The sequence below is a fragment of the Streptomyces sp. NPDC092370 genome, assembly GCF_044755265.1.
Lineage (GTDB): Bacteria > Actinomycetota > Actinomycetes > Streptomycetales > Streptomycetaceae > Streptomyces.
Genome location: NZ_JBIVQO010000019.1, coordinates 54,126 through 109,281, shown reverse-complemented (window position 1 = coordinate 109,281; position 55,156 = coordinate 54,126). Strand labels below are relative to the sequence as shown.

The 55,156-nt window shown below is 72.0% G+C and carries 53 protein-coding genes and 1 pseudogene; 18 read left to right on the top strand and 36 right to left on the bottom strand.

Annotated features, from left to right (window positions below; all coding sequences use genetic code 11):
- Positions 1 to 117 precede the first annotated feature (117 nt).
- The 4 genes from ACIQHQ_RS36130 to ACIQHQ_RS36115 all read right to left on the bottom strand — a co-directional run bounded on the left by ACIQHQ_RS36130 (position 118) and on the right by ACIQHQ_RS36115 (position 3,265).
- Entirely contained in the window at positions 118 to 786 is a 669-nt protein-coding gene (locus tag ACIQHQ_RS36130) for a Crp/Fnr family transcriptional regulator (RefSeq protein ID WP_402620649.1), read from the bottom strand.
- Between the two features lie 271 nt (positions 787 to 1,057).
- Positions 1,058 to 1,468: a hypothetical protein gene (locus ACIQHQ_RS36125; RefSeq protein WP_402620646.1), complete on the bottom strand. Its 411-nt coding sequence runs from the start codon at positions 1,466 to 1,468 to the stop codon at positions 1,058 to 1,060.
- A gap of 64 nt (positions 1,469 to 1,532) precedes the next feature.
- Positions 1,533 to 2,243 carry a TIGR03943 family putative permease subunit gene (locus ACIQHQ_RS36120; protein WP_402620644.1) on the bottom strand — a complete coding sequence of 237 codons (711 nt, stop codon included), beginning with the start codon at positions 2,241 to 2,243 and terminating at the stop codon, positions 1,533 to 1,535.
- Entirely contained in the window at positions 2,240 to 3,265 is a 1,026-nt protein-coding gene (locus ACIQHQ_RS36115) for a permease (protein WP_402620642.1), read from the bottom strand. The genes ACIQHQ_RS36120 and ACIQHQ_RS36115 overlap by 4 nt, the downstream gene beginning before the upstream one ends.
- 182 nt (positions 3,266 to 3,447) lie before the next feature.
- On the opposite strand from ACIQHQ_RS36115, the gene ACIQHQ_RS36110 reads away from it, so the two are divergent.
- Entirely contained in the window at positions 3,448 to 5,343 is a 1,896-nt protein-coding gene (locus ACIQHQ_RS36110) for an NAD-binding protein (protein WP_402620686.1), read from the top strand.
- Positions 5,344 to 5,464: 121 nt separating this feature from the next.
- Here the strand turns inward: ACIQHQ_RS36110 and ACIQHQ_RS36105 are convergent, their stop codons facing one another.
- Positions 5,465 to 7,324 (bottom strand): prolyl oligopeptidase family serine peptidase, encoded by a 1,860-nt coding sequence (locus tag ACIQHQ_RS36105; RefSeq protein ID WP_402620639.1) that lies wholly within the window; start codon positions 7,322 to 7,324, stop codon positions 5,465 to 5,467.
- Between the two features lie 101 nt (positions 7,325 to 7,425).
- Here ACIQHQ_RS36105 and ACIQHQ_RS36100 point away from each other — a divergent pair, with 101 nt between their 5' ends.
- Both ACIQHQ_RS36100 and ACIQHQ_RS36095 read left to right on the top strand, forming a co-directional pair.
- Positions 7,426 to 8,250 (top strand): class I SAM-dependent methyltransferase, encoded by an 825-nt coding sequence (locus ACIQHQ_RS36100; RefSeq protein ID WP_402620636.1) that lies wholly within the window; start codon positions 7,426 to 7,428, stop codon positions 8,248 to 8,250.
- Between the two features lie 99 nt (positions 8,251 to 8,349).
- Complete coding sequence (locus ACIQHQ_RS36095) at positions 8,350 to 9,144, top strand: SURF1 family protein (RefSeq protein WP_402620632.1); 795 nt, start codon at positions 8,350 to 8,352, stop codon at positions 9,142 to 9,144.
- 428 nt (positions 9,145 to 9,572) lie between these two features.
- On the opposite strand, the gene ACIQHQ_RS36090 is transcribed toward ACIQHQ_RS36095, so the two are convergent.
- From ACIQHQ_RS36090 to ACIQHQ_RS36075, 4 genes are all read right to left on the bottom strand, one after another.
- Positions 9,573 to 10,619 carry a hypothetical protein gene (locus ACIQHQ_RS36090; protein WP_402620683.1) on the bottom strand — a complete coding sequence of 349 codons (1,047 nt, stop codon included), beginning with the start codon at positions 10,617 to 10,619 and terminating at the stop codon, positions 9,573 to 9,575.
- Positions 10,620 to 10,747: 128 nt separating this feature from the next.
- Positions 10,748 to 11,323 carry a SigE family RNA polymerase sigma factor gene (locus ACIQHQ_RS36085; RefSeq protein WP_402620629.1) on the bottom strand — a complete coding sequence of 192 codons (576 nt, stop codon included), beginning with the start codon at positions 11,321 to 11,323 and terminating at the stop codon, positions 10,748 to 10,750.
- A gap of 523 nt (positions 11,324 to 11,846) precedes the next feature.
- Complete coding sequence (locus tag ACIQHQ_RS36080; protein WP_402620626.1) at positions 11,847 to 12,923, bottom strand: aspartate-semialdehyde dehydrogenase; 1,077 nt, start codon at positions 12,921 to 12,923, stop codon at positions 11,847 to 11,849.
- Positions 12,923 to 14,200, bottom strand: a complete 1,278-nt coding sequence (locus tag ACIQHQ_RS36075) for an aspartate kinase (RefSeq protein WP_031140483.1) — start codon at positions 14,198 to 14,200, stop codon at positions 12,923 to 12,925. The genes ACIQHQ_RS36080 and ACIQHQ_RS36075 overlap by 1 nt, the downstream gene beginning before the upstream one ends.
- A 235-nt stretch (positions 14,201 to 14,435) precedes the next feature.
- Here ACIQHQ_RS36075 and ACIQHQ_RS36070 point away from each other — a divergent pair, with 235 nt between their 5' ends.
- Together ACIQHQ_RS36070 and ACIQHQ_RS36065 are read left to right on the top strand one after the other, a co-directional pair.
- Positions 14,436 to 15,188: a response regulator transcription factor gene (locus ACIQHQ_RS36070; protein ID WP_402620621.1), complete on the top strand. Its 753-nt coding sequence runs from the start codon at positions 14,436 to 14,438 to the stop codon at positions 15,186 to 15,188.
- Positions 15,185 to 16,579, top strand: coding sequence for a sensor histidine kinase (locus ACIQHQ_RS36065; RefSeq protein ID WP_402620618.1), 1,395 nt, complete (start codon positions 15,185 to 15,187; stop codon positions 16,577 to 16,579). The genes ACIQHQ_RS36070 and ACIQHQ_RS36065 overlap by 4 nt, the downstream gene beginning before the upstream one ends.
- A 6-nt stretch (positions 16,580 to 16,585) precedes the next feature.
- Here ACIQHQ_RS36065 and ACIQHQ_RS36060 read toward each other — a convergent pair whose 3' ends face one another.
- Positions 16,586 to 17,110 (bottom strand): SgcJ/EcaC family oxidoreductase, encoded by a 525-nt coding sequence (locus ACIQHQ_RS36060; RefSeq protein ID WP_402620615.1) that lies wholly within the window; start codon positions 17,108 to 17,110, stop codon positions 16,586 to 16,588.
- 172 nt (positions 17,111 to 17,282) lie between these two features.
- Here ACIQHQ_RS36060 and ACIQHQ_RS36055 point away from each other — a divergent pair, with 172 nt between their 5' ends.
- The 4 genes from ACIQHQ_RS36055 (at position 17,283) to ACIQHQ_RS36040 (ending at position 20,434) form a co-directional block, all read left to right on the top strand.
- Positions 17,283 to 18,119 (top strand): PhzF family phenazine biosynthesis protein, encoded by an 837-nt coding sequence (locus ACIQHQ_RS36055; RefSeq protein WP_402620612.1) that lies wholly within the window; start codon positions 17,283 to 17,285, stop codon positions 18,117 to 18,119.
- Positions 18,120 to 18,225: 106 nt separating this feature from the next.
- The gene (locus tag ACIQHQ_RS36050) at positions 18,226 to 18,852 is read left to right on the top strand and encodes a hypothetical protein (RefSeq protein ID WP_402620609.1); all 627 of its coding nucleotides are present in this window, start codon (positions 18,226 to 18,228) and stop codon (positions 18,850 to 18,852) included.
- 1 nt (position 18,853) lies between these two features.
- The gene (locus tag ACIQHQ_RS36045; RefSeq protein ID WP_402620607.1) at positions 18,854 to 19,753 is read left to right on the top strand and encodes a hypothetical protein; all 900 of its coding nucleotides are present in this window, start codon (positions 18,854 to 18,856) and stop codon (positions 19,751 to 19,753) included.
- A gap of 21 nt (positions 19,754 to 19,774) precedes the next feature.
- On the top strand, positions 19,775 to 20,434 hold the full coding sequence (locus tag ACIQHQ_RS36040) for a response regulator (protein WP_402620605.1): 660 nt from the start codon (positions 19,775 to 19,777) through the stop codon (positions 20,432 to 20,434).
- Positions 20,435 to 20,451: 17 nt separating this feature from the next.
- On the opposite strand, the gene ACIQHQ_RS36035 is transcribed toward ACIQHQ_RS36040, so the two are convergent.
- From ACIQHQ_RS36035 to ACIQHQ_RS36025, 3 genes are all read right to left on the bottom strand, one after another.
- Positions 20,452 to 21,111: a DUF5063 domain-containing protein gene (locus ACIQHQ_RS36035; RefSeq protein WP_402620602.1), complete on the bottom strand. Its 660-nt coding sequence runs from the start codon at positions 21,109 to 21,111 to the stop codon at positions 20,452 to 20,454.
- On the bottom strand, positions 21,104 to 21,703 hold the full coding sequence (gene recR / locus ACIQHQ_RS36030) for a recombination mediator RecR (protein WP_402620599.1): 600 nt from the start codon (positions 21,701 to 21,703) through the stop codon (positions 21,104 to 21,106). The genes ACIQHQ_RS36035 and recR overlap by 8 nt, the downstream gene beginning before the upstream one ends.
- Before the next feature lie 94 nt (positions 21,704 to 21,797).
- The gene (locus ACIQHQ_RS36025) at positions 21,798 to 22,139 is read right to left on the bottom strand and encodes a YbaB/EbfC family nucleoid-associated protein (RefSeq protein ID WP_078885280.1); all 342 of its coding nucleotides are present in this window, start codon (positions 22,137 to 22,139) and stop codon (positions 21,798 to 21,800) included.
- Positions 22,140 to 22,415: 276 nt separating this feature from the next.
- On the opposite strand from ACIQHQ_RS36025, the gene ACIQHQ_RS36020 reads away from it, so the two are divergent.
- Complete coding sequence (locus tag ACIQHQ_RS36020) at positions 22,416 to 23,174, top strand: SLATT domain-containing protein (RefSeq protein WP_402620595.1); 759 nt, start codon at positions 22,416 to 22,418, stop codon at positions 23,172 to 23,174.
- Between the two features lie 6 nt (positions 23,175 to 23,180).
- On the opposite strand, the gene ACIQHQ_RS36015 is transcribed toward ACIQHQ_RS36020, so the two are convergent.
- The 4 genes from ACIQHQ_RS36015 to ACIQHQ_RS36000 all read right to left on the bottom strand — a co-directional run bounded on the left by ACIQHQ_RS36015 (position 23,181) and on the right by ACIQHQ_RS36000 (position 28,231).
- On the bottom strand, positions 23,181 to 24,734 hold the full coding sequence (locus tag ACIQHQ_RS36015; protein WP_402620592.1) for a substrate-binding domain-containing protein: 1,554 nt from the start codon (positions 24,732 to 24,734) through the stop codon (positions 23,181 to 23,183).
- Positions 24,735 to 24,864: 130 nt separating this feature from the next.
- Positions 24,865 to 27,057, bottom strand: a complete 2,193-nt coding sequence (locus ACIQHQ_RS36010) for a protein kinase (RefSeq protein WP_402620590.1) — start codon at positions 27,055 to 27,057, stop codon at positions 24,865 to 24,867.
- Positions 27,058 to 27,134: 77 nt separating this feature from the next.
- Positions 27,135 to 27,611: a MarR family winged helix-turn-helix transcriptional regulator gene (locus ACIQHQ_RS36005; RefSeq protein ID WP_402620588.1), complete on the bottom strand. Its 477-nt coding sequence runs from the start codon at positions 27,609 to 27,611 to the stop codon at positions 27,135 to 27,137.
- Positions 27,608 to 28,231, bottom strand: a complete 624-nt coding sequence (locus ACIQHQ_RS36000) for a DJ-1/PfpI family protein (RefSeq protein ID WP_402620585.1) — start codon at positions 28,229 to 28,231, stop codon at positions 27,608 to 27,610. Before ACIQHQ_RS36000 ends, ACIQHQ_RS36005 begins: the two co-directional genes overlap by 4 nt.
- Before the next feature lie 161 nt (positions 28,232 to 28,392).
- Here ACIQHQ_RS36000 and ACIQHQ_RS35995 point away from each other — a divergent pair, with 161 nt between their 5' ends.
- From ACIQHQ_RS35995 to ACIQHQ_RS35985, 3 genes are all read left to right on the top strand, one after another.
- Positions 28,393 to 29,748 (top strand): aspartate aminotransferase family protein, encoded by a 1,356-nt coding sequence (locus ACIQHQ_RS35995; protein WP_402620582.1) that lies wholly within the window; start codon positions 28,393 to 28,395, stop codon positions 29,746 to 29,748.
- A 118-nt stretch (positions 29,749 to 29,866) separates the two neighbouring features.
- Positions 29,867 to 30,568, top strand: coding sequence for a GntR family transcriptional regulator (locus tag ACIQHQ_RS35990; protein ID WP_402620579.1), 702 nt, complete (start codon positions 29,867 to 29,869; stop codon positions 30,566 to 30,568).
- Between the two features lie 121 nt (positions 30,569 to 30,689).
- A complete protein-coding gene (locus ACIQHQ_RS35985; RefSeq protein ID WP_402620576.1) occupies positions 30,690 to 31,340 on the top strand; it encodes a hypothetical protein in 651 nt (216 codons plus the stop codon).
- An 11-nt stretch (positions 31,341 to 31,351) separates the two neighbouring features.
- Here the strand turns inward: ACIQHQ_RS35985 and ACIQHQ_RS35980 are convergent, their stop codons facing one another.
- Together ACIQHQ_RS35980 and ACIQHQ_RS35975 are read right to left on the bottom strand one after the other, a co-directional pair.
- Positions 31,352 to 31,645 carry a hypothetical protein gene (locus ACIQHQ_RS35980; protein WP_402620574.1) on the bottom strand — a complete coding sequence of 98 codons (294 nt, stop codon included), beginning with the start codon at positions 31,643 to 31,645 and terminating at the stop codon, positions 31,352 to 31,354.
- A 135-nt stretch (positions 31,646 to 31,780) separates the two neighbouring features.
- The gene (locus ACIQHQ_RS35975) at positions 31,781 to 33,064 is read right to left on the bottom strand and encodes an adenylosuccinate synthase (protein WP_402620571.1); all 1,284 of its coding nucleotides are present in this window, start codon (positions 33,062 to 33,064) and stop codon (positions 31,781 to 31,783) included.
- Positions 33,065 to 33,250: 186 nt separating this feature from the next.
- Between ACIQHQ_RS35975 and ACIQHQ_RS35970 the strand changes: the two genes are divergently transcribed.
- Positions 33,251 to 34,132, top strand: coding sequence for a diacylglycerol kinase family protein (locus ACIQHQ_RS35970; RefSeq protein ID WP_402620568.1), 882 nt, complete (start codon positions 33,251 to 33,253; stop codon positions 34,130 to 34,132).
- A gap of 1 nt (position 34,133) precedes the next feature.
- Here ACIQHQ_RS35970 and ACIQHQ_RS35965 read toward each other — a convergent pair whose 3' ends face one another.
- On the bottom strand, positions 34,134 to 34,640 hold the full coding sequence (locus ACIQHQ_RS35965) for a GbsR/MarR family transcriptional regulator (RefSeq protein ID WP_402620565.1): 507 nt from the start codon (positions 34,638 to 34,640) through the stop codon (positions 34,134 to 34,136).
- 74 nt (positions 34,641 to 34,714) lie between these two features.
- On the opposite strand from ACIQHQ_RS35965, the gene ACIQHQ_RS35960 reads away from it, so the two are divergent.
- Both ACIQHQ_RS35960 and ACIQHQ_RS35955 read left to right on the top strand, forming a co-directional pair.
- Complete coding sequence (locus tag ACIQHQ_RS35960) at positions 34,715 to 35,617, top strand: ATP-binding cassette domain-containing protein (RefSeq protein ID WP_402620562.1); 903 nt, start codon at positions 34,715 to 34,717, stop codon at positions 35,615 to 35,617.
- Positions 35,618 to 35,706: 89 nt separating this feature from the next.
- Positions 35,707 to 37,215, top strand: coding sequence for an ABC transporter permease (locus ACIQHQ_RS35955; protein WP_402620680.1), 1,509 nt, complete (start codon positions 35,707 to 35,709; stop codon positions 37,213 to 37,215).
- Between the two features lie 79 nt (positions 37,216 to 37,294).
- On the opposite strand, the gene ACIQHQ_RS35950 is transcribed toward ACIQHQ_RS35955, so the two are convergent.
- From ACIQHQ_RS35950 to ACIQHQ_RS35905, 10 genes are all read right to left on the bottom strand, one after another.
- Positions 37,295 to 38,515, bottom strand: a complete 1,221-nt coding sequence (locus ACIQHQ_RS35950; RefSeq protein ID WP_402620559.1) for a cytochrome P450 — start codon at positions 38,513 to 38,515, stop codon at positions 37,295 to 37,297.
- A gap of 53 nt (positions 38,516 to 38,568) precedes the next feature.
- Complete coding sequence (locus tag ACIQHQ_RS35945) at positions 38,569 to 39,234, bottom strand: response regulator (protein WP_402620556.1); 666 nt, start codon at positions 39,232 to 39,234, stop codon at positions 38,569 to 38,571.
- Positions 39,231 to 40,580: a sensor histidine kinase gene (locus ACIQHQ_RS35940; RefSeq protein ID WP_402620553.1), complete on the bottom strand. Its 1,350-nt coding sequence runs from the start codon at positions 40,578 to 40,580 to the stop codon at positions 39,231 to 39,233. The genes ACIQHQ_RS35945 and ACIQHQ_RS35940 overlap by 4 nt, the downstream gene beginning before the upstream one ends.
- Positions 40,581 to 40,689: 109 nt before the next feature.
- Entirely contained in the window at positions 40,690 to 41,373 is a 684-nt protein-coding gene (locus ACIQHQ_RS35935; protein WP_402620550.1) for a response regulator, read from the bottom strand.
- Positions 41,370 to 42,746, bottom strand: coding sequence for a sensor histidine kinase (locus ACIQHQ_RS35930; RefSeq protein ID WP_402620548.1), 1,377 nt, complete (start codon positions 42,744 to 42,746; stop codon positions 41,370 to 41,372). The genes ACIQHQ_RS35935 and ACIQHQ_RS35930 overlap by 4 nt, the downstream gene beginning before the upstream one ends.
- The gene (locus ACIQHQ_RS35925; protein WP_402620545.1) at positions 42,739 to 43,947 is read right to left on the bottom strand and encodes an acyltransferase; all 1,209 of its coding nucleotides are present in this window, start codon (positions 43,945 to 43,947) and stop codon (positions 42,739 to 42,741) included. Before ACIQHQ_RS35925 ends, ACIQHQ_RS35930 begins: the two co-directional genes overlap by 8 nt.
- Positions 43,940 to 44,941: an alpha/beta hydrolase gene (locus ACIQHQ_RS35920; RefSeq protein ID WP_402620542.1), complete on the bottom strand. Its 1,002-nt coding sequence runs from the start codon at positions 44,939 to 44,941 to the stop codon at positions 43,940 to 43,942. The genes ACIQHQ_RS35925 and ACIQHQ_RS35920 overlap by 8 nt, the downstream gene beginning before the upstream one ends.
- A 197-nt stretch (positions 44,942 to 45,138) precedes the next feature.
- Positions 45,139 to 46,002, bottom strand: a complete 864-nt coding sequence (locus ACIQHQ_RS35915; RefSeq protein WP_402620539.1) for an alpha/beta hydrolase — start codon at positions 46,000 to 46,002, stop codon at positions 45,139 to 45,141.
- 169 nt (positions 46,003 to 46,171) lie between these two features.
- Positions 46,172 to 47,356 carry a kynureninase gene (kynU, locus tag ACIQHQ_RS35910; protein ID WP_402620536.1) on the bottom strand — a complete coding sequence of 395 codons (1,185 nt, stop codon included), beginning with the start codon at positions 47,354 to 47,356 and terminating at the stop codon, positions 46,172 to 46,174.
- Positions 47,349 to 48,179, bottom strand: coding sequence for a tryptophan 2,3-dioxygenase family protein (locus tag ACIQHQ_RS35905; protein WP_402620533.1), 831 nt, complete (start codon positions 48,177 to 48,179; stop codon positions 47,349 to 47,351). The genes kynU and ACIQHQ_RS35905 overlap by 8 nt, the downstream gene beginning before the upstream one ends.
- Before the next feature lie 171 nt (positions 48,180 to 48,350).
- Between ACIQHQ_RS35905 and ACIQHQ_RS35900 the strand changes: the two are divergent.
- Positions 48,351 to 48,562, top strand: a pseudogene (locus ACIQHQ_RS35900) (IS481 family transposase); the annotation flags it as partial.
- 243 nt (positions 48,563 to 48,805) lie between these two features.
- Here the strand turns inward: ACIQHQ_RS35900 and ACIQHQ_RS35895 are convergent.
- The 5 genes from ACIQHQ_RS35895 to ACIQHQ_RS35875 all read right to left on the bottom strand — a co-directional run bounded on the left by ACIQHQ_RS35895 (position 48,806) and on the right by ACIQHQ_RS35875 (position 53,540).
- Positions 48,806 to 50,422, bottom strand: coding sequence for a glycosyltransferase (locus ACIQHQ_RS35895; protein WP_402620531.1), 1,617 nt, complete (start codon positions 50,420 to 50,422; stop codon positions 48,806 to 48,808).
- Between the two features lie 91 nt (positions 50,423 to 50,513).
- Entirely contained in the window at positions 50,514 to 51,356 is an 843-nt protein-coding gene (locus ACIQHQ_RS35890; protein ID WP_402620529.1) for a hypothetical protein, read from the bottom strand.
- A gap of 11 nt (positions 51,357 to 51,367) precedes the next feature.
- Entirely contained in the window at positions 51,368 to 52,342 is a 975-nt protein-coding gene (locus ACIQHQ_RS35885; RefSeq protein ID WP_402620526.1) for a hypothetical protein, read from the bottom strand.
- Positions 52,339 to 53,100 (bottom strand): ABC transporter ATP-binding protein, encoded by a 762-nt coding sequence (locus tag ACIQHQ_RS35880; protein WP_402620521.1) that lies wholly within the window; start codon positions 53,098 to 53,100, stop codon positions 52,339 to 52,341. Before ACIQHQ_RS35880 ends, ACIQHQ_RS35885 begins: the two co-directional genes overlap by 4 nt.
- A gap of 17 nt (positions 53,101 to 53,117) precedes the next feature.
- Positions 53,118 to 53,540 carry a hypothetical protein gene (locus ACIQHQ_RS35875; RefSeq protein WP_402620519.1) on the bottom strand — a complete coding sequence of 141 codons (423 nt, stop codon included), beginning with the start codon at positions 53,538 to 53,540 and terminating at the stop codon, positions 53,118 to 53,120.
- Positions 53,541 to 54,143: 603 nt separating this feature from the next.
- On the opposite strand from ACIQHQ_RS35875, the gene ACIQHQ_RS35870 reads away from it, so the two are divergent.
- Complete coding sequence (locus tag ACIQHQ_RS35870; RefSeq protein WP_402620516.1) at positions 54,144 to 54,563, top strand: DUF3151 domain-containing protein; 420 nt, start codon at positions 54,144 to 54,146, stop codon at positions 54,561 to 54,563.
- Here ACIQHQ_RS35870 and ACIQHQ_RS35865 read toward each other — a convergent pair.
- Positions 54,520 to 54,972, bottom strand: a complete 453-nt coding sequence (locus ACIQHQ_RS35865; protein ID WP_402620678.1) for a DUF3151 family protein — start codon at positions 54,970 to 54,972, stop codon at positions 54,520 to 54,522. The genes ACIQHQ_RS35870 and ACIQHQ_RS35865 overlap by 44 nt on opposite strands.
- Between the last annotated feature and the right edge of the window lie 184 nt (positions 54,973 to 55,156).

Below are 55,156 nucleotides of genomic sequence, written 5' to 3'. Positions count from 1 at the left end.
AGGGACAGAAACCGGACCACTCCACCACCCGATCATTCCTCTCTCATGCCATGAGCGGACACCGCTCATGAAGTGCTGCACGAGAGGCTAGGAGAGGGGGCGAGAAGTGATCCCGTACTAATACGGGTTGTCGGCCACGACTTTGGCGAATTCAAGCAGTTTCGGGACGTCACAGATGGTTATGTTTCGGTAACTGCGTTCCACCAGTCCCTGTGCTGTCAGTGCGGCCAGGCTCTTTTCGGCCGTGTTGAGCTTCAGACCGGCCAGCGAGGCGAGTTCCTTCTGGGTGAGCGTCACCCCGAGGTCGCACCGCCGGCCGTCGCCGTCCGGAACGGGCTGGGCATAGGACTGGCTCAACTCGGCCAGGACGCGGGCCAGCCGCGTCAGGGAGTCGTAGGCCTGGAAGTCCACCCGTCGCCGGTTGGCCCAGCGCAGCCGGGCACACAGCATGTGGAGGATGGCCCGCATGGCGTCGGGGTGATGGCCGAGGAAGGTCTCCAGCGCCCGCACCTGGATGATCCGCGCGGTCACGTCGCTGCACGCGATCACCGTGCCGGAGCGCGGGCGGTCCTCGAAGGCCGCCATCTCACCCACCAGGTCCCCGGCTATGCGGACGGCGAGCAGCATGTCGTAGCCGCTCTCCGCGCTGGCGACGACCTTCACGACACCACTCGTGATCAGCAGGACGTGCCGGCTCTCGTCGCCCTGCTGGAGCAGCGCGCGATGCGGCGGATAGGCGATCGAGGTGCCCTGGCTCAGGAGTTCTTCGCGTGTCGAATTCCGCAACCGGCCAAGAAAGGTGGACGGCGGCCACGCGTGATTCACCAGCACCTCCGACGGTCTCACTCCGCGGCGCAGCGCGCCGTTCAAGCCTGACCATGCTGCCGTCGGGGCGTGCTCCGGCAAACAGAGGTGAAGAGATGTGGCCTGATTTCTCGCGTCCGAGCCTGAATTGACCGAACGGGCGTTCCTCACGGAGACGACCGGCTTCCATACCGGCGAGTAAATGAACTGGTGCCGGTCCGCTTTCGGCTCCCCGATTGCGGTCCGTTCGGCCCTAGGTCAGCAGCCCGGTGAGCGTCCCCGCCAAGGTGAGCGCGAGGAAGACCGCACTCCACGCCATCGCCTGGCGTATGCGGCGGTGTTTCGTGCACGTCGTGCGAACCAGGAGCTGGGGTGGGGTGGCGGCCGTCGGGGCCGGGTGGGGCCTTCTGGCCAGGCTCAGGAGGACCAGGGACGGGGCGCAGGCCGCGCAGCCGGTCCAGAGGAGGAGTTGGGGGATCGTCGCGTACTGGGTGGGGGTGATGACGCCGGCGGTGATCGCGGTGAGGAGGGCGGTCAGGGTCGCGCCGAGGGTGGCCAGGGTCAGCCCCGCTCGATGGTCGGCCTTCGCCAGTTCCTCGCGGACCGCCTCCGGCAGGAACGGCCGGTCCAGTTCCGCCGTGTGCTCGCCTCGGAGTGTGGTCATGCGTATCCCTCGCTGATGAGCGGTCCTTCACGGGTACCCCGAAAGGCCTGTGCTACGCCGCAGTTCAGGTGTTCCCCGTCTCGTCGTACGGGTCGTGCGGGGTGGGGACCGGCCTGGCCGTCGTGACCTGGAGGTACGGGATGGGGCCGTTGTTGACCGGGTCCTTCGTGCGGCGTGGTGTGTACCTGCCGGTGATCTCCAGCCAGGTGTCCGGTCGCAGGACCGGGGGGATGTCGCCCGTCAGGGCGATCTTGACCGGCTGGGCGTCCGCCGCGCAGCAGTTGAGGCCCATGCGGACCAGGTAGGGGGTGCCCGTCCGGTCCAGGGTGATGAAGCCGGTGATCTTCAACTCGCGGTCGCGCAGGGAGCGGCCGTCGTCGTAGATCGCGCGGCCGGCGTAGTCGGCCACGGTGAGGCGCAGGGGTGCGTCACCGGTGGGGAGGGCCGGGAAGCCGAAGGGCTTCGTCAGGGCCGTGCCGGTGTGGGCCGCGCTGTAGGAGCCCAGGGCCGGCGGGGCGACCAGGATCAGGGCGAGGACCGGCAGTGTGAGGAGCCAGGACACGCGGGGTTCGCGGTGGTGGTGGTCGTGGGCGGGGGCGCTGCGGCGGTCGTACCAGAGGGTCGCCGCCGCCGTGATGATGAGGACCGCGCCCGCCAGGAGGACCAGGGGACGCAGGCCCTCCTTGACGTAGCGCAGGTAGAGGTCGGTCGTGCCGGCGTGCAGGAGGGTCGCGCCGAGGAGGAAGAGGAGGGCCGTCTGGGCCAGGCGGTTCACAGCAGGACCGTTCCGGTGAGGGCCGATACGACCACGGCCAGGGCGAAGGTGGCGGGGGCGAAGCGCAGGGCGAAGGCGCGGCCGAAGGTGCCCGCCTGCATGGCGAAGAGTTTCAGGTCGATCATCGGGCCGACCACCAGGAACGTCAGGCGTGCGGTCAGGGAGAACTGGGTCAGGGACGCCGCCACGAACGCGTCCGCCTCCGAGCAGATGGAGAGCAGGACGGCCAGGACCGCCAAGACCAGGACCGACAGCACGGGGTGGTCGGCCGCGAGCCCCAGCCAGTCCGCCGGGACCATCGCCTTCAGGGTCGCCGCGGCCATCGCGCCGATCACCAGGAAGCCGCCCGCGTGCGTCACGTCGTGCCGGACCGAGCCCCAGAAGGCCTCTCCCCTGCCCTGCCCCTCGTACGACGTCCGCTCCGGGGGACGCAGCCAGTCGGTGCGGCCGAGCCGGTGCCAGAGCCAGCCCATCGAGCAGGCCACCAGCAGGCTCGCGACGAAGCGGGCCAGGACCATCTCCGGGTTGCCGGGGAACGCCACGGCCGTGGCCGTCAGCACGATCGGGTTGATGGCGGGCGCCGAGAGGAGGAAGGCCAGGGCCGCCGCCGGTGTGACGCCTCGGCGGACCAGAGCGCCGGCCACCGGAACGGACGCGCACTCGCAGCCCGGAAGTACCGCGCCCGCCGCACCCGCGACGGGGACCGCCAGGGCGGGGTGTTTCGGCAGGACCCGGACGAAGAACGACGGCGGCACGAACACCGCGATCGCCGCCGACAGCAGCACGCCGAGCACCAGGAACGGCAGTGCCTGGACCATGACCGCGACGAACACCGTCATCCAGCTCTGCATCACCGGCGCGGCCAGGGCCCCGCGGATGGGGTCCTGGAGCATCATCGCCGTGAGCAGCAGAAGGGTCAGCAGGAGGGCGGAGTTGAGGTGCCGGCCCTCTTCCGCGCCGCCGCCCGCCTCGGTGTCCTCGCGCTCAGCGCTGTCGTGCGGGGCGGTCTTCGTGGTGGCCACGGGCCCGGTACCTCCGGTGGTGCGCGAGGGCATTCCCCATTCCCTCCCGTTGTGTACGGATGTGGCCCACCGGGCGTTCAGGCGACACCGTTCCCTTCTGGAACCGGTCGTCCCGGTGAGGCAGTCTTCTCCTCGTGGGGAGCGTTCCGAACCAAGGCCAGCCGAGTGATCCGGCCACGCACATGATCGTGTGCGGGGACGACGGGCTCGCGCACCGGCTGGCCGCCGAACTCCGCGGTGTCTACGCCGAGCAGGTCACGCTCGTCGTGCCGCCCTCGGGCAGGCGGGTGCGCCGGCCCGTGGTCGGGCGGGCCCGGGCCGCCTCGGCGGCGCTGCTCGACCGGGTCGTGAACGCCGCCGTCAACCGGGCCGGCACGGGCGGCGAACCGGCCTCGAACGAGCAGGTCGTGGAGGCCGGCGAGGTCACCGAGGCCGTGCTCGCCGAGGTGGGCGCCGACCGGGCGGCGGCGTTGGCGCTCGTGTACGACGACGACGAGACCAACATCCGGGCCGCGCTCACCGCCCGTCGGCTCAACCCCCGTGTCCGCCTCGTACTGCGGCTCTACAGCCGGCGGTTGGGGCAGCACATCGAGGAACTGCTGGACCAGACCGCCGCCGTCGCCTCCGGGGACGGACCGGGAGCGGGCCTCGACGCGTCCACGACGGTGCTGTCCGACGCCGACACGGCGGCGCCCGCACTGGCCGCCACCGCCCTGGTCGGCACCAGCAAGGTCGTCCAGACGGAAGGGCTCGTGCTGCGGGCGGTGGAGCGGCAGCCGCCGCGGCCGGGCGAGGTGGCCGAACCGGGGCTGTGCACGCTGGCCTTGCTGTCCGCGACGAGCAACGACCCGGCCGGTGCGGACGGTTCGGAGGGCAGCGGGGAGCTCGGGCCGCAACTCCTGCCCTCCGAGGCGGCCGTGGCGTCGGCGACCGGACGCGGGACCGTGGTTCTGGAGCAGGTGTCGTACTCCGGGCCGTCCCTGCCCGCCGGGCGGGGTGGTGTGCCGCCGTTCGCCTCGCTGTTCGGGCGGCGGCTGCGGTGGTCGCTGGCCGGGCTGGTGGGCTGTGTGCTGGCGCTCGCGGTGGCGTTGACGATCGTGACCGGCGAGCATCCGCTGTACGCCACGTACGTCACGCTGCTCGATCTGTTCGGGATCAACGACCCCGCGTTCCACGCGTCGACGGGACGGCAGGTGCTGCAACTGCTGTCCGGTCTGGTCGGATTGCTGCTGCTGCCGGTGCTGCTGGCCGCGGTGCTGGAAGCACTCGGCACGTTCCGCAGCGCGTCCGCGCTGCGCAAGCCGCCGCGGGGGCTCGCCGGGCACGTGGTGCTGCTCGGGCTCGGCAAGATCGGGACGCGGGTGCTGACGCGGCTGCGGGAGCTGCACATCCCGGTGGTGTGCGTGGAGTCCGATCCGGACGCCCGCGGGATGGCCACGGCGCGGCGGCTGCGGGTGCCGGTGGTGCTCGGGGATGTCACGCAGGAGGGCGTGCTGGAGGCCGCGAAGATCCACCGCGCGCATGCGCTGCTGGCGCTGACCAGTGCGGACACGACGAATCTGGAGGCCTCGCTGTACGCGCGGTCCGTGCGGCCCGATCTGCGGGTGGTGCTGCGGCTGTACGACGACGACTTCGCGACGGCCGTGTACCGCACGCTGCGGGCGGCGCACCCGCGCGCCCTGACGCGGAGCCGGAGTGTGTCGCATCTGGCCGCGCCCGCGTTCGCCGGGGCGATGATGGGGCGGCAGATTCTCGGGGCGATTCCGGTGGAGCGGCGGGTGCTGCTGTTCGCCGAGGTGGATGTGGCCGGGCATCCGCAGTTGGAGGGGCGGACCGTGGCGGAGGCGTTCCGGGCCGGGGCCTGGCGGGTGCTGGCGCTCAACACGTCACCTGCCGGAGGGCGTCGGGGCGAGCCGGAGACGTCGGGCGAGGAGCGGCTGCCGGCCGCCTCGGGGCTGGTGTGGGATCTCCCTCCTGCGTATGTGCTCGGGGCCGAGGACCGGGTGGTGCTGGCCGCGACGCGGCGGGGGCTGGCGGAGCTGCTGGGGCGGAGGCGGCGGGAGCGGGCCGGGGCGTGAGCGTGACGCCGAGCGTGCGTTCGCACGCTCGGCGTCACGAGATGCGCGGCATCGCCGCCGGGCCGGGCAGCGGCGCAGCCCGGCGCGGCGCGGGGTGCCGCCGGGCGCCCGCTCTCCCGGGTTACGGACGTGAGCCCAGGTGCCGCTCCGCGAACTCCAGCTCCAGCCTGACCTGCTTGATCCGCTCGTCCACCACCAGCGAGCCGTGACCGGCGTCGTAGCGGTAGACCTCGTGGACCGCGCCTCTCGCCTCCAGGCACTTGACGTAGTTCTCGATCTGGCGGATCGGGCAGCGCGGGTCGTTGACACCGGCCGAGATGTAGACCGGGGCCTTGACCTGGTCGACGTAGGTGAGGGGGGACGAGGCCTCGAAGCGCTCGGGGACCTCCTCGGGCGTGCCGCCGAGGAGGGTGCGGTCCATCGCCTTCAGCGCTTCCATCTCGTCGTGGTACGCCGTGACGTAGTCGGCGACCGGGACCGCCGCGATGCCGAGGGCCCACGCGTCGGGCTGGACGCCGAGGCCGAGGAGCGTCAGGTAGCCGCCCCAGGAGCCGCCGGTGAGGATCAGGCGCTCGGGGTCGGCCAGGCCGGAGCCGACGGCCCATGCGCGGACGGCGGCGATGTCCTCGAGCTCGATGAGGCCGACCCGGTGCTTCAGGGCGTCCGTCCAGGCACGGCCGTAACCCGTGGAGCCGCGGTAGTTGACACGGATCACCGCGTAACCGTGATCGACCCAGGCCGCCGGGGCCGCGGCGAAGGAGTCGCTGTCGTGCCAGGTGGGGCCGCCGTGGATGTCGAAGACCGTGGGGAGCGGGCCGGTGGTGCCCTGGGGCTTCTGGACGAGGGCGTGGATGCGCCCTCCCGGCCCCTCCACCCACACGTCCTCCACCGGCACCGAGCCGGGGGACTTCATGCCGGGCGGGTCGAGCACGACACCGCCCGTCGTGGAGCGGACCGCCGGCGGCTCGGCGGCCGAGGACCACAGGTATTCCACGCTGCCGTCGGGCCGGGCCGTCGCGCCGGAGACCGTGCCGGGCGGGGTCGGGATCTCCGTCAGGGCGCGGCCGGCCAGGTCGTAGCGGAAGAGCTCGCTGCGGGCCTCGAAGCTGTGCACGATGAGCAGGCCGCTGCCGTCCGGGTACCACTCGGCGCTGACGTCGCCCGGCAGCTCCAGCGCCAGGTCCGTCTGCTCGCCGGTGGCGACGTCCCACACCAGGGGCTCCCAGCGGCCGCGGCGCTGGTGGCCGATGAGCAGGCGCGTGTCGCCGTCGACGGGGGCGAAGCCGAGAATCTCCAGGCCCAGCTCACGGGTGCCGCCCTCGGTGTCGTCGAGGTCGGCGACCGCCGTGCCGTCGGGGCGCAGGACGCGCAGCGCCGAATGCATCGCGTCGCCGTGCTCGGTGTGCTCGACGGCGATGAGTGAGCCGTCATGGGAGAGGTCGCCGACGCCGGCCGACTCGCGATGACGGTAGATCTCCACCGGTTCCCCGCCGGTGCGCACGAGGTGGATGGTGGTGCCGTCCTCATCCGTGGAACGGCCCACGACGGCCGTACGCCCGTCGCGGCCGAGGGCGAGGCCCGCCGGGTAGGAGGCCTCCAGGCCCACGGCGGCCGGTTCGTCCGGTCCGCCCTCGAAGGGCTGGCGGCGCCACACGCCGAACTCGTCGCCGTCCTTGTCGTCGAACCACCAGATCCACGCGCCGTCCGGGGACAGCACGCCGTCCGTGGTGCCGTTCGGCCGGTCCGTCACCTGGCGCTGCTCGCCCGTCGACCGGTCCCAGGCGTACAGCTCGTACGTCCCGGTGGCGTTCGAGACGAACAGGGAGCGGTCCGGTGCGTCCTCCGCCCAGTCGGGCAGGGACACCCGCGGCGCCCGAAAGCGCTTCTCCCACTCCGGCATCCGCTCCTGCTGTCCCGCCCGTACATCCTGCTCGTACTGGTCCCGCTGATGACGCGCCTCGGACCCGTTGCTCTCAGTCATGGCCCCATAGTGCCTGCCCCGGCCGACAATTCGCTGGCGAGGTCCCCAGCCTGTGGATAACCTCCACCGGTCCCCCTCCGAGCAGGTCAGGAGTCGCCGTCTTGTACTCCCCCACCCCGGCCGACTGGAACGAGGCCAACCGCGCCCACTGGGACGAGCGGGTCCCGCTGCACATCGCGGGTGATTTCTACGATCTCGACGCCTTCCGGGCCGGTCAGGACCCCCTGCGCGACTTCGAGCTCGCCGAGGTGGGCGGGGTCGGCAACCGCTCTCTGCTGCACCTCCAGTGCCACGTCGGGCTCGACACGCTGTCCTGGGCCCGGCACGGCGCCGCCCGCGTCGTGGGGCTCGACTTCTCCGAACCCGCGATCGACCTGGCCCGGACTCTGGCCGGGGACCTCGGTCTCGGCCCGGACCGGGCGGCGTTCGTCACGGCGGACGTGTACGACGCGGCGGACGCGGTTCCGGACCCGGCGTACGACATCGTGTACACCGGCGCCGGCGCGCTGTGCTGGCTGCCCGACATCGGGCGCTGGGCCGAGACCGCCGCGGCGCTGGTGGCGCCCGGCGGGTTCCTGTACCTCTCCGAGTTCCACCCGCTCACCGACGTGCTCGACGACGAGACCGGCTCGCGGATCGAGCACGACTACTTCGCCCGTGACGCCTGGGTGGAGGAGGCGCCGGGATCGTACGCGGCCGAGGGCGCCGAGTTCACGCACAGCCGCCGGGTCGAGTGGCAGCACCCGGTCGGCGAGGTGGTCACGGCGCTCGCGGCGGCCGGGCTGCGGATCGAGTTCCTGCACGAGCACGACGTGTCGCTGTTCCGGCGGTTCGGGAGCTTCGAGCGGCGGGACGGCTACTTCCGCTTTCCGCCGGACCGGCCGCGGATTCCGCTGATGTACTCGATCCGGGCCCGCAAGGACTGAGCGCCCGGGGCTCGTCCGCCGTCCGTAACCGGCCCACGGGCCCGCGCCGTCGGCGACCCCGCGGGCCGGGACCGCCCGACAGCCCCGTACCGTGGGGGTGTGTACCGGTTTCTGCTGACGCCCCGGTGGTGGGGGATCAACGTCTTCGTGCTGTTGTCCATCCCCTTCTGCGTCTTCATGGGGTCCTGGCAGCTGAGCCGGTTCGAGGACCGTGTGCAGGGCCACCGCGCCGCGACCGAGCAGGTCTCCGAGGCCCGGCACGAGGCGCCCCGGCCGCTCGCGGACATGCTGCCGGTGGACAAGGCGACGTCCGGGAAACTCGTCACCGCGACCGGACGCTACGGCAGGCAGTTGCTGGTGCCCGGGCGGGAACTCGACGGCAGGCAAGGCTTCTACGTGCTGACGCTGCTGCGGACCGGCTCGGGTGAGGCGCTGCCGGTGGTGCGGGGATGGCTGCCCGGTACCGCCGGCACGGCGAAGGTTCCCGCCCCGCCGGCCGGTGAGGTCACCGTCACCGGGGCGCTGCAGGCGTCGGAGACGCCGGGGGACAACGGGGTCAGCGCGCAGGGCGGGCTGCCGGCCGGGCAGACGTCGGCGATCAGCGCGGCGTCACTGGTGAACCTGGTGCCGTACGACGTGTACGACGCCTGGGTCACGTTGGCGAAGGCCGACTCGGGGATGAAGGCGGTGCCGGCCGCCGCGCCCCCGGACTCGGGGCTGGATCTGAAGGCATTCCAGAACCTGGGCTACACGGCCGAGTGGTTCGCCTTCGTGGGGTTCGTGATCTTCATGTGGTTCCGGCTGCTGCGCCGTGAGGTGGAGTTCGCGCGGGACGCGAAGCTGGGGCTGGTGGCGGACGAGGAGCCGGTCGCCGTGGATGCCGCCGTGAGGTGAGCGGCATCTCCGCCCGGCCCGCAGTCGGGCGGAACGGGCCGCCGGCACTCCCGCCCCCACTCGCCGGCACGCACGCTCACGTCCGGGCGGTGACGAACCCGCCGGCACTCCCGTCCAGTACACCGGGCCCGGCCCGCAGCCGGGCGGAACGGGCCACCGGTGCCCGCCCCCATCCGCCGGCACGCACGCTCACGTCCGGGCGGTGACGAACCCGCCGGCACTCCCGCTCCCGCTTGCCCGCATGCTCGGATCCGGGCGGTTACGACCCCGCCAGCACTCCCGTCCAGTACACCGGGCCCGGCCCGCAGCCGGGCGGAACGGGCCGCCGGCGCCCGCCCCCACCCGTCGGCACGCACGCTCACGTCCGGGCGGTTACGAACCCGCCGGCACTCCCGCTCCCGCTTGCCCGCATGCTCGGATCCGGGCGGTTACGACCCCGCCAGCACTCCCGTCCAGTACACCGTCCCCGCGCACGCGTTGGACACCGTGACCGAGGTACCGCCCGAGCCTGTGCCCGGGGTGTAGGCCACCGCGACGCTGCCGTCGACCGTGCCGTCCTCCGTGGCCAGCTGGGGGGCCGTGCCCGTGCCCGTGTCGCCGCCGGTGGAGGTGCCGGCCGTGGTCGCCGGGTCCTCCGAAGGGGTCGGGTCCGGGCTCGGGTCGGGGCCGCCGACGCTGCCGCCGGGGGTGGGGCAGGTCTCGGAGGGGACCCAGGCGAACTTCACGTCGTAGCCGAGGCCCGGCTGGAGCACCAGCTGGGCGGCTTCCAGGGACGGGTCGGGCAGGAGCCCGGCCGCCGCGTCCCCGGCGGTGTGCCGGACCGCACCGACCTTGCTCATGTCGGCCGCGCCCTGCGGCAGCGCGCTCACCGAGCCGGGGCCGGTGACCGTACAGGCCGCGCCGGAGACGTTGACGACGCGGAAGGAGCCGGAGACCGCGCCCGTGGAGTCCGGGGCGTTGCTGCTTCCGGAGGCGGGGCCGAGCTGGGCCGGGGTGCACGCCGGGATACCGGCGGCGGTGGTGGAGGAGGGGTCGGTACCGCCCTGGGACGCGCCGGTGGAGGCGCCGGTTCCCTTGCCCTTGTCCTTCTCCTTCTTGTCGCCCTTCTCCTTGTCCTCGGTCTTGCCGGAGGAGCCGCCCGAGGTGCTCGCGCCGCCGTCCGGGCCCTTGCCCTCGCTCGCGCCGCCCTGGGTTTCGGAGGCGTGCCCGGCGACGGAGGGGTTGGCATCGGAGCCGGTGGCGTTGGAGACGTGTACGAGGGCGGGGATGGCGGTGCCGATGAAGAGGGCGGCGGCGGCCATGCCGACGACGGCCTGCCGCCTGCGGGCCCGCCGCTGCGGCACCGCCTTCCGCAGATAGTCCAGGGTGCCGTCGCGCGGTTCCACCTCCTGCACCACTTGGTGCAGCATCGTGCGCAGGTCCAGCTCGTCCGAGTCGAACCCTCCGGGGTTCTGGTCGTCGGGGCCGTGGTTCACAGTTCCGTTCCCAGCGTGCGATTGCTTCGGATCTTGCCCGTGCAGCCTTGTCGGCGCCTGCCACCCGTCGAGGCGCTCGGCGGGCTCGGGGCGGTCGCGCCCCTTGCCGCCCGCGCCGTTGCCGTCACTCATGCCGGCGCCTCCATGGCGACCCTGAGCGCCGCGATACCGCGCGAGCCGTACGCCTTGACCGAGCCCAGCGATATGCCGAGCGTCTCGGCGACCTGTGCCTCGGTCATGTCCGCGAAGTAGCGCAGCACCAGCACCTCGCGCTGGCGGCGCTGCAGCCCCTTCATCGCCTTGATCAGGGAGTCGCGCTCCAGCTGGTCGTAGGCGCCTTCCTCGGCGCTGGCCATGTCGGGCATGGGCTTCGACAGCAGCTTCAGGCCGAGTATGCGGCGGCGCAGCGCGGAGCGCGAGAGGTTGACGACGGTCTGGCGCAGGTACGCCAGGGTCTTCTCGGGCTCGCGGACCCGCTTGCGGGCGGAGTGGACACGGATGAACGCCTCCTGGACGACGTCCTCGCAGGAGGCGGTGTCGTCGAGGAGGAGCGCCGCGAGACCCAGCAGCGAGCGGTAGTGCGCCCGGTAGGTCTCGGTGAGGTGATCGACCGTGGTGCCGGCCGCTACGCCGTCCTCCGCACCGTCGCGCTGGTCGGGTATGCGGGCCGGCCGCGCTGCGGGCACGGGCGCGATCACCGGCATGCCACCGGGCGTACCGGGCATGCGGGGTCGGAGAGCCGCCGGACGGGGCGGTCGAAGGACCGCGCCGCGTGCCGCGCTGAAGTCGAGTACCTCTGCCACGCCTGTTGGACACGCGTACCCCTGTGAGGGTTGTACGTGCCGGGCATCACTTTCACGCCGACCGTCGCCGTCGACGGTCTACCCGCGTCAGGCAGCACAACCAATGGTGCATCAAATGCCCTCATGCGTCCCGCTCTTCCCCTATGTCCAGATGTGAACGGACGTCCCCACGTCCGGTTCCAGGCGTCCCCACGCCTGATGAAGCGCTCCCACGGTCGAAGGGCGACCGCAAAGACGCTCCCCGCCCTTCGCGCGGTTGCGGAGAGCGGGGAGATAAATCCTCTGATGTTGAAGCGTCCGGGACAAGTGATCCGGACCATCGACCGGCTCACATGTCGTCCGCAGATCCTACAAACCGCCTATGACATCGGCCGGGGGTTTCGGCACGGCGAAACTTCACGAAAACCCGGGCGGACCGCCGGGTTCAGGACATCCCGGCCGCGACCAGCTCGGCGATCTGCGCGGTGTTGAGCGCGGAGCCCTTGCGCAGATTGTCCCCGCACACGAACAGTTCGAGCGCCGTGGGGTCGTCCAGCGCCCGCCGGACCCGCCCGACCCAGGTCGGATCGGTGCCGACCACGTCGGCGGGGGTGGGGAACTCCCCGGCGGCCGGGTTGTCGAACAGCACGACCCCGGGCGCTGTGGCGAGGATCTCGCGGGCCTTGTCGACGGTGACCTCACCCTCGAAGCGGGCGTGCACCGTCAGGGAGTGCGTGGTGATGACCGGAACCCGGACACAGGTGACGGCCACGGGGAGGCCGGGCAGGCCGAGGATCTTGCGGGACTCGTCCCGCACCTTCAGCTCCTCCGAGGACCAGCCGTCCTCCTGAGCCGTACCGGCCCACGGCACGACGTTCAGGGCGACCGGCTCCGGGAACGGCCCGGTGTGGTCCCCGACGGCCCGGCGGACGTCACCGGGGTTGGTGCCGAGCTCCGTGCCGGCGACGAGGGAGAGCTGCCGGCGCAGGGTCTCCACACCGGCGCGCCCGGCGCCGCTGACGGCCTGGTACGAGGAGGCGACCAGCTCGCGCAGCCCGAACTCGGCGTGCAGCGCGCCCAGGGCGACGATCATGGAGAGCGTCGTGCAGCTGGGGTTGGCGATGATCCCGCGCGGGCGCATCCGCACGGCGTGCGGGTTGACCTCGGGCACGACGAGCGGCACGTCCGGGTCCATCCGGAACGCGCCGGAGTTGTCGACGACCACCGCGCCCTTGGCAGCGGCGAGGGGCGCCCACCGCTCGGCGACCTCGTCGGGGACGTCGAACATGGCGACGTCAACTCCGTCGAAGGCTTCCTCGGTGAGCGCCACGACCTCGGTCTCCTCACCGCGCACGGCCAGTTTGCGGCCGGCCGAGCGCGGGGAGGCGATGAGTCGGATCTCGCCCCAGATGTCCGCCCGCTGGGACAGGATCCGGAGCATGACCGTGCCGACGGCTCCGGTCGCTCCCACCACGGCGAGCGTCGGGCGTCCGGACCGGCCGGTTCGGTCGGGTCCGGCCATCAGCGGCCGGTGCCTCCGTAGACGACGGCCTCGTCGCTGTCGGAGTCGAGCCCGAACGCGGAGTGCACGGCGCGGACGGCCTCGGGCACGTCGTCGGCGCGCGTGACGACCGAGATGCGGATCTCGGAGGTCGAGATCAGCTCGATGTTGACGCCCGCGTCGGACAGGGCCGTGAAGAAGTCGGCCGTGACGCCCGGGTTGGTCTTCATGCCGGCGCCGACGAGGGAGATCTTGCCGATCTGGTCGTCGTAGCGCAGCGAGTCGAAGCCGATGCCGGCCTTGTTCTTCTCGAGCGCGTCGATGGCCTTGCGGCCCTCGGTCTTCGGCAGCGTGAAGGAGATGTCCGTCAGGCCCGTGGAGGCGGCGGACACGTTCTGCACGACCATGTCGATGTTGATCTCGGCGTCGGCGATCGTGCGGAAGATCGAGGCCGCCTCGCCCGGCTTGTCCGGCACACCGACGACCGTGACCTTGGCCTCGGAGGTGTCGTGCGCGACACCGGAGATGAGAGCCTGCTCCACCTGCTTGTCCCCTTGCGTAATCGGCTCGCTGCTGACCCAGGTGCCCTGAAGTCCGCTGAAGCTGGACCGGACGTGGATCGGGATGTTGTACCGGCGGGCGTACTCCACACAGCGGTGGAGCAGCACCTTCGACCCGGATGCCGCCAGTTCGAGCATGTCCTCGAAGGAGATCCAGTCGATCTTCCGGGCCTTCTTCACCACCCGCGGGTCGGCGGTGAACACACCGTCGACGTCGGTGTAGATCTCGCAGACGTCGGCGTCGAGGGCGGCGGCGAGAGCCACAGCCGTGGTGTCGGAGCCGCCGCGGCCGAGCGTGGTGATGTCCTTGGTGTCCTGGCTGACGCCCTGGAAACCGGCGACGATCGCGATGTTGCCCTCGTCCACCGAGGTCTTGATCCGGCCCGGCGTGACGTCGATGATCCGGGCCTTGTTGTGGACCGAGTCGGTGATGACACCCGCCTGGCTGCCGGTGAACGACTGGGCCTCGTGGCCCAGCTTTTTGATCGCCATGGCCAGCAGGGCCATGGAGATCCGCTCTCCGGCGGTCAGCAGCATGTCGAGCTCGCGTCCGGCAGGCATCGGGGAAACCTGCTCGGCGAGATCGATCAGCTCGTCCGTCGTGTCGCCCATCGCGGAAACCACGGCAACCACCTGGTTGCCGTTCTGCTTCGCTTCCACGATCCGCTTGGCGACGCGCTTGATGCCCTCGGCATCGGCTACGGAGGAGCCTCCGTACTTCTGCACGACAAGGCCCACGTGCGCTCCTCGCTCAATCCGTCTCTGTCCGCTCATACGCATTCGTACCGCGGTCGGCTCAGTCTAACGAGCGTCCGAAAAACCCCTCCGCGATATCGCATGGTGAGATCCCGGCCCGCCCGTCCAGAGTCGCTCATGCCCAACCGGCACGGAGGCCACTCGGGAAAGTGCCCGGGGTCACAACCAGCGCCCGGGCGAACCCTGTGGCCCAACTTTCAAGCATTATGGTTCGGCTGTGCGCGTACTCCTGGTGGAAGACGATGAACCGGTCGCCGAGTCCCTGCGCCGTGGCCTGAAGCGCTACGGCTTCGAGGTCGAGTGGGTCACCACGGGCGGGGCGGCCCTGCGGCACGAGCGCCCGTACGACGTCGTCCTGCTGGATCTCGGCCTGCCCGACACCGACGGCCTGGACGTCTGCAAGACGCTGCGCGAGCGCGGCGACGTGCCGATCATCGTGATCAGCGCCCGCAGCGACGAGACCGACCGGGTGGTCGGCCTGGAGCTCGGCGCGGACGACTACGTCTCCAAACCGTTCGGCGTCCGGGAGGTCATCGCGCGGATAAGGGCGGTCACGCGCCGCACGCGGTCCCGCGCCCCGGCGGGCGCGCCCGACGCCGGCCCCGACCGCTACGGCACCCGCCTGACCATCGACCGCAGGGCTGCCCGGGTGCGCCTCGACGGCGAGGAGGTCGCCCTCGCGCCCAAGGAGTACGACCTGCTGGCCTTCCTCACCGAGGAGCCCGGGGCGCTGATGTCGCGCGAGCAGATCATGGAAGCGGTCTGGGACGCGAACTGGTTCGGGCCGACGAAGACACTGGACGTGCACGTGGCGGCGTTGCGGCGCAAGCTCGCGGGGGCGATCACCATCGAGGCGGTGCGCGGGGTGGGCTTCCGGCTGGAGATCACCAGGGACACCGACTCCGGCGACGCGGGCGGGAACGGGGGCGGCGCGGGCGGCGGCGCGGGCGGGGCCGGCGGCGCCTCATGATCCGCCAGCTCGTCCGCAGCTACGTCCTGCTGGTCGCGGTCGCGATCGCGCTGTTCACGGTGCCGGTGGCGTTCACGCTCACGGACCAGCTGCGCCGCGACACCCGGGCGGCCGTCCTGCGCGAGGCCGATGCCATGGCCCTGCTGCTGGGCGACGGCCGCGCCGCCTCCTGCGAGGCCCTGGAGAAGATGGCCAGGGCCTACGACGACGAGATCCAGGTGACCCGCACCGCGAACTGCCCGGCGGACCTGCCCCGGCCGACGGCCGACGCGGCACTGGCCCGGGCCCTGAAGGACGGCACGCCCACGACCGACTGGGGCTCCTCCTTCATCTGGGGCCCCGAACTGGTGATCACCGTGCCCGCCCGCGCGGCCGGAACGGACCGGGTCGTCGGCGCCGTACGCATCGTCTACTCGACCGGCGAGATGACCGGCCGGCTGTGGCGGATCTGGGGCTTCCGGGCGGTCCTCGCCGTGCTCGTCCTCGGGGTGGCCGCGCTGCTCGGCGTCGTGGTGGCCCGGCGGCTCACCCGGCCGCTGCGCCAGCTCAACGACATGGCCAGCAAGTTCAGCGACGGCGATCTGACCGCCCGCTCCCCCGTGACGGGCCCGCCCGAGACCCAGACCCTGGCGCGCACCCTCAACCAGGGCGCCGAACGCCTGGACACCCTGATCGCGGCCCAGCGCATCTTCGTCGCGGACGCCTCCCACCAGCTGCGCACCCCGCTGACGGCGCTGCGGCTGTCCCTGGACAACATCGCGGACGGGGTGGACGACGAGTTCGTACGGGAGGACGTGGAGCAGGCGACGGCGGAGGTCGTGCGGATGAGCCGGCTGGTCAGCGGGCTGCTGGTGCTGGCCCGGGCCGAGGCGAAGGTGACGGCGGCCGAGCCGCTCCCGCTGATGGACATCGTGCGGGAGCGGCTCGCCGTGTGGAGGCCGGCCGCCGACGAGCGCGGAGTCACCATCGCGCTCAGGGGGAGTATCGACGGCCGGCCGGCCGTGCTGGCCAGCCCCGGTGCCCTGGACCAGATGCTGGACAACGTGCTCTCCAACGCCCTGGAGGTCTCGCCCGACGGCGGGACGATCACCGTGCGGGTGGAGCCCCGGGGCGATGTGGTGGGGGTGTCGGTCCTGGACGAGGGGCCCGGCATGTCGGACGCCGAGAAGTCCCGTGCCTTCGACCGTTTCTGGCGCGGTCAGGGCCTGACCGGGAAATCCGGCTCCGGCCTGGGTCTCGCCGTCGTCAAGCAGCTGGCGACGGACGACGGCGGGACCGTGGCGCTGACGGACGCTCCCCCCGCCTCGGCTTCGCTCGCCCGGGGGCGCCCCGAGAGGGGCGGCCTGTGCGTGACGATCACGCTCCGGGCGTCCCACCGGGGTGGCGGCTGACCCGGCTCAGCCCTGCGGCATCTTCGACGAGTGGTGGTTCACGATGAGCCACCTGCCGTTCGGCTGCTTCTCGTAGGCGTAGGTGTAGCGGGCCTTGACGGTGCTCTTCTCGCCCGTGTCGTGGTCGGTGAGGGCGAACTCGTAGACGCCGGTGTCGATGACGGTGTCCCGGTCGAGGACGTTGACGACCGACTCGACCTTCGTCCCGACCGGCTTGTTCCGCAGGAAGTGCTCGAAGTAGTCGACGATTTCGGCTCTGTCCGTGCGGACCTCGTTGGAGACCGTCGGCAGCAGGACGGCGTCCTTCGCGTACAGGTCGGCGACCTTCTCCGGGTCACCGGTCCGCAGCGCGGCGTTCCAGTGGTCGAACAGCTCGAGTACCTGCCCCTTGGTCACGGGCGCGGCGTGCTGCGCGCCCTTGCTCCCGGAGTCGGCACCGGCGATCCCGGCACCGAGGGCGAAGGTGCCCGTGGCCAGGACCGCGGTGGCGGTGGCGACGGCTATGCGACGGCGGGCGGGGCGACGGTTCATGTCGTCTCCAGTGCGATCGAGGGGAGTTGACCTGCCTCCGCGTTCTGCGCGGTGGAAGTGACTCCAGCCTCGCGTTTCACCGGTCAGGGGCCGTACAGCCCACGTACAGGGCCCGTACAGGGCACCCCCAAAACACGCTGCGTGACAGGGGGCCGGGAGCTACCGTCGGGGCATGGAGATACTGCGCTACGTGGCGTTCAGCACGGATCCCGAGGGCGGCAACCCGGCCGGGGTGGTGCTCGACGCGAGCGGCGCCGACGCCGCGGCGATGCTGGCGACGGCGGCCGAACTGGGCTATTCGGAAACGGCGTTCGCGGTGGAGTCCGACGACGGCTCCCTGGACGTCCGCTACTTCAGCCCCCTCGCCGAGGTGCCGTTCTGCGGCCACGCCACGATCGCCACGGCCGTCGCCCACGCGGAGCGGCACGGCACCGGGCGGCTGCTGCTGCGCACCGCGGCGGGCCCGGTCACCGTCACCACGGACCGCTCCGCGGACGGCACCCTCGTGGCGACCCTGGTGAGCGTCGCGCCGCGCACCGTCCCGCTCGAGGAGGCCGACCTCACCGCGCTGCTCACGATCCTCGGCTGGTCCGCCGAGGACCTGGACCCGGCCCTGCCGCCCCGCGTGGCCTTCGCCGGCGCCTGGCACCCGATCATCGCCGCGGCGAGCCGGGAGCGGCTGGCGGACCTGGACTACGACATGGCGGCGCTCACCACCCTCATGGCCCGCAGGGACTGGACCACGATCGACCTGGTGCGGCGGGAGTCACCCACCGTCTACCACGCCCGCAACCCCTTCCCGCCCGGCGGCGTGGTCGAGGACCCGGCGACGGGAGCGGCGGCGGCCGCGTTCGGCGGCTACCTGCGCGAGCTCGGCCTCGTACCGACCCCTGCCACTCTGACCGTTCACCAGGGCGCGGACCTGGGACGGCCCAGCACGATCACCGTGACCGTACCGGCGGAACCGGACACGGGCATCGGCGTGACGGGAGCGGCCGTACGGCTCTGACTCGGGAAGGTCGCTCTTCTGCGTGAAATGTGCGCCAACTCCCTTGCTGTATACGGGCCTTGCCCTACGCTGATTTGCTCGCGCACGTCGCTGTCGGGGGGCGATCATGATCGTGCAGTGGTGTATCAAAGGGCTGGCGTTACCGGGTGACGACGAGGCCCGCGCGCTCGTCGACGGCAGGTCCGGGATCTCCAGCCGCTGGTTGCTGAAGTACGGCCGGGTCTCGCTGGCCGAATTCGCGACCAGGCTCACCGAGCAGAACCTTGATCGGCACGTCAATCACTTCGAGCGGAAGGACCCGGCCACGGGACTGCCGTTCTGCGAGGAGAGCCCGTTCATCTCCCTCTCGTGCGGGACGGTGGAGCGGGACGCGGTGGCGAAGACCAACTTCGTCCACACCGCGCGCCACACGGCGTTGTGGTTCGGCACGCAGTTCGGAGCCCGGCCGGAGGCCTACCTCTACACGTGCTGGGTCGTGCTGGCACCCCGGCCGGCGGTGTCGGTGCACGGGGTCGCCGAGGAGATCCGGGACCTGAACACCTACCGCAGGTATTCGCCCTTCCAGACCGAGGGCGAAGTGACGGCCAAGGTCTACGTACCCGCGACGCAGGTACGCGGCTGCGAGAAGTGGACCTGGGATCGCGGGGAGGGACGGCTGCGCAAAAGGTGGGAGTACCTCAATCCCCACTTCACGGAGCCCGAGGCGTTGAGCAATGTCCGGGAGCTGATCTGAGATGGCCTTGCCGCCCTCGGATCCCTCGCCGCTGCGGCCGCTGCAGCTCTCCGCCGAGCAGGTCGCCCTCGCCGCCGACTTCCACGAGGCCTACGCCCGCCTGGTCCTCGGGGAAGCGGATTCCGAACAAAGGCCGACCTCGCATGCCCTGATCGAGGCCGCGTCGGCCTACCGGCTGGCCGGCCAGTGGCGCCTGCTGGTCGATCCCCGCCTGGCCGTTCGGGGGGCGCTCGCGCAGGCCGCCGACCTGTTCACCAGGGCAGGTCTCACCTTCGGCGCTTATCTCCAGGCCTCACTGGCACCCCGCGGGGTCGAGCGGTCCACTCGCGAGAGGTGGACCCGGCGGCTGCTCCTGCACGGCAGCACCAACGACGCCATGAGGCGCGAGACGGACGACCTGCTGGACCACCCCCAGCAACAGGCCTATCTCCTGCTGGCATGCGCCGTGCTGGCCGGACAGGATCCGGAAGCCAGGGACACGCTCACCGGATTCGCCACCGAGTCGCCGCACCGGGTCGGCGTGGTCCCGGTGGGCTCCCTGGCCATGCCCGTACGGATGTTCTGGGGGCTCGCCCTGAACCTCCTGGAGGAGGACGGCGACCACGCGGCGGAGTCCTACGCCGCAACGCTGTCCGAGCTGTCCCGGGCCTACGCCAAGTCGGTCGATCTCGCCATGGCGAACGAACTGACCTGGTTCAAGGCGGCGGCCCCCGTGGATGTCGCTGACCTCGACGTGATCGGGGCGATGGCGATGGGGGTACGGCGTTTCGGCGAGGTCAGGATGCGTCGCCTGCTGGCGGACGTAGCCGGTGAGCTTCCGGCCGTAGCCGGGGTGCCGCTGAACATCGGGATGAATGTGGCGAGGCCGCCCGGTCCGCACATTCCGCCTCTCGACCTGTGACCACCCTCTCGGAGGCATGCCATGAAGGAAGCGAGCGCCTTGATCGAGGCCCTCACCGGGCTCGCCTGGCCGCTGTTCGCCTCGGTGGTGGTCTGGCGGCTGTTCCCCTTGATCAAAGGCCTCGTGGGCAGGGGCAACTTCACCGTCCGGGTCGGGGATGCCGAGCTGACCGTGCAGCAGTTCTCCGACCAACTCGTGGAGACCACCGCGGACATCCAGCAGCGGCTCACCGCCGTCAGCGCGGGTGACGGGCCGCAGGAGGCGTCCGAACCGGCCGAGCGGCCACCCCGTCTGCTCCGCAGAGTGCTGTGGGTGGACGACCAGCCGGCGAACAACGCCTACGAGACGGCCCAACTCCAGGCCCTGGGCGTGGAGGTGGTGCACGCCACGTCCACGCAGGAGGGCGTCCGTGCTCTGCACCGGGCTCGGCCCGCCTTCGACGCCGTGATCTCGGACATGGGCCGGAGCGAAGTCGCCGGATACAACACGGACGCCGGACTGGACCTCATCCGCGAGATCCGGACCTTCGACGACGCGACACCGGTGTTCGTCTACGCCAGCGCCAAGACGCTGGCGAGGACGGACGAGATCGCCACCGCGGGCGGCAACGGTGTCGCATGGTCACCCATGAAACTCTTCGATCTGCTGCACGGCGCAGGGGAGTTCCCGGGAGCGGCCTGAGCGCCGCTCCACGGCGGCTACGTCGCCGGGCGCAGACCCAGGGGCCCGGCGATCTCCTCGGCCATCACCCGGCCCGCCTCTATCTCCAGGGTGTCGTCGCCCATGCCCTGGTCCGTGTCCAGGCCGTCGAGTTCGGCGAGGGGCTGGTTGAGGCGGACGTGGGCGAGGATCGACTGCAGGGCCCGGAGGGTGGCCGACGCCGTGGAGCCCCAGTTGGAGAAGTAGGAGAACTGCCACCACCACAAGGCCTCGCTGGTGCGGCCCGCGCGGTAGTGGGACATGCCGTGGCGCAGGTCGGCCATGACGTCGGCCAGGTCGTCGGAGATCCGGGCCGGCACGGGCGCCTTACGAGGCTCGTAGGGGTCGAAGACCTCGGAGTAGACGTCGATCGGGTCCAGCAGGCGGGCCAGGTTCTCGCGGAGCGCGTCGACGTCCGGCTCGGGGCCCGAGTCGGGTTCGTAGCGCTCGTCGGGCACGATGTCCTCGTGCGCCCCGAGCCGGCCGCCGGCCAGGAGGAGTTGCGAGACCTCCAGGAGGAGGAAGGGCACGGCCGATTCCGGCTCGTCGCCCTTGGCGACCTCCGTGACGGCCACCAGGAAGCTCTCGATCTGGTCCGCGATCTGGACCGCGAAATCGTCCGGGTTCTGGTCGGTCGCGTGCAGCGTGGCGTCAGACATCTAGGAGTCGTCTCCCCTCGAAGGCGCGGCCGAGTGTGACCTCGTCCGCGTATTCCAGGTCGCCACCCACCGGGAGGCCGCTGGCCAGGCGGGTGACCTTCAGGCCCATGGGCTTGATCATGCGGGCGAGGTACGTCGCTGTCGCCTCGCCCTCCAGGTTCGGGTCCGTGGCGAGGATGAGCTCGGTGACCGTGCCGTCGGCGAGACGGGCCAGCAGCTCCCTGATGCGCAGATCGTCCGGGCCCACCCCGTCGATCGGGCTGATCGCGCCGCCCAGGACGTGGTAGCGGCCCCGGAACTCACGGGTGCGCTCGATCGCCACGACGTCCTTCGGCTCCTCGACCACGCAGATGACGGCCGGGTCGCGGCGGGTGTCGCGGCAGATGTTGCACAGCTCCTCCTGCGCGACGTTGCCGCAGGTCGCGCAGAAGCGGACCTTGGCCTTGACCTCCATCAGGGCCTGCGCGAGACGCCGTACGTCCGTCGGCTCGGTCTGCAGGATGTGGAAGGCGATCCGCTGCGCGCTCTTCGGACCGACGCCGGGCAGCCGTCCCAGCTCGTCGATCAGGTCCTGGACCACGCCTTCGTACAACGGACTGCCCTTCCTGGGTCTTCGGGGTCGGTACGCACCGTCCCGTACGTACCGTAGTTGTCGACCGCCTGCCAGAGGAAGGCGGTGCGCCGGGTCAGAACGGCAGGCCGGGGATGCCGCCGCCGCCCAGCCCCTGCGCGAGCGGGCCCAGCTTCTGCTGCTGGAGCGCCTGCGCGTTCTCGTTGGCCGCCTGGACGGCCGCCACGACGAGGTCGGCGAGGGTCTCGGTGTCCTCGGGATCCACCGCCTTCGGGTCGATCTTCAGGGCGCGCAGCTCGCCGGCGCCGGTGACGGTGGCCGTCACCAGACCGCCGCCCGCCTGCCCGTCGACCTCCGTCTGCGCCAGTTCCTCCTGCGCCTGTGCCAGGTCCTGTTGCATCTTCTGGGCCTGCTGGAGCAGCTGCTGCATATTGGGCTGGCCACCACCGGGGATCACGATCAGCTCCTTGCTCGGTACGGGTTTTCCCGTTCGGCACGAGCCTACGTGGTCGGGGCTTCCGTCGCCGCAGCACTCTTTCGAGTGAGTCCCCCTCGCGCCCTATACCCGATCAAGGAATACTTCCGGGCGGAAAAGACGCGAAAGCTACTTCTTCGCCACCCATTGGGAGGTAGGAAGGGTCGGGCGCGTTCGGGAGGCGGTCTCTCGTCCCTCGCGCAGCGTGATCGGTGAGTGAACCGTGCGTGGTCGTTCGTGGTCAGTGAGGAGTGCCGGGTGGGTCAGCCGGAGATGCAGCCCGAGGGGCCGCCTCAGGACGGGCGGGGCGAGCAGGCGGCGGCCGGGCTGCGGCCGGGCGATCTGACCGGGCGGATCTTCCCGCTCGGGGACTGGGGCGAGCCGGCGGTCCGGCTGGACGAGCTGTACCGGTGGGTGGAGCGCGGGGCGCTGCGGACGGCGGCCTGGTACCTCGTGGACCGGGTGTGGAAGCGGCGGTGCGCGCGGGTGCTGCGCTGCGGGACCGCGGCCGGGGCGGTCACCGGGGTCGCGCTGCCCCTGCTGGATCTGACCGGCGTCGCGGACGGGATCGCGCCCTGGGGGTGTCTGGCGCTGCTGCTGGGCGCCGCGTGCGTGGCCGTCGACCGGTACTTCGGGGTGACGTCCGGGTGGATGCGGGACGTGGCCACCGCACAGGCCGTGCAGCGGCGGCTTCAGGCGTTGCAGTTCGACTGGGCGGCGGAGAGCGTGCGGGAGGTGCTGGGACCGGCGGAGGGGACGGCCGGTGAGGCCGCTGAGCGGTGCCTCGGGGTGCTGCGGAGGTTCTCCGAGGACGTGACGGAACTGGTGCGGGTGGAGACGGCGGACTGGATGGGGGAGTTCCGGTCGGGAAGTGCCGCGCCGGTGGCGTTGCAGACGGTGGTGTTCCCCGGGCCGGCGCGCGGCCCCGAGGCGGGGGTGAACGGGCGGTTCGCCGTGCCTCCGGCGGGGGGCGCGCGGCCGAACATGCCCCGGCAGCGGCCGCCGGAGCCGCGCTGAGGAGCCTCAGCTCCCGCCGTCACGCGCGCACAGGGTGAGCCCTTCGGGGGTCCAGCACGGCAGGTGGCCGTGGGTGCGGATGACGTCCTGGCCGTTGCCGCGGGCCAGGTACGTGAGGAAGCTCGACGCCAGGGAGTCGGCCGGGGGGCGGCCGTAGGTGTAGGCGTACTCGATCTCGCGGTACGGGTAGTCGCCGGTGCCGTGCTCCAGGGCGTCGACCGAGGCGGGATCACCGTCCAGCCGCAGGGAGTGCAGACCCTTGGCGCGGGCGGCCAGGTTGAGTTCGCTGTAGCCGATGGCGCCGGGAAGGCCGGCGACCGTGGCCAGGACCTGTTCGGTCGAGTCGAGTTCGCAGCGCAGGACGGCTGCCGTCGGATCGTCCTTGTGGACGCAGTCGACGGACGAATTGGCGATCTCGCCCCGGCCCAGCACCCGGCGCTGGAAGACCTGTCTCGTCCCGGAGTTGGCGTCCCGGCTGACGAGGCGCACGGGCAGGTCGGGCCCGCCGAGCTGCCGCCAGTTGCGGATCTCGCCCCGGTAGAGGCGCCGGACGTCGTCGGTGGACAGGTCGGTCAGCCTCACGTCGTCGTTGACCACCAGTGCGAAGACGGACACCGCCACCCGGTTCTCCCGCAGGCCGGGCAGGCCGGCGGGCTTGGGGCCGTCCGACAGGGCCACCACCGGCGGGGAGCCCCGGGAGTCCCGTTTCGCCCGGGCGCCGGCCGCCGTGAGCTCGCGTATCCCGGCCGTCGAGCCGTGGGCGTCCACGTCGATGACCGGATCGCCGCCGCAGTCCCGCTCGTACCTCGCGGCCACCTCGCGCAGGACGGGTGCGAACGCGGTGGAGCCGGTGAGGGTGAGGGTGCCGCTCGCGCAGCCGATCGGGGGTGGGGTGTCGTCCTGGGCGACGACGATCGCCGCCAGGGTGACCACGCTCGCCGTGAGCGCGAGGGTGATCAGCCGTGCGGCCCGGCTGAACAGCGGGGGTTTCTCGTCCGGCGTGGCGCTGCGGTTGGGATGCACCTCGCCGTCGCGCAGACCGCCGACCAGCCGGATCTCGTCGCCGACGTCACCGCCGGACAGGAGCACGAGCAGCTTGAAGTGGTCGCCGCGGTTGAGCGGGACGCGCGGGATGCGCAGGGTGTTCCCGTCGTAGGCGAAGCCGCGGCCGGCGGTGAAGTGGTCCATGAGGTGGTCGGTGTCGGACGGCTGGGTGACCGAGACACCGCGGACCGTCCTGCCGGTGAACACCGCGGTCAGGCCGTGCAGTTCGGGGCCGGTGTAGTCGTCCCGGTCGATGCCCTGCGAGCCGTCGTTCTCGATGCGCAGCAGCACGAGCGTCGCGTCGGACATGTCGGGAGCCTCGTCGAACAGGCCGAGACGGCGGTTGGCTCGGCCCGAGCGCACGTCGTCACCGATGGGGTTGTCCATCTGCACCCGGTAGCCCACCCGTTTGCGGCGCGGCACCCGGCGTTCGTACCAGACCATCACGCCCGAGGCGATGATGCCGAGGAGGGCCGTGGCCACGGCCACGAGGTTCTCCGCGCTCAACCACTCCATCGTGGGTGCCCCCGCCGCCGCCCGGACGATTCGATCGTCCGGCCACCGTACGGCCGCGCGAGCGCTCCTCCGGTTTTCGTCGGCCGGAATTCGCCCGACGTTCAACGACCTCACGTCCCACAGGAGTTGGTCACTGCTTCGTGTACGTCAGCCGTTCCCCGCTGCTGGTGTTCACGCGCTGGAGCGTGCCGTCCGGGAGGAGGGTGACCTCGGTGGCCGCGCCCGGGGTGCACGCCGTGCGGGGCTGCCCGACTTTCACGCTGGACGGGCCGATCTTCAGCGCACCGTCGGAACCGGGCTGCGCGGTCAGCCGCCCCTCGAACACGCAGTGGTAGGTGCCGCCGTCCTTGGCCGGGCCGTCGGCCACGAGGGAGAGGACCGTGTCCCCGGGTTCCCCCTGCTGGATGGTGAGCGAACGGCTGTGCTCGCCGTCGGCGTTGTCGATGGTCGTGGACCAGGTGCCGAGGTACCCGGTCGGGATCGTGCCGTCCGCCGGGGAGGGGGAGGGGCCGGGCCGCGAGGTCGTCGGGGACGGGCCCGGGGTGGTCGGGGGCGCGCCCGTGCTGCGCGTGTGGCCGGGGCCGTCGTCGGCCCGGTCGTCACCGCCGCCCTGCATCAACGCGTACACCGACCCGCCCGCGGCGAGCGCGACGACCAGGGCGATCACGACCAGCAGCGCGGTGGACCGACCGCCCCCTCGCGGCGGTGGCTGCGGGGGGCCGTACGGCGGGGTCGGGCCGTAGGGCGGCGGGCCATAGGGCGGGGTGGAACCGAGACCGCCGTAGGCGGGGTGGGACGGGGCGACGCCCGGGGCACCGGGCTGGGGGTGCTGCTGGGGGTAGCCGTACGCCGGGTACGGGGCCGGAGCCGGCTGCGCCTGCGGGTGGAACGGGGCACCGGCGGCCGGGAACTGCCGGGGTGCCGGGAGCGCGCCCTGCCCCGCGACCATGGTGGGCGGATGGTTCACCGGCGGCCCCTCGCCCGGCAGGCCCGGCGGAGGCGGCCCGGGGGTCGCGGCGGGCGCCGCCGCGCCGGCCGCGGGCAGCGCCGGGCGTGGCGAGGACTCGTCGGCGGCGGGCGCGTGTTCGGGGGTCGGGCCGGGACTGCCGCAGGGGGCGGACGGCGCGGCGGGACCGGAGGGCCCGAAGGGGACGGGCGGTGCGACGGCGCCGGGGCCCGGGGCCCCGGCCGGGACAGGAGGTGCGGCGGGACCGGGCACGGAACCGGGGGCCCCGGAGGGGACAGGAGGTGCGGCGGCGCCGGGGGCGGAGCCGCGCTGACCGGCCGGCTCGGCTCCGGGACGCTCGGCGGTACCGGGCGGCAGCGCCACGGCACCGCCCTGCTGCCCCGCGGGGGTGCCTCCCCCCTCGCCTTCCGGATCCTCCGCGTCCAGCAGCCGCACGGCGTGCCGCCCCAGCTGGGCGACCAGTGCGCTCGGCAGCCACGGGTCGAGGGCGCGGCCGTCGGAGACGGTGTCGTCGGCGCCCGTGCGTTGCAGGACGCGGTCGAGGGAGGGCCGGGCGGCGGGGTCCTTGCGCAGGCAGTCCCGGACGAGGTCGGCGATGCCCTCGGGGACGCCCTCCAGGTCCGGTTCCTCCTGGGCGATGCGGAACATCAGGGCGTGCACGCCGCTGTGGGCGGTGCCGAACGGCAGGGCGCCGGTCGCGGCGTAGGCGAGGACCGAGCCGAGGCAGAAGACGTCGCACGCCGGGGTGATGCGGTCGCCGCGCACCTGCTCGGGCGCCATGAAGCCGGGCGATCCGACGAGCGCGCCGGTGCGCGTGAGCCCGCCGTCCGTCACCGTCTCCAGCGCGCGGGCGATGCCGAAGTCGATGACGCGCGGGCCGTCGATGGTGACCAGCACGTTGGACGGCTTGAGGTCACGGTGGACGATGCCGGCGGCGTGGATGTCCTTGAGCGCGTGCGCGAGCCCGGCAGCGAGGATGCGGACCGTCCGCTCGGGCAGGGCACCGTGGTCGTGCCCGACGACCTGCTGGAGACTCGGCCCGGCGACGTACCCCGTGGCGACCCACGGCACCGCCGCCTCGGTGTCCGCGTCCAGCACCGGCGCGGTCCAGTAGCCGCCGACCCGCCGCGCGGCCTGCACCTCCTGCCGGAACCGCTCCCGGAACTCCTCCTGCGCGGCGAGTTCCTCGCGGACCAGCTTCACGGCGACCGTGCGGCCACGCTCCGAGCGGGCCAGATAGACGTGCCCCATGCCCCCGGCACCGAGCCGCGCCAGCAGCCGGTACGCGCCGATCCTCCCCCCGTGCTCAACGCCTGGGGGCACCCCCAGCGGGCCCCCGGGCCCCAGCTTCTCCATCGCTCGGCCGCCTTCCCCCCACGTGAGCAACGGATCGAGAATAGTGCGGGTCGGGCCCGGGGCGGCCCGGGCAACGTCTACGGTTCCGTAACAGGCGCAGGGTGTGCGCCGGGCAGCCCCACCTGGTCGAGTGCCTTCGACAGCCGTTCCAGCGTCCGTACCGCCTCCGTCAGCTCCGCCTCCCCGAACGCTTCGGCCAGCCGGTCGGCGAACGCCGCGTGCCCGGGGTCGATCCGGGCGATCGCCGCACGGCCCTCGCCGGTCGGCGCGAGGAGCTTGGCGCGGCGGTGCGCCGGGTTGGGCCGGTACTCCGCCAGACCCCGCTCGACCAGCAGGTCGGCGATGCGCTGCACGCTCTGCCGGGTGATGCCCATGGCGCGGGCGATGCCGGAGACGGGCAGCGGTTCCCCGAGGACCGCGCCGAGCACCTGCCACCAGGCGGCCGTGAGCCCGGCGGGCCGGGCCAGTTCCTCCGCGACGGCGAGAAACTGGCCGTTGAGCTCGAACACTCCGAGGGCGCTGCGGCTGAGCAGGTCCTGGCGCTCGCGGCTCACAGCGCGCCGGCCTTCTCCAGCACCCCGTACGCCTGTGCGTCGGAGTCGTGGAACAGCCGGTACCAGGCGTCGAGCACCTCGCCCTCGTAGACCCCGAGCAGGCGGAGGATCTCGCGGGCGAAGGCGACGGGTTCGGTCGGGCCCGCGGTGATCAGGCCGCCGTCGGTGACGGCGTCGGCCTCGACGTAGCGTCCGGCGCCCGCGTAGCCGGTCGCGGCCAGGTAGAAGGAGACCGCGCTGGTGTGATCGCGGTCGTCGAGCAGGCCTTCCCGGGCGAGGCCGGCGGTGGCGCCGCAGATCGCGGCGACGGGGACGCCCGCGCGGAGGAACTCCCGGGCCGTGCGGGCGAAGGGGGCGAGCTCGCCCGATGTGTCCCAGAGGTCGGCTCCCGGGAGGATCAGCAGCGCGCTGTCCTCGGGGCGCAGGTCGTCCAGGGCGAGGTCGGGCCGGATGTGCAGGCCGCCGGCGCTCCTCACCGGGGCCGTGGACGGGCCGACGGTGCGGATCTCCCGGCCGGCGCGGGCGAGCTGGGCCGTGGCGTGGCCGGTCTCCCAGTCGGCGAGGGTGTCGTAGACGGCGAGATGGACGGGCTTGCCGTGCCGGGCGGTGGTGGCGTTCATGGCTCCTCCTCGGTCCCGTGCGCTTATGACAGCATTCTGTCGATTAGACAGCACACTGTCAATACCTGGCGTTCCGCCTGGACAACCTGTCGCGGAATGCCGCCGACGCCCGACAGGCCGCCGATTTCACCGCCCCCTCCCCCACACCTACGCTCGCCCGCATGACGCCTCAGCCGAACCCCGAAGCCGGCGCCGCCGTGAAGGCCGCCGACCGTGACCACGTGTTCCACTCCTGGTCCGCTCAGGAGCTCATCGACCCGCTCGCCGTCGCCGGTGCCGAGGGGTCGTACTTCTGGGACTACGACGGCCGGCGCTACCTCGACTTCTCCAGCGGGCTCGTCTACACGAACGTCGGCTACCAGCACCCGAAGATCGTCGCCGCGATCCAGGAGCAGGCCGCGAAGATGACGACCTTCGCCCCCGCCTTCGCGGTCGAGGCACGGTCGGAGGCGGCCCGGCTGATCGCCGAGCGGACCCCCGGCGACCTGGACAAGATCTTCTTCACCAACGGCGGCGCCGACGCCGTGGAGCACGCGATCCGGATGGCCCGCCTGCACACGGGCCGCCCGAAGGTGCTCTCGGCGTACCGCTCCTACCACGGCGGTACGCAGCAGGCCGTGAACATCACCGGTGACCCGCGCCGCTGGGCCTCCGACAGCGCCACGGCCGGGGTCGTGCACTTCTGGGCGCCCTACCTCTACCGCTCCCGCTTCTACGCCGAGACCGAGGAGCAGGAGTGCGCGCGGGCGCTGGAGCACCTGGAGACGACGATCGCCTTCGAGGGACCCTCGACCGTCGCGGCGATCATCCTGGAGACGATCCCGGGCACGGCCGGGATCATGGTCCCGCCGCCCGGCTATCTCGCCGGGGTACGCGAGATCTGCGACAAGCACGGGATCGTCTTCGTCCTCGACGAGGTCATGGCCGGGTTCGGGCGGACCGGTGAGTGGTTCGCGGCGGACCTGTTCGACGTCACGCCCGACCTGCTCACCTTCGCCAAGGGCGTGAACAGCGGATATGTACCGCTGGGCGGGGTGGCGATCTCCGGCGCGATCGCCGAGACCTTCGGGAAGCGGCCGTACCCCGGCGGCCTGACGTACTCCGGACACCCGCTGGCGTGCGCCGCCGCCGTCGCGACGATCGGCGTGATGGCCGAGGAGGGCGTCGTCGAGAACGCGGCCCGGCTGGGCGAGTCCGTCGTCGGGCCGGAGCTGCGGGCGCTCGCCGAGCGGCACCCGAGCGTCGGCGAGGTGCGCGGCGTGGGCATGTTCTGGGCGCTGGAGCTGGTGCGCGACCGCGCGACGCGGGAACCGCTGGTGCCGTACAACGCGGCCGGCGAGGCCAACGCGCCCATGGCCGCCTTCGCCGCCGCCGCGAAGAAGGGCGGGCTGTGGCCGTTCGTGAACATGAACCGGACGCACGTGGTGCCGCCCTGCAACATCGGCGAGGCGGAGCTGAAGGAGGGCCTCGCGGCGCTGGACTCGGCACTCTCGGTGGCGGACGAGTACACCCGGTAAAGACCTGTAAACCCGTCAGTAACCGACATTCTCGGGCCTCGTTCGAACGCGTAAGGTGGCGTGCTCGTAGACACATACGCGCACGCCACCCGAACGCGACGAGGGAGACGCCCTGACCATGCCCGCCAGCACCGGCACCGGCGCCGTGACGCGCAGCACCCTGCGGCAGCAGATCGCCGACGCGCTTCGTGACGAGGTGCTGGCCGGGCGGCTCCAGCCGGGGCAGGAGTTCACGGTCAAGGAGATCGCCGAGCAGTACGGGGTCTCCGCGACGCCGGTGCGCGAGGCGCTCGTCGACCTCTCCGCGCAGGGGCTCCTGGATGCCGACCAGCACCGCGGCTTCCGGGTCCACGAGTACTCGGTCGAGGACTTCCGCGGCATGATCGAGGCCCGCGGGCTGGTCATCGAGGGGATGTTCCTCGCCCTCACCGCGGGACGACCCAACGCGGTGCGGCCGGACGATCCCCGGGCCGCCGCCGTCGTCGCCGGGGTCCGCAGGCGCGGCGAGGAGGCACAGCGGGCCGCCGCCGCCGGTGATGTCACCGTCCTCATCGGCTACGACCTGCGCTTCTGGCGCGAGCTCGGCGCCTGCTTCGGCAACCCCTACCTCGCCGACTTCCTGCACCGGCTGCGCGTCCAGACCTGGGTCTGCGCGGTGCAGCACCTGCGCCGGCTCACCGATCTGCGCGGCGAGCTGTGGGCCGGTCACACCGAGCTGGTCGACGCCCTGATCGACCGCGACAACGACACCGCCCGGGCGATCATCGCCGCGTACAACACGCACTCGCTCAGCCTGATCGAGCGGCTCGCCTCCGGATGACCCGAGTCGTCGCTGTCCGTATGGGTATGGGACATGCACGGCGGGAGCCGTGACCGCGGAGCACCGCTACCCTTCTTGACCATCGTGCTACCCGACCACCGCGCTGAGCGAGGAGCCTTCTTTGGCCTGTGACCTGTGGCTGGTACCGCTCGTCGACGTGTTGTGCCACACGCCGGACAACCCCTTCGCCGAGGAACTCGCGCAATACAACAAGGTGCTCGCGGAGGCCGGCCTGCCGCCGGTGCCGGTGTACCAGTACATGCCGGGCCTGTCCGGCGAGGTCGCCCCGGTGGCGGGCTTCGACTACGACGCGCTGCACTTCCTGCGCCGTGTCTATCTGCTCCAGGTGTGCGGCCTGCCGGTGTCACCGGTGGACGAACTGGGCGGCGACTACGAGCAGCTGCTGGAGATGTTCGAGTCGACGGCCCAGCAGTCGCACCTGGTCTGGCACTACGACCACGCGGGCGCCTACGTCCCCGTCGACTTTCCCCGTCCGCTCGCCGACGACGATCTCCTCGCGGGCGGCGGCCCGCTGGGCTCCTCGCACGCCCTGCTGCGGGAGCTGGAGCTGGTCGCCCCGGCGCTCGGCATCGACCCGGCCAACCCGCCGGTGGCCCCCCAGCCGCCGCTCGCCCCGACGGAGCTGGAGGAACCCGCCGTTCCGGCCCCGTACGACCCGAGCCCGTTCGCCCGTGAACGGCACGTCTGGCTCGGGCTGCACGCGGCCGTGACCCGCAGCCTCGCCCAGGGGTCGATGATCGTCTTCAGCTGAGCCGGCGCGGCTCAGCGTCCCAGCTGGGAGAGGCCCTTCTGCACGTCCTCGACGTTCATCACCGGCGTGTAGGTGATCTCCGCGCCCAGCTGGAGGAAGAAGGGCTCGCTGATGACCGGCATCTGCGAACTGTCCTGCATGTCGAAGACCAGGAAAGCGGTGCGCTTGCCGTGGTCGGAGGTGAAATAAGCCGCTTCGGGCTTGATCTGTTCCAGCGACTCCTGGATCAGCTTCCCCATGGTGCCGTTGCGGATGGCCTCGTTGGCCTTCTCCGTGTCCATGGACGCCTTGAGCAGTACGCGCATCGCGCTCACCTTCTTCTGGTCGACGCACGCGGGGGTATGGCTTCAGCGTATGCCCGTTCCCGGCAACTCTCCCTGCGGGAGAACGCGGGCCGCCCCCCGTGCGCACGGGGGGCGGCCTGCGGACGCGGAAGCGGATCAGATGAACGAGTTGATCTCGATCGTCTCGTCCCGGCCCGGGCCCACGCCGATCGCGGAGATCGGGGCGCCGGACATCTCCTCCAGCGCCTTCACGTACGCCTGGGCGTTCTTCGGCAGGTCACCGAAGGTCTTCGCCTTGGAGATGTCCTCGTTCCACCCGGGGAGCATCTCGTAGACCGGCTTGGCGTGGTGGAAGTCGGTCTGGGAGTACGGGAGCTCCTCGACGCGCTTGCCGTCGATCTCGTACGCCACGCAGACCGGGATCTGCTCCCAGCCGGTGAGGACGTCGAGCTTGGTGAGGAAGAAGTCGGTCAGGCCGTTCACGCGGGTCGCGTAGCGGGCGATGACCGCGTCGAACCAGCCGCAGCGGCGGTCACGGCCGGTGGTGACACCGCGCTCACCGCCGATGCGGCGCAGCGCCTCGCCGTCCTCGTCGAACAGCTCGGTCGGGAACGGACCGGCCCCGACCCGGGTCGTGTACGCCTTGAGGATGCCGATGACCCGGCTGATCTTCGTCGGGCCGACACCGGCTCCGGTGCAGGCGCCGCCCGCGGTCGGGTTCGACGAGGTGACGAAGGGGTACGTGCCGTGGTCGATGTCGAGGAGCGTGCCCTGGCCGCCCTCGAACAGCACGACCTTGTCCTCCTCCAGCGCCTGGTTGAGGACCAGGACGGTGTCGGCGACGTACGGCGCGAGCTTGTCGGCGTAGTCCAGCAGCTCCTCGACCACCTGGTCCACGGCGATCGCGCGCCGGTTGTAGAGCTTGGTGAGGATCTGGTTCTTGACGTCGAGGGCCGCCTCGACCTTCTGCGTGAGGATCGACTCGTCGTACAGGTCCTGCACGCGGATGCCGACGCGGTTGATCTTGTCGGCGTAGGTCGGGCCGATGCCGCGCCCGGTCGTGCCGATCTTCCGCTTGCCGAGGAAGCGCTCGGTCACCTTGTCCACCGTCACGTTGTACGGCGTGATGATGTGCGCGTTTCCGCTGATGAGGAGCTTGGACGTGTCGACGCCACGCTCGTTCAGACCGCTCAGCTCGGAGAGCAGGACCGACGGGTCGACGACGACGCCGTTACCGATGACCGGCGTGCAGCCGGGAGACAGGATTCCGGAAGGGAGGAGGTGCAGTGCGTACTTCTGGTCACCCACGACCACCGTGTGGCCGGCGTTGTTGCCGCCCTGGTAGCGCACTACATAATCCACTGAACCACCGAGCAGGTCGGTGGCCTTTCCCTTGCCTTCGTCACCCCACTGAGCACCGAGCAGCACAAGTGCGGGCACGCGCGTACACCCCTTCCGGGCGGGGCATGTCCATGGTCGAGGGCGTACGCGGAGGATCAGCTGTCGCGTGCACCGCGACCGCCGTTGGCCGCCAACCGTCGGACCGGATGCCCCGGAATAGACGAAGCCCCTGGCGCAATAGCGCAAGGGGCTCTTGCACAAAGATGCTACCCGAGGAAGCGAGGCATGGCCGAGGTGGCGACTTCCGCGACGTCCGAGCAGCTGCTGGTGGTGGTCGACCCGGTCGCCCGCCGGTCGGACGGAGAGTCCGTCAGGATCGCGAAAGACGTGCTCGGCGCGGGTGCCGGCATGAAGCTGTGCCTGCCGGACGGACCCGAGGAATTCGCCCGGGCGCTGGCCCGGCGGGGCTCCCGGCGTCCGGTGGTGGTCGGCGACGACCGGGCCCTGATCCGTGCGGTGACGCTGCTGCACCGCCGCCGGGAGCTGGCCGGATGCGCGCTGTCGGTGGTGCCGGTCGGCGGTGCTCAGTCCCTGGCCCGGTCGCTGGGGGTGCCGACGGGGACGGTGGCGGCGGCGCGGGCGGTGCTCGACGGGGTCGAGCGGCGGATGGACCTGATGGTCGACGACAGTGACGGGGTGGTGCTCGGCGCGCTGCGGATACCGCCGTTGTCGCCCTCCCCGGCCGGGACCGGCCCGCAGGCCGCGCCGGATGCCGGTCACGCGCCGGGCCACCCGTGGCTGCGGACCTGCCACTTGCTGGTCCGGACCCTGGTGCCGGCGGGCCGCCCGTCCCGGCTCGCCGCCGCGCCGGAGCCGGGGCCCTCGCGGCTGCGGGTCGAGGTGGACGGCGAGACCCTCGTCGACCTGAACCAGCCGGTGGAGGCGGTGTCGGTGTCACCGTCCGCGGCGGGCATCGCGTCGGTGGAGGTCAGACCGGTGTCGGTGGGCGCCAAGGCCTCACCGCTGCTGGCGCAGGGCCGGACGGTGACGGTGTCCGGGGCGCACTTCCGCTACCGGGCCGACTCGGTGGTGTCGGGCCCGGTGCGGACCCGGACGTGGGTGGTGCGGGAGGGGGCGTGGGGGCTGACGGTGCCGTCCGGGCAGTGAGTCAGCGCTCGGCGTCCGGTCCGAACGTCCTGGCCCGGTGCACGCGCCAGCGTTCCATCAGCTCGGCGATCCCGCCCTCGAGGAACTCGAAGAACGCGAGGGTCTCCGTCAGGCGGCGGCCGGCCGGAGTGTCGGAGCCGAGGCCGGCGACGCCCTCGCGCAGGGCGACCTCCCACCGCTTCAGGACGGCCTCCCGGTTGGTCATGGCCTCGTACCACTGGTTTCCGTGCACCCGGTAGCGCTCCCGGCGCGAGCCCGGTTCCCGCTCACGCGAGACCATGTGCGTCTGGGCCAGGTAGCGCACCGCCCCGGAGACCGCCGCGGGGCTGATCCGCAGCCGCTCCCCCAGCTCGGCGGAGGTCATGGAGCCCTCGTCACAGGACAGGAGCGCGGCGAAGACCCGGGCGGGCATCCGCGGCATTCCCGCCTCGACGAGCTGCGCCGCGAAGGACTCCACGAACCTCGACACGGCCTCCGTATCGCGGCCGCTCGGGGCTGATTCCGTCATGGAACTCATCCTAACCGCGCTTCACATTCTTCTTTATCTTCACAAATTTCTGAAGTAAGCGTACCTTCTGAAGCATGACGAAGGCCATCACCGTCTCCGGACTGCACAAGTCCTTCGGACGGACCCGCGCTCTCGACGGGCTCGACCTGGAGGTCGCCGCCGGCGAGGTCCACGGCTTCCTCGGCCCCAACGGCGCCGGGAAGTCCACCGCCATCCGGGTCCTGCTCGGCCTGCTGCGCGCCGACTCGGGCGCCGCACAGGTGCTCGGCAGCGACCCGTGGACGGACGCGGTGGAGATACACCGCCGGATCGCCTACGTCCCCGGGGACGTGACGCTGTGGCGCAACCTCTCCGGCGGTGAGGTCATCGACCTCTACGGCCGGCTGCGCGGGGGGCTCGACGCGCGGCGCCGCGCGGAGCTGGTCGAGCGCTTCGAACTAGACCCCACGAAGAAGGGCCGCACCTACTCCAAGGGCAACCGGCAGAAGGTCGCCCTGGTCGCCGCGTTCGCCTCGGACGTCGACCTGCTGATCCTGGACGAGCCGACCTCGGGCCTGGACCCGCTGATGGAGGAGGTCTTCCAGGCCTGCGTCGAGGAGGAGCGCGACCGGGGCCGTACGGTCCTGCTCTCCTCCCACATCCTCAGCGAGGTCGAGGAGCTGTGCGACCGGGTGAGCATCATCCGCAAGGGCCGCACCGTCGAGAGCGGGTCGCTCGCCGACCTGCGCCACCTCACCCGCACCAGCGTCGTCGCAGAGCTGGCGGGCCCGCCCGACGGCCTGGCGGAGCTGCCCGGCGTGCACGACCTCGACGTGCGGGGGCGCCGCGTCCGGCTCCAGGTCGACACCGACCGGCTGGACGGCGTCCTGCGGTCGCTGAGCGAGTCGGGCGTCCGGTCGCTGACGTCGACACCGCCGACCCTGGAGGAGCTGTTCCTGCGGCACTACCAGGCGGACAGCCCGGGGGATGCCCGGTGACGACGACCTTCGCCGCGAGGCCCGGCGGTTCACGGCACCTGGCGGGCACGGGCACGTTGTTGCGGTTCGCGCTGCGCCGCGACCGGCTGATGGTCCCGGTGTGGATCGCGGTGAACGCGCTGATGGTCCTCTCCATGCCGGGCACGCTGGAAGGTCTCTACGGCACTCCCGCCGAACGCGCGGACCTGATCCGCCAGGTGGAGTCCAACTCCTCGCTGCGCGCGATGATCGGCCCGGTCTTCGGCGACTCGCTGGGCGCCCTGACGGCCTGGCGGGCCGGCGTCTACGCCGGTGTCCTGGCGGCCGTGATGAGCCTGCTGGTCGTCGTACGGCACACCCGGGACGAGGAGGAGAGCGGCCGTCAGGAGCTGGTGGCGTCCGGGACGGTGGGCCGCCGTGCCCCCCTGACGGCGGCCCTGCTGGCCGCCGCGGTCGCGAACGGGGTGCTGGCGCTGCTGCTGACGGCCGGGCTGGCCGGCCAGGGCGGCACCGGGGCCCTGGCCCTCGGGCTCGGGATCGCCGGGACCGGGATGGTCTTCGCCACGATGGCCGCGATCGTCGCGCAACTGACGCAGAGCGCCCGGCTGGCGCGGGGCCTGACGGCGGCGGTGCTCGGGTCCGCGTTCGTCCTGCGCGCGGCGGGCGACTCGGCGACGGACGACGGTTCGTCCCTCCTCACCTGGCTCTCACCGCTGGGCTGGCTCGAGAACCTGCGGCCGTACGCCTCCGAGCGCTGGTGGGTGCCGGCGCTGCCCGCCGGGGCGGTGGTCCTCCAGGGCGCGGTGGCCTATGCGCTGGCCGGCCGCCGGGACCTCGGCATGAGCTTCCTGCCGACCCGGCCGGGCCCCGCCTCCGGCCGTCTGGGCGGCCCCGGGGCCCTGGCCTGGCGGTTGCAGCGGGGCGGCGTGCTGGGCTGGAGCGTCGGCTTCTTCCTGGCCGGGGTCGTCTACGGCGGCATGACCGAGGGTGCGGCCGACCTGGTGGGCGACAACGAGAACGCCCGGAGGATCTTCGAGCGGATGGGCGGGCACTCCGGCCTGACGGACGCGTTCCTGGCGTCGATGACCGGCATGCTCGGCCTGGTCGCGGCGCTGTACATCGTGGCATCGGTGCTGCGTCTGCACGGCGAGGAGACGTCATCGCGCGCGGAACCGGTCCTGGCGAACGCGGTCGGCCGCCTGCGCTGGGCCGCCGGGCATCTGGTGATCGCCTTCGGCGGTGCCGCCCTGATCATGCTCCTGGCGGGACTGGGTCTGGCCGTCGGCTACGGCAAGGAGACCGGCCCGGTCCTGGCCGCGTGCCTGGTGCAGCTTCCGGCGGTGTGGGTGATCGGCGGGCTGACGGTGCTGCTGTACGGGGTCCTGCCCCGGGCGGCCCCGGCGGCGTGGGGCATCGCCGGGGCGGTGCTCCTGATCGGCTGGGTCGGGCCCGCGCTGGACGTGCCGCAGGCGGTGCTGGAGGTCTCCCCGTTCGGGCACCTGCCGAAGCTGCCGGGCGGCTCCATGCACTGGGGGCCGGTGCTGGTGCTGACCGGGCTGGCGGTGGCGCTGATGGCCGGCGGACTGGCGGGGTTGCGGCGGCGGGACATGACGACGTGACCGGTCGACGTGCCGCTGGTGGGGGTGCCTGCCTTCGCAGACAGGCACCGGCGCGCTTGGCAGTCCTCACCGATCGGGATCACCCCACCTCGACGGTCAGCCCCTCCAACCCCCTGATCACGAAGTTCGGCTTCCTCTCGGGCTCGGTGGCGAGCCGGAGCGTCGGGGCCCTTTCCAGCAGCGCCCCCATCGACGCCGCCAGCTCGATACGGGCCAGGGGGGCGCCGATGCAGTAGTGGATGCCGGCGCTGAAGGAGATGTGGGGGTTGTCCGCCCGGGTCAGGTCGAGGGCGGAGGGGTTCGGGAACACCGCGTCGTCGTGGTTGGCGGAGCCGAAGAGCATGGCGATCTCCGCGCCCCTCGGGATCGTCGTACCGGCGATCTCGATGTCGTCCAGGACCCAGCGTTCGAACAGCTGGAGCGGGGTGTCGTAGCGCATCAGCTCCTCGATCGCGGAGGGGACGAGCGTGTGATCCGCGCGCAGCAGTGCGAGCTGGGAGGGGTTGCGGAACAGGGCGTACCAGCCGTTGACCGTGGCGTTCACCGTGGCCTCGTGGCCGGCGTTGAGCAGCAGGACACAGGTGGAGATCATCTCCTGCTCGGTGAGGCGGTCGCCCTCGTCGTGGGCCTCGATGAGACCCGAGACGAGGTCCTCGCCCGGCTCCTTGCGGCGGGCCGCGATCAGCTCGCGCAGGTAGTCGGAGAACTCGACCGACGCCCGGACCGCTCTCGCCGCCGTCTCCTCGGACGGGTTCAGCTCGTACATCCCGCAGATGTCCGCCGACCAGGGGCGCAGCGGGGCCCGGTCGGACTCCGCAATGCCCAGCATCTCGGCGATCACCGCGACCGGGAGCGGCTCGGCCACGTCCTTCAGCAGGTCGCCGCCGCCCGCCGCGACCAGGTCCGACACCAGCTCGTCGGCCAGCCCCCGCACGTACGGCTTCAGCCGCTCCACCGTGCGCGGTGTGAACGCCTTCGACACCAGGCGGCGGATCCGGGTGTGGTCCGGCGGCTCCAGGTCGAGCATCCCGTGGTCGTTGAGCGTGTGGAACGGCTCGTGCTCCGGCGGGGGCGCGGCGCGGCCGAACTCCTCGTGCGTGAACCGGTGCTGGTACGTCCGGCCGAGGCGCCGGTCGCGCAGCAGTGCCGAGACGTCCGCGTGGTGCGGGACGAGCCACTGGTTCGTGGGCTCGAAGTAGTGCACGCGGCCCCGGGCACGCAGCTCGGCGTAAGCGGGGTACGGGTCGGTGAGGAACGCCGGGTCCCACGGGTCGAACCCGAGGTCGGAAACAGCTGCCATGAACGGACGCTAGCCCGGCATCCCCCACTCTGACCAGAGGTGGCGCCCGCCCGTCACCCGGGCGTCACCAGCCGCGCCTCGTACGCGAACACCGCCGCCTGCGTCCGGTCCCTGAGGCCCAGCTTCACCAGGATCCGGCTGACATGGGTCTTGATCGTCGACTCGGCGACCACCAGCCGCACCGCGATCTCCGAGTTCGACAGGCCCTGCGCGATGAGGACCAGCACCTCCGTCTCCCGGTCGGTGAGATCCCCGTACGCCGCCTGCGCGGACGGCATCAGGCGCGGGGTCGCGGAGAGCTTGGAGAACTCGGTGATCAACCGCCTGGTCACCGACGGGGCCAGCAGCGCCTCCCCGGACGCCACCACCCTCACCCCGTCGGCGAGCTGACGGGCCGAGGCGTCCTTGAGGAGGAAGCCGGAGGCGCCGGCGCGCAGCGCCTGGTACACGTACTCGTCGAGGTCGAAGGTGGTGAGCACCAGCACCTTCGCCGCGCCGTCTGCGGCGACGATCTCGCGGGTCGCCTCGATGCCGTTCAGCTCGGGCATGCGGATGTCCATCAGCACCACGTCCGGGGCGAGCTCGCGGACCTTGGCGACGGCCTCCCTGCCGTTCACCGCCTCGCCGACGACCTCGATGTCCGGCATCGCGTTCAGCAGGACCGAGAAACCCTCGCGCACCATCATCTGGTCGTCCGCGATCAGGACGCGAATGGTCATGCGTCACCCTCGTCCGGCAGGGCGACCGGCAGGAACACCGCCACCTCGTAGCCTCCGTCGTCCGTCCGGCCGGCCGTCATCTCGCCGTTCAGCATCGACACCCGCTCCCTCATGCCGGTGATGCCGTGTCCGGCGCCGGGCGAGGGCTTGATCAGACTCGGGATGGGCGGCGGGCCGTTGACTACGCGCAGGCCCAGGCCGCCGAGAACGTACGCGATCTCGACGCGGGCCGTCGCGCCCGGCGCGTGCCGCAGGGTGTTGCTCAGCGCCTCCTGCACGATGCGGTACGCCGACAGCTCCACGCCCTGCGGCAGTTCCCGCACCGCTCCGGTCACCGCCTTGTCCACCGTCAGCCCGGCCTCCCGCACGTTGGCCAGCAGCCCCTCCAGGTCGGCGAGCGTGGGCTGCGGGGCGTCCGGGGCCTCGTAGTCCTCGGCGCGGACGACCCCCAGCACGCGGCGCAGTTCGGTCAGGGCCGCCACCGCGTTCTCCCGGATCGTGGCGAACGCCTTCTCCAGCTCCGGCGGCGGATTGTCCACCCGGTAGGGAGCGGCCTCCGCCTGGATGGCGACCACCGACATGTGGTGCGCGACGACGTCGTGCAGTTCGCGGGCGATGGTGGTGCGCTCCTCCAGCAGCGTGCGGCGGGAGCGCTCGTGCGCGGTGACCGTCTGCTGGGCGGTGACCTCCTGCTCGGCGTGGCGCCGGATGTGCCAGACGGTGACGCAGAGCAGGATCATGGCCGAGAAGACCAGCATGGGGGCGGAGTTGGTGCCGTACGTGTAGGTCGGGCCGATGCCGCTGTCCGCGAGGACGGCGTACAGCAGCGTCAGCACCCACATCCACCCCGCCGTGCGGGGCCTGGTGCGTATCGCCACGACCGTCAGCACGGTGAGATGGCAGGCGAAGCTGCCGGCCGACCACGGCCACTCGCCCCAGCTGCTGCCGACCACGCCGGTGATCGGGGCGGCGGCCATGGACAGCCAGAACGCCCCCACCGGCCGGATCATGGTCATCAGTACGGGGAGAACGGTCAGCGGCACCATCAGCACCAGCGGGCCGTCGTTGTCGACGCCGGCGAGCATCAGGGTGAACAGGGCCGCCAGAGCGATCGCCCCGTGCGGCGTCCACCGGGCGTACTCCCGTAGCCGCGCGGGCAGCCGCCGGATGATCCGCCCGTCCGTGCTCCTGCGGGGCAGCGGCCGATAGGCGAAGGCGTCGCGGAAGAGGTCCTCCCGCAGCCCGCGCAGGGAGTCCACGGCCACCCGGTACTCCGGGCTGCGCGGCTTGGCCCCGCCCGCCCCGTCCCCCGGCGGCGTGGTCTGTATGTGAGTCGTCTCGGTCACGTACAGAACGGTAGGGGTCCCCCGGGGTCGCGGTCGTCCCCAGTGAGAGGGGTCATAGGACATCCCTCTCAGGTACTACGGGGGTGGCCAGGGAGGATCGGCACCGCCCTCAGTACCCCGACGGCCGCACCAGCCCCGACTCGTAGGCGAACACCGCGGCCTGTGTCCGGTCCCTGAGGCCCAGCTTCACCAGGATCCGGCCGACGTGGGTCTTCACCGTCTGCTCGGCCACGAACAGGTGCCGGGCGATCTCCACGTTCGACAGGCCCTGCGCGATCAGCGCGAGCACCTCCGTCTCCCGCTCGGTCAGGTCACCGACGCGCTCCTTGAGCGGGACGCGGGGCCTGCCGTCGAGCCGGGAGAACTCGGCGATCAGCTTGCGGGTGATGACCGGGGCGAGCAGCGCTTCCCCGGCCGCTACCACCCGGACCGCTTCGGCGAGCTGCTCCGACGACGCGTCCTTCAGCAGGAACCCGGAAGCTCCGGCACGCAGCGCGTCGTACACGTACTCGTCGAGGTCGAAGGTGGTGAGCACCAGCACTCTGATGTCCGGGTACGCGGCCGTGATGCGCTCGGTCGCCTCGATGCCGCCGACGCCGGGCATGCGGATGTCCATGAGGACGACGTCAGGAGTCGTCTCGGCGGTTCTCACCTGGGCCTCCGCGCCGTCCCGCGCCTCGCCGACGACCTCCATGTCGGGCTGGGTGCCGAGCAGCACGGTGAAGCCCTGCCGGACCATCGCCTGGTCGTCGACGATGAGAACCCGGATGGGGTTGCCGGTGCCGCTCGTCATGAAGTCCCTCCGCGGGGGGCCGTGGGGTGGTCGGTGCCGGGGGGCCCGGCGGGCGGGGTGTCGGGGAGGAAGGCGGTGACCTTGAAGCCGTCCCAGTGCCACGGGTGCGCGGTCATGGTGCCACCGAGCATCGCGACCCGCTCCCGCATACCGAGCAGCCCGTGCCCCGCCCCCGTCGACGGGGGCGGGGGCGCGGTCGGGCGGCCGTTGACGATCTCCACTTCCAGGCCGTCCGGCTCGTAGGTGAGACGGACCGTGATGCTCGCGCCGGGTGCGTGCCGCAGGGCGTTGCTCAGCGCCTCCTGCACGATCCGGTACGCCGACAGCTCCACGCCGGGCGGCAGCTGCCGCCGCTCGCCGTTGATGTCGGTGACGACCTCGCGGCCGGCGGCCCGGGTGTTCTCCACCAGCGCGTCGAGCCGGTCGAGCGTGGGCTGCGGGGCGTGCGGCGTGCTCTCGTCGCCCGCGTCGGCGAACGGCTGCCCCGGCCCGGGGTGCTCCGAGCGCAGCACGCCCAGCACACGGCGCAGTTCGGTCAGTGCCTCCACCGCGTTCTGCCGGATGCCCGCGAGGTTCTCCCTGAGCTCGTCGGGCGGGTTCTCGACGAGGTGCGGGGCGACCTGCGCCTGGATGGAGATGACCGACATGTGGTGGGCCACCACGTCGTGCAGCTCCCGCGCGATGCGGCTGCGCTCCTCCAGCAGGGTGCGCCGGGTGCGTTCCTCGGCGGTGAGCGTGGTCTGCTCGACGAGTTCCGCGCGGGCCTCGCGGCGGCCCCTGAGCGCGCTTCCGAGTATCACGACGACGGTGAACAGGCAGACCGCCACCAAGCCGGTCGTGTCATAGTGCCGCGCTCCCCACAGGCCCTCCATGCCGTAGGTGAGCAGCGCGGTCACGACCAGGGCCGCCATCGCCGCGCGGGTGGGCACCCGCAGCGCGAGCAGCAGCAGCACGGCCATCTGGGCGATGATGCCGGCCGCGGTCCAGGGCCAGGTGTACGTGTCCAGGTCCCACTCCAGCCGGCCGTGCAGCACGGCGGCGCCCAGGACGAAGGCCGCCAGGGACAGCCACCACGCCGGAACCGGCCGCCACATCCCCAGGACCACGGCACCGGCCTGCCCGCCGGCGACCAGGAGGGCGAGCCCGACGTTCAGGTGGCCGTTGGCCTGTATGTCGCCCATGCCGGTGATCATGAGGGCGAAGGCGACCAGCCACAGCAGCCCGTGCGGCAGCCAGCGCAGCCAGGTGGAGGGCGGCAACGGGGCCGCCCGGACGGTCCACAGGTCCTCGCGCACGCCCCGCAGCCAGCCCGTGCCGCGCGCTCGCAGCGCGCGGCCCACCCCCGTGTCCGTCACGCGGCCCAGCCTAGACATGCCGCGCCTTCGCCGCTGCGCCCTTCTCGGGCGGACGGTGCGCCCGCACCACCCGCGACCCGCTGTCCCGGCCGCCGCCTCGCTCGAAGGGACTGAAGGCGGCCCAGCAGACCGCGAGGGCGAGCGCGAACACGGGCAGCCACAGGACCCGGGCCCCGACCCAGCCGAGTCCGTCGGGCACCGTGTGCAGGCCGGGCAGCCGGCCCGCGAGGAGGCCGGTGGCGGTCGTGGCCATCAGGGCCGTCTGGTGCCAGAGGAAGACGGTCATCGCGGAGAGGTTGACGAGCGCCACCGCCGCCCACGCCACGGGCGCGCGCAAGGCGTGCCGCAGCCGCTCGCGCAGCAGCAGGGCGAGGCCGCACTGGGCCAGGCCGAAGGTGACGACGGCCAGGGTCGGCGGGTCCAGGTTGGACATGCCCTCGCCCGGGACGCCGACCATCGACGCCGGATACCCCGCCCACGCGATGAGCGCCGCGGTCGCCGCCGCCCCGCTACCGAGCAGGACCCAGCCCGCGCGGGGGCGCTCCAGCTCGCCGCGGGTCCAGGCCGCGCCCAGCGTGTACGGCACCATCCAGCCGGCGGCCGCGTTCACCCAGCCCAGCCAGGCGGGACCGCCGAGGCCGAAACGCAACAGGTCCACGTGCAGGACGACGGCCAGCGGCCAGAGCGGGTTGAGCCGGGTGAGCAGCGGGGTCGCCGCCGTCAGCCCCGCGAACACCACCAGGAACCACAGTGGGGACAGGGCCAGCTTCACCAGGGTGCGCACCGTGCCGAACTCGGCGCCCGACAGCAGCAGGGCGAGCGCCGCGGCCGTCCACAGGGTGAGGACGGCCGCGACCGGCTTGAACAACCGGGTGAGTCGGCCTGTCAGCCACCGGTGGTAGGGGACGCCACGGGCCCGGGCCGAGGCGTGGCCGCGGGTGGCGACATGACCGCCGACCAGGAAGAACACGGCGAGGGTCTGGAACATCCAGGAGACGGGCGTCAGCCAGGGCAGGTGCTGCAGGGGGCTCGCCGTGCGCAGCGTGCGGCCGTCGGAGACCAGGGCCGTGACCAGCCAGTGCCCGAGGACGACACCGAGGACGGCGGCGGCCCGCAGGGCGTCCACGGCCCGGTCGCGGCCGGGCGGGGTGGCCGTGGCGATGCGGTCGGCACCGCGATGCGCGATCCCCCGGACACCTCGAGGGCCGAGGTCAGTCATGGGTCACCGCCTTGGTCTCGCCCAGGACGATCCGGGCCAGGTTGGTCAGGGAGGTCGAAGCGGGGCTGAAGTACGTGCTGTGGCCGGCGGCACCGGCCGCGAAGACCCGGGCGCCGAAGGCCGGGGACACCGGGTCGGTGCCGAAGCCGACGGTGGTGCCGAACAGGTCCGCGCTGAGGTGCGGTACGTGCTCCACCCAGTCGTCGGTGCCCCGGGCCGCCCAGACGCGGGCGCGGGTGTGCAGGTCGACGGCGGTGTCCGCGCCGGTGCCGGGGCTGCCGACGAGCGCGATGTCGTCGACGGCGAGCCCGGCGGCGGAGCGGCCGCAGACGACCGAGCCGTAGGAGTGGCAGAGCAGTGAGATGCGCGCTCCGGCACCGGTGATCGCACGCAGGTCGGCGACCAGCGCGCGCAGTCGCGGGGCGGCCTGCTCCGCCCTGCCGGTCGTCGTGACCGTGGTGCTGACCGTGCCCGGTGTCTCGTAGCCCAGCCAGGCCACGACCGCGGTGCGGGCGCCCGCCGGGGCCTGCCGGGTGAGCTGCCGGTGCAGGGCGTCGGCCGCTGCGTGGAACCGGCCGTAGGTGTCGAGGCTCGTGTCGGAGCCGGGGACCAGGACGGCGACGCGGTCGGCCCGGGCGAGATCGCCGAGGACCTCCGTCACCCGGCCGGAGCCGCGGCCGTCGAAGCGCAGGAGGTGCCGGGCCGGGGCGGCCAGCCGGCGGTCCGTCGCGGCGCGGTCCCGGTCGTGGTGCGCGGCGGCCATGCGGGCCGCCTCGGCGGCATTGGCCCGGTTGGCCGCGTACGCCTCGTCGAGTGTCGACGCGCTGAGCGGCGCGAGGGGTGCTGGGGGCGGTGCGGGGGTCCGCGGCCGTACGGCCGCGGAGAGGGGGAGAACCACCGCACCCGCGATGAGGGCGGCGAGTACGGCGCGGCGCCAGCGGCCGGCGCGGCGTCCACCCCCGTCGCCACGGCGGTACTCCGATGCGGACCTCATGGTCGTCCCCCTCCGGCGCACCCGTCCCTCGGGTCCGCGTGGAAGGGAAGCTACGGAGCGGGACGCCTCGTCCGCGTCCCGCCGGGGAACTCACCTGCGGCGTAGCTCTCAGGTACTACGGGTATGACCGGGCACCCCTCCTACGGGTCCGCCGATGACGTCGCCGGGGACCGCCGGGAAGCCGCGCGGCGCTCCGCTCACCAGGCCAGTTGCGCGATCTCCTCCAGCACCACCGCGCACGCGTCCGCCGCCGGGTCGATGAGCGGGAAGTGCCCCACGTCCTCCAGCAGCGTGACCCCCACCATCTCCCCGGCCTTCGCCGCCGCTTCCGCGTACGACTCGGCGACCGCCTGCGGCACGTCGAGATCCGCGCGGCCCTGGACGAGGGTGGTGGCGATGCCGGTGGGCAGCAGCAGCGCCGGGTCCGCGTACGACTGCCGCTCGGCGAAGTGCTCGTCCCCGCCGAGCAGTTGGCGCGCGGCACCGCCGCACACGTCCAGCTTGTCGGCGATCGCGAGATCCGCGATCGGGGCGAGGGCGACGACGCCGCGCAACGTCACCGGACTGCCGCTGCGCCAGGGCGAGTCGGCCGGCAGGACGTGCCGGGCGGCACCCCACAGCGCGAGATGCCCGCCCGCCGAGTGACCGGTGAGGACCGTACGGCGCGGGTCGGCCTGCGGCAGCACCTCCCGGACCAGCGCCGGGAGGGCGTCCAGCGCCGCGGCCACGTCGTCGAAGGTGTCGGGCCAGCGGCCCGCGGCGAAGTCGTCGCCGCCACCGCGCCGGTACTCGACGCTGGCCACGGCGAACCCGCGGCGGGCGAGGAAGTCCGCGAAGGGGCTGAGGTGACGCCGGTCGTGCGGGGCCCGCCAGGCACCGCCGTGCAGCACGACGACGACCGGGGCCGGTCCGGGGCCGCCCTCCCGGCGCGGTGCGAAGAAGTCGATCACCTGGTCGGGGTGGTCGCCGTAGGCCGCGGTGGCGTCGGGGTCGACGGGCGCGTGGGAGAAGGCCGACTTCTCCTCGGCAGCGGCCCGTGCTGCTGCGACGTCGTCCGTCATGCTTCACCTTCCAGCGATGAACCGTACGCGGCCGACCAGTTGGGGGTCAGCCGTTGGCCGGACGGTACCAGGCGCGTGACGTGCGGGGACACGCGGTTGTCACGCTCGGTGAGGTCCGGACGGGGGCGGCGGGGCCGGGACACCACAGGGGCGGCCCGGCCCCCGCCGCTCAGGCCAGCGTCCGCGCCAGCACCCGTGCCGCCCGCTCCACGTCCGCGAATCCGACGTACAGCGGTGTGAAGCCGAAGCGCAGCACGTCCGGCGCCCTGAAGTCACCGACCACACCCTGCTCGATCAGCCGCTTCATGACGTCACCGGCGTCGGGGCAGCGCAGGGCGATCTGGCTGCCCCGCTCCTCGTGCGGCACCGGCGTCAGGCACTCGACCCGGCCCTCGGGCACATGAGCCGCCACGCACTCCAGGAAGAAGTCCGTCAGCGCGAGGGACTTGGCCCGCACGGCCTCCACCGACACCCCCTCCCAAACCTCCAGGGCCGCCTCCAGGGCGAGCATCGAGAGGATGTCGGGCGTGCCGACCCGGCCGCGCAGGGCGCCGGGGGCCGGCTCGTAGCCGGTCCGCATGCCGAACGGCTCGGCGTGCGAGTTCCAGCCGGGCAGCGGCGATGCGAAGCGGTCCTGCAGCTCGGCGCGCACATACAGGTACGCCGGTGAACCGGGGCCGCCGTTCAGGTACTTGTAGGTGCATCCGACCGCGAGGTCCACGCCGTGTTCGTCGAGCCCGACCGGCAGCGCGCCCGCGCTGTGGCACAGGTCCCAGACGGCGATCGCCCCGGCCTCGTGCACGGCGGCCGTCAGTCCCGGCAGGTCGTGCAGCCGGCCGGTGCGGTAGTCGACGTGGTTGAGCAGGACTGCGGCGGTCCTGTCGCCCAGCGCGCCCGGCACGTCCGCCGGTGCCACGGGCCGCAGGGTGCAGCCGGTCATACGGGCGGCGGACTCGGCGATGTACCCGTCGGTGGGGAAGGTCGTCGCGTCGACGAGGAGCTCGTCACGGCCGTCCCCGGCCATCCGCACCGCGCCGACCAGTGCCTTGAAGACGTTGACACTTGTCGAGTCGCCCACCACGACCTGGCCGGGCGCCGACCCGACCAGCGGGGCGATCCGGTCACCGATCCGCTCGGGCGCCGTCCACCAGCCGCTCTCCTCCCACGACCGGATGCGCAGTTCGCCCCACTGGCGGCGTACGACGTCCTCGACCCGGCCGGGCACGACGGCGGGCAGCGCGCCCAGCGAGTTGCCGTCCAGGTACACCGTGCCGTCGAGGACGAACTCGGCGCGCTTGGCGGCCAGTTCGTCGACGGCGTCCAGCTTCTCCGCGCGCACGGTCAGCTCAGACATAGGACCGCGCCGTCCACAGCTCGGGAAAGACGTTCTTCTGCGCGCGCTTCTCCAGCCAGGCCACCCCGGCGGAACCGCCGGTGCCGGTCTTGGCGCCCATGGCGCGGCGGGTGGCGACCAGGTGGTCGTTGCGCCAGCGCCACACCAGTTCCGCGACATCGCTCAGCGCCTCGCCCAGCCGGGCGACCTCGTCGCTCTCGTCGCCCGAGTAGACGGCCGTCCAGGCCGCCTCCACCTCCGGGGACGGCTCGTAGCGCTTCGAGACGTCGCGCCCCAGCACGGCCTCCGGGATGTCGTACCCGCGCCGCGCGAGCAGCCGCACGACCTCGTCGTACAGGCTCGGCTCGTGCAGCGCCTTCTCCAGCTCGGCGTGCACGCGCGGGGCGCCCCGGTGCGGGACGAGCATCGACGCGGACTTGTCGCCGAGCAGGAACTCCATGCGCCGGTACATCGCCGACTGGAAGCCGGAGCCCTCGCCGAGGGCGCTGCGGTACGAGTTGAACTGGGCCGGTGTGAGCTGGGCGAGCGGCCTCCAGGAGTGGTTGAGCGCCTCCAGTTCGCGTACGGACCTCTTGAGCGCGGCGGTCGCGGTGGGGATGTCGTCACCCCTGAGCGCGCGTGCCGCCGTCTCCCATTCGTGGACGATGACGGTGAACCACAGCTCCATCACCTGGGTCGTCACCAGGAAGACCATCTCTCCGGGATCGTCGGAGAGGGTGTGCTGGAGGTGCGTGAGCACGTCCGCCTTGACGTAGTCCTCGTACGGCGTCGTGCCGTGGAAGTCGAGATGCGGGGTCTCGGGCTCGTGAGCCTCGTGGGACATCGCTGTCTCCTGCGTATTACTCCGGGTAGCGGTCCGCCCCTGCCGAATCCGACACGGGGGCCCCGGTCCCCAGGGGCATCTTCCGCAATGGTCCCCCGAAACCGCAAGGCCCGCCTTTCGTGGACGGGCCTCGCGTGCACGGAGCGTGTTCCCAGCCCAGGACCTGCGCCGCGCAAGCCGGGCCCGGCCCGTATCGGTCCGTTCCTGGGCCTGCCCGCCTCGACGGTCCACCGGGTCCTGGTACGGCACGGCCTGAACCGCCTGGCCTTCCTGGACCGGCCCACCGGACAGGTCATCCGCCGCTGCGAACCCGACCGGCCCGGCGAGCTGATCCACGTGGACGTGACTCGGCCGCATCCCCGACGGTGGAGGCCGGCGGACGCACGACCGGGCCGCCTGCCCCGACCGCCGCCGCACCACCGGCTTCGGCTGCATCCACCGCGCCGTCGACGACCACACCCGCCTGGCCTACGACGAGATCCACAGCGACGACAAGGTCACTGCCACACCGCACTCGGAGGAGAGCCACCCATCACCCGCGTGAACAACGCTTCAGGTCGATACACCTGGGACCCGGGCGGCCTCCGGGCGCATCATGGCCGCGGCAGGGAGCCGGATGGCTGTCGTCAGCGCAGCGTGATGACGGTGGCCGCGCCGAGTGAACCCTGGGTCGGGATCCTGCGGACACGGGTCTCTCGGTCACCGATCAGCTGCTTCAGGCCCGCCGTTCCCGGTTGCAGCCGACCCCGCTCGAACAGCAGCAGGCTGACTTCGGTGTTCTCAGGCACGTCCATCCGCCGGAACTGGGCGTAGGTGACGGCATCGCACCCCGAGTACCAGCCGACTTCCGGCTCGTAGCCGGTCACCAGCAGGCACGGTCCGGATGAGGAGAGCTGCCGGGCGACGGGCACGGTCGACTTGCTCAGTCGGTCGGGGCCCGGCATCGCGCCGTGTGCGACGACCTGGGATGTACCCAGCACTGTGACGGCGGCGAGCGCGGCAACCGCGGCGAGTACGGGTGCGGCCCACCGTCCGGCCGATTCGGCAACGGACTGGACACCGAGCACGGTGAGCAGGACGACGGACAGGTAGACGAAGCGCGGTTCGCCGTCGGTGGCGATGCCAAGAATGACGAAGACGAGCAGGGCCGTCGTCCCCAGGAACACCTGTCGGCGTTCGACCATCCGCAGCGCCTGCCCGTCCGGGCGGCGGCTGCGCAGAAGTCGTCGTACGGCGGTCACAGTGGTGAAGACTCCGGCGGCCATGACGACCGCGCCCAGGTCTCCGGCCAGTCGGTACGGAAAGATCGCCAGGTAGTAGAGGAGCCCGTCACCCACGAAGAGGCGATTGGCCTGCTTGGTGGCCGAGAAGATGAGGCCGAGCGGCCCGCCCGTGGCCTTCGTGGCATACAAAAAATGCGGAATCAGGCCGACGAGAAGGACGATGGCGGCGACGGCGAGAGGACGGCCCCGTGCGGCCCAGGCCCGTGGGCCGTAAGCGAGCAGTGCCGCGAGACCGACCGCGACGAGGTTCCCCACCACCCCGTACCGCAGGTAGAAGGCGGCCAGTACGACGAAGGGCACAGCCAGCAGCGCGCGCGAGCCCGGCTTCTCCTGAGCGCGGACGAGCAGGAAGACGACCAGGAGAAGGAGCCCGGTGCTGCCTATGTCATTGAGGAACTCCGGTACCCGGCGCAGGAAACCGAGTCCGCTGAGAACGACGAGCATCGCCACGACGGCCCGCCGAGGTGTCGTCCAGGCGGCCGCGACCAGGTACGTGGTCATGAGCGTGAACAGTGCCAGGACCAGGGCCACGACGCGCAGAGCGCCCGCGTCGTCGTGCAGGGCGAGAGCCAGGGTGCCGAGCGCGGGAAGGCCGACCGGTCGATACGTACCCCAGCCGGCGTCGGGGGTCCCGTCCAGCCAGGACCGGGCCTTGTTGGCGTAGACGGCCTCCTCGTGGCCGAGGTGTGGCTCGTAGTCCTGCAGTACGGCCCACACGCCGGCGGCCAGGGCCAGCACACCGAGGACGAGCACCCGCACAGGGACGCGTCGTAGCCTGTCCACGCCGTGGAGCCAGGCAGACGTGACGTGTGCCTGGCTCCACCAGGGGCGGGCCAGCAACCACGCCGGGGCCGCGACCAGCAGGTACGGCCACGGCTGCCATCCGGGCAGCCAGTCACCGAAGCCGGCGATCAGCAGCACTTGCTGGAGGCAGGCCAACGCCGTGAAGACGACCGCCACGACAAGAGCGACCGGGCGAGGGGAAGCCCCCCGCGAACGTATGCACACCTGGGACTGACTCATTTCCATGCCGACGTGACGCCCCGGACTCTCACGCGCGGGGCGACAGGGACCTCTCCGTACGCAGGGACAGCCACGCCACCAGCAGCAGGAAGCCGGCCAGGGCGGAGAGTACGGTCAGTGCTGTACCGGCGTTCGGGGACCCTGGCGCGGAGCTCCACCAGTAGAGACTCCACTGCGCGCCCTCGGGCAGCTTCATCCAGGCGGCGATCCAGTAATGCGGCACCCAGACGCGGAAGTCCGTGGTCACGAGCGGCAACGTGACCACGAGCGGACCCGCTCCCAGGACGGCGGCGGCGATCACGGCCCGCGCCACGGCGGCCCCGCACGCGGTGAGCGTCGCGAAGAACGACAGCACGAGCAGCGCCCTGGCGCAGGTCGTCAGTGCCTCGTTCCAGCCCGGAACAGCCGTCGGCATGTCCACGGGCTGCGATCCGCCGGGGGGCTCTACGGAGTGAGTCACCCGGAAGGCGGCCCAGAGCGCCACCGCGGTCACCACCATGCTGAGCATCGCGAAGAACAGCACGACCACGATCTTGCGTACCACCAGCAGCCAGACGCGCCCCTGGTAGAGACGCACAAGCGGCCATGTCCCGCTTTCCAGGCCCTCGGCCAGCACCACCGCGCACAGCATCGCGACGAACAGCAACCCGAGCAGGGAGGAGTGGTGCCATGCGGCCGCCTGGAGCGCCCCGGCCGGAGTGGCCAGCGCGGTGATGCTCGCGTCCAGGCCGTTCGGTCCGTGCTGGACGCCGTCGAGGTACGAGAAGACCGCACGCACCGCGGCGGCAACGGCAAGCAGGACGGTCAGTACGGCCGCCGGTTGGGCCGCCAGTCGTACTTCCGCCCGCAGTGGGGCGATGATCCCTCTCATGGTTCCGCCCCTCAGACCAGATCACGCGGACGGGTGCGCCAGCCCTGCCACAACGCCAGGCAGAGCAGTGCGACCCAGGGCAGTGCCCGCACGGCAGCAGAAGCGGGAGCGGCTGAATCAACCGCCGAGGTCCACAGGTGGTCGTGGACGTTCAGCCCGGGTGAGAGGCCCATTCCGTCGGCCAGGACCGGGCCGGGCAGCCACGACGAGACAGGCATGGTGGCGACAGCCAGGACCAGCACCCCGATGAGGACCGTGCGCAGCGGCATGCGTACGACTGCCGCCAGCCCGACGGCGGCCACGCAGGCCACGCCCAGGACCAGCAGGCCGGTGCCGCCCCGCTGCAGTGTGTAGGCCGAGACCTCGTCCGGCGCGACCATCCGGTGGAGCGGGAAGGCGCGACGCGTGTACATCACAGTCAGGAGCCAGACACCTGCCGACGTTAGCGTGGCCGCCAGCAGGGACCACAGCCAGAGCACGGCGGCCTTGGCGGACAGCAGTCGCCACAGCCGCTGTTCCTGCAGCAGTAGCGGCACCGCTGTACCGCGCGACCACTCGCCGGCGGTGAAGAATGCGGCGAGGACCAGGACCGAGAGCAAGCCGGGTGCGGTGGCGAGCCAGCCGAATGTCCATCCGACGGCACCGAGGGGGTGCTGAGCGAGCCCCATCTGCTCAGCGGTGGCCGTGAATTGGGCCTCGATGTTCTCGTATGCCGCGCGCGTGTTCTCCAGGCCGTCCAGACAGTCCTTGAGGTACGCGTCGGCGGGGGCATCCGGTGGGAGGTTCGCCGCGTCCTCGGCACAATTTTCCGGAGTCAGCTTCGTGAGGCCGGTACGCACGTTCTGCAGGTTGTTGTACGCGACGCGCTGCGCGTTGAGCGTCTGGAGAGTGATGCCGACGGCCAGCAGAAGGAGCATGGCCACGGGGAGCAGGCGGGGCAGTGTGCGGCGCAGTTCGCAGCTGAGCAGACGCAGCCAGGATTTCATTGGACCCCGGCCCCGTTCTCCTGGACGGGGGTGCGGACATCGGTCCGCTGCTGGGCGAAGAACCAGTCTTCCAGGTCCTGCGGTCCGTCGGCCGCGCCGAGACCGAGCTGCTCGACCGTCCCCGAGGCACTCACCAGGCCCTGCGAGATCATGACGATGCTGTCACACAGCCGGGCGATCTCGTCCAGCTGATGGCTGGATATGAGGATGCCCGCGCCGCGGGCGGTCTCTTCGGCGATGATGCCGCGTATCAGGCGCACGCCCGCGGGATCGAGGCCGTTGGTCGGTTCGTCGAGGATCAGCAGGGCGGGTTCCTTCATCAGGGCGGCGGCGATCGCCAGCCGCTGGCGCATTCCCTGCGAGTACGTCCGGACTCGGCGCTTCGCGGCATCCGCCAGGCCGACGCGTTCCAGTGCGCGATCGGCACGGCCGTCATCGGGCAGGCCCGCGGTGTCCAGGAGTACGCGGAGCATGCCGCGTCCCGTCATCCACCGGTAGAAGGCGGGGGCGTCCAGGGCGGCACCGACACGCGCCAGTGTGGGGGGACGCATCGGCAAGGAGTGTCCGAGGACCTGCACCTCACCTGCGGTGGGGGCGACAAGGCCGGTGGCTATACGCATGAGGGTGGTCTTGCCTGCCCCGTTGAGGCCGAGGAGGCCGGTCACTTGACCGGCCTCCACGCTCAGGGACACGCCGTCCAGCACGGTGCGCTTACCGTACGTCTTGACCACACCGCGACAGGAGAGAACGGGTGTCATAAGAGGGTGATTCCTTGTCAGGAGGTGACGCGGTAAACCTTGAGGTTGAGCTCGTCGACCACGCCGCCGGACGGGGTGGAGGCGACCTTCGCGTAGTAGTAGCCGTTGCCCTCGCCCGCGTAGCTCTTGGTGTAGGCGGCGTTGTCACAGGACCAGTCCCGCCAGGCAACCCACTCGTCGAAGCCTGTCACCGACTTCTTGAAGTCGTAGGCGATGCGGCCCCCGTAGCGGGTCACGCACAGGTTCTGGGTGATGTACTGCGTGTTCGTTCCGACCGCGTACCAGTTGGACGTCTCGTCTCCCGACACGGCCGAACGGAGGTAACGGTTGGATGTGCTCCACGTCGCCGCGGAGGCGGTGGTGGCGACTGCGCCGACCGCGAGAGCGGCAAGCAGAGTAGTGACGCCTGCGCGGCGTATGCGGGCAGAGCTGAGGCTCATGAGCGCTCCAGAGTGTGACCCCATCCCCTGACCGGGGAGGGGCGCCAACGATATTCAGCCAACCGGCTGCCGCGTGATCATGAAGCTTGGGCATCGCAAGTGTCAATTGACGTCGGATTCTTCCCAGAAAAGATCCCGATGTGATCGCAATGCGGCACCTATGCCCAGCATATGACGTAGCGTCACCTGCGGTCCCGGCGTGGGCCGGCCTGGACCGCGGAGCGGGAACGGTGCCGGTGATCAGGTGGGTCCCTTCGGTCCGTGAGCACCGGACGAACCAGGACGGACCACGCGGCAAGCACCCTGCCCACCCCCGGCCATCCAGCGACACCTGGCGGCCGACGGGGAGGCGGCGATGGAGGGCGCTGAACGGAACATGGGGTTCATGCCGCGCTGGAGGAGGACGACACGGCAGGAGACGGCCTTGCCGGTGCGGCCGGATGTCACGCCCTCGGCCCAGCTCCGACGACCCCGTCGATCCGCCCGGCCGTCAGAGCCTCCGGCATCCGGCGGAACCCGGGGCGTACCGTCTGCGCTGGTACACGGAGGGATCGTTGTCCTCGCAGACCTCAACGACCTCCCATCCAGTGGCAGACTGCTTCCATGACGACGCACAAGAACCTGCTCGGCGGTCCGGAGCCGACGTACCTGCCGGAGAACGAAGACGCGTACCGCATGCTGGGCGAGGAGTCCCTGGCACCGGCCGAGGTCGCGGCGAAGCATCCGACGTTCTCCCTGGCCTGGGCGATGCTCGCGGACGACGCCTTCGAGGCGGGGCGAGTGGTCGAGTCGTACGCGTACGCCCGGACCGGTTACCACCGCGGTCTGGACGCCCTGCGCCGGGCCGGGTGGAAGGGACATGGCCCCATCCCTTGGGACCACCAGGCCAATCGCGGGTTCCTGCGCTGCCTGGCCGCCCTCGCTCGCGCTGCCGGCGAGATCAGCGAGAAGGACGAGACGGAGCGGTGCTGGCAGTTCCTCAAGGACAGCAGCGCCGAGGCGTACGCCGAGCTGAAGCAGTAGTCACCGCAGCCGAAACGCCCGTGCCGCCGTCGCTCAGACAGCGGCGGCGGCACGGGATACAGAACTGAACGGCTACGTGCAGCCGTGCCCCCTGGCACCGGGTCGTACCCCTCCAGCCGTTGCGGCGCAGCGCGTCCCGACCGCGGGGGTGACCCGTACCGGCGTACGCGTACGCCTCCACGGCCGCGCCGCGCCCGAGCGCGTCGTCGGCGAGCTGCGCCCAGGCGAGCGAGGACGTGGGATGCGCAGCGGCGACCTCGGCGGCACGGCCCCCGACGCGAGCATCTCGCGCCCCCGGGGTCCCCGGGCAGACGGGCCGGGCACGGGCCCCGGCAGAGGTCCGCAACCGGGCCTGCGAGGTACCGACTACGGCACCCTCCTCCGTACCGGTTCCGGCCCCCGGGGTCACCAGGCAGACGGGCCGGGCACGGGCCCCGGCAGAGGTCCGCAACCGGGCCTGCGAGGTACCGACTACGGCACCCTCCTCCGTACCGGCTCCGGCCCCCGGGGTCACCAGGCAGACGGGCCGGGCACGGGCCCCGGCAGAGGTCCGCAACCGGGCCTGCGAGGTACCGACTACGGCACCCTCCTCC

Coding starts and splice junctions, on each gene's coding strand:
- ACIQHQ_RS36080 (WP_402620626.1), bottom strand. CDS start 12,923: ATGGCCGGACCCGACCGAACCGGCCGGTCCGGACGCCCGACGCTCGCC.
- ACIQHQ_RS35885 (WP_402620526.1), bottom strand. CDS start 52,342: ATGAAATCCTGGCTGCGTCTGCTCAGCTGCGAACTGCGCCGCACACTG.
- ACIQHQ_RS35960 (WP_402620562.1), top strand. CDS start 34,715: ATGACGAAGGCCATCACCGTCTCCGGACTGCACAAGTCCTTCGGACGG.
- ACIQHQ_RS35915 (WP_402620539.1), bottom strand. CDS start 46,002: ATGACGGACGACGTCGCAGCAGCACGGGCCGCTGCCGAGGAGAAGTCG.
- ACIQHQ_RS35925 (WP_402620545.1), bottom strand. CDS start 43,947: ATGACTGACCTCGGCCCTCGAGGTGTCCGGGGGATCGCGCATCGCGGT.
- ACIQHQ_RS35905 (WP_402620533.1), bottom strand. CDS start 48,179: ATGTCCCACGAGGCTCACGAGCCCGAGACCCCGCATCTCGACTTCCAC.
- ACIQHQ_RS35970 (WP_402620568.1), top strand. CDS start 33,251: ATGGCCGAGGTGGCGACTTCCGCGACGTCCGAGCAGCTGCTGGTGGTG.
- ACIQHQ_RS36065 (WP_402620618.1), top strand. CDS start 15,185: ATGATCCGCCAGCTCGTCCGCAGCTACGTCCTGCTGGTCGCGGTCGCG.
- ACIQHQ_RS35880 (WP_402620521.1), bottom strand. CDS start 53,100: ATGACACCCGTTCTCTCCTGTCGCGGTGTGGTCAAGACGTACGGTAAG.
- ACIQHQ_RS36010 (WP_402620590.1), bottom strand. CDS start 27,057: ATGGAGAAGCTGGGGCCCGGGGGCCCGCTGGGGGTGCCCCCAGGCGTT.
- ACIQHQ_RS36050 (WP_402620609.1), top strand. CDS start 18,226: ATGATCGTGCAGTGGTGTATCAAAGGGCTGGCGTTACCGGGTGACGAC.
- ACIQHQ_RS36060 (WP_402620615.1), bottom strand. CDS start 17,110: ATGAACCGTCGCCCCGCCCGCCGTCGCATAGCCGTCGCCACCGCCACC.
- ACIQHQ_RS35945 (WP_402620556.1), bottom strand. CDS start 39,234: ATGACCATTCGCGTCCTGATCGCGGACGACCAGATGATGGTGCGCGAG.
- ACIQHQ_RS35870 (WP_402620516.1), top strand. CDS start 54,144: ATGACGACGCACAAGAACCTGCTCGGCGGTCCGGAGCCGACGTACCTG.
- kynU (WP_402620536.1), bottom strand. CDS start 47,356: ATGTCTGAGCTGACCGTGCGCGCGGAGAAGCTGGACGCCGTCGACGAA.
- ACIQHQ_RS36040 (WP_402620605.1), top strand. CDS start 19,775: ATGAAGGAAGCGAGCGCCTTGATCGAGGCCCTCACCGGGCTCGCCTGG.
- ACIQHQ_RS36085 (WP_402620629.1), bottom strand. CDS start 11,323: ATGCCGGTGATCGCGCCCGTGCCCGCAGCGCGGCCGGCCCGCATACCC.
- ACIQHQ_RS35890 (WP_402620529.1), bottom strand. CDS start 51,356: ATGAGAGGGATCATCGCCCCACTGCGGGCGGAAGTACGACTGGCGGCC.
- ACIQHQ_RS36000 (WP_402620585.1), bottom strand. CDS start 28,231: ATGAACGCCACCACCGCCCGGCACGGCAAGCCCGTCCATCTCGCCGTC.
- ACIQHQ_RS35930 (WP_402620548.1), bottom strand. CDS start 42,746: ATGTCTAGGCTGGGCCGCGTGACGGACACGGGGGTGGGCCGCGCGCTG.
- ACIQHQ_RS35955 (WP_402620680.1), top strand. CDS start 35,707: ATGGTCCCGGTGTGGATCGCGGTGAACGCGCTGATGGTCCTCTCCATG.
- ACIQHQ_RS35990 (WP_402620579.1), top strand. CDS start 29,867: ATGCCCGCCAGCACCGGCACCGGCGCCGTGACGCGCAGCACCCTGCGG.
- ACIQHQ_RS35950 (WP_402620559.1), bottom strand. CDS start 38,515: ATGGCAGCTGTTTCCGACCTCGGGTTCGACCCGTGGGACCCGGCGTTC.
- ACIQHQ_RS35965 (WP_402620565.1), bottom strand. CDS start 34,640: ATGACGGAATCAGCCCCGAGCGGCCGCGATACGGAGGCCGTGTCGAGG.
- ACIQHQ_RS36125 (WP_402620646.1), bottom strand. CDS start 1,468: ATGACCACACTCCGAGGCGAGCACACGGCGGAACTGGACCGGCCGTTC.
- ACIQHQ_RS36110 (WP_402620686.1), top strand. CDS start 3,448: ATGATCGTGTGCGGGGACGACGGGCTCGCGCACCGGCTGGCCGCCGAA.
- ACIQHQ_RS35875 (WP_402620519.1), bottom strand. CDS start 53,540: ATGAGCCTCAGCTCTGCCCGCATACGCCGCGCAGGCGTCACTACTCTG.
- ACIQHQ_RS36055 (WP_402620612.1), top strand. CDS start 17,283: ATGGAGATACTGCGCTACGTGGCGTTCAGCACGGATCCCGAGGGCGGC.
- ACIQHQ_RS35980 (WP_402620574.1), bottom strand. CDS start 31,645: ATGCGCGTACTGCTCAAGGCGTCCATGGACACGGAGAAGGCCAACGAG.
- ACIQHQ_RS35995 (WP_402620582.1), top strand. CDS start 28,393: ATGACGCCTCAGCCGAACCCCGAAGCCGGCGCCGCCGTGAAGGCCGCC.
- ACIQHQ_RS36045 (WP_402620607.1), top strand. CDS start 18,854: ATGGCCTTGCCGCCCTCGGATCCCTCGCCGCTGCGGCCGCTGCAGCTC.
- ACIQHQ_RS35935 (WP_402620550.1), bottom strand. CDS start 41,373: ATGACGAGCGGCACCGGCAACCCCATCCGGGTTCTCATCGTCGACGAC.
- ACIQHQ_RS36105 (WP_402620639.1), bottom strand. CDS start 7,324: ATGACTGAGAGCAACGGGTCCGAGGCGCGTCATCAGCGGGACCAGTAC.
- ACIQHQ_RS36015 (WP_402620592.1), bottom strand. CDS start 24,734: ATGGAGTGGTTGAGCGCGGAGAACCTCGTGGCCGTGGCCACGGCCCTC.
- ACIQHQ_RS36035 (WP_402620602.1), bottom strand. CDS start 21,111: ATGTCTGACGCCACGCTGCACGCGACCGACCAGAACCCGGACGATTTC.
- ACIQHQ_RS35920 (WP_402620542.1), bottom strand. CDS start 44,941: ATGAGGTCCGCATCGGAGTACCGCCGTGGCGACGGGGGTGGACGCCGC.